This is a genomic window from Coriobacteriia bacterium, from assembly GCA_041658765.1.
GTDB lineage: Bacteria > Actinomycetota > Coriobacteriia > Anaerosomatales > JBAZZO01 > JBAZZO01.
Map to the genome: position 1 here is coordinate 1 of JBAZZO010000016.1, position 56,489 is coordinate 56,489.

A 56,489-nucleotide genomic window follows, 5' to 3' on the forward strand; every position below is an offset into this window, starting at 1 on the left:
CTCTACAAGCTCAACGCCCGCAAGAACCCGAGATGGAAAGAGGAGGTGAAGGCGTCCGACGTCGAGTACCTTTATTGTGAGGCAACGAATCAGTCGCTCGAGTACCTTTTATTCTGAGGCATCACGGTCGGCGCGCCCTCAACGCCTCAGGGTGACCTCACCGGAACTCACGCGCGCCGTGCCGTCCGGGGTGAGGACGAGCAGGCGCCCGGCGTCGTCGACGCCGTCGGCCTTCCCCGCCGTCACGATCGCCCCGGTCCCGTCTCGCACCTCGACGCTCGTCCCCGCAAGCGCGTCGAAGCGGCGGTACTCCGGTACGAGAGCGCCGAAGCCTCCGGCCAGCATCTCCACGTACGCGCGCGCGAGCCCGTCGAGGACGGCGGCCGCGACCTCGGCGAGACGCACTTCGGGAAGGGCGTCGACGAGGTACGCCGCACCCGGGAACCGCTCCGCGGGCGGATGGACGTCGACGCCGCACCCCGCCACGACCCACTCGACGCGGTCCGCCTCGGCCGACATCTCGAGCAGGACCCCGGCCACCTTGTCGCCGCCGAGCATGACGTCGTTCGGCCACTTCACGCCGACGTCGGCCCCGAGCGCCCGGAGCCCCCGGGCGATGCCGAGCGCCGTCGCCGGGGACAGCGCCGACACCGCGGCGGCCGGCATCGGCGGCCGGAGCAACGCCGAGACGTACACCCCGCCCGGCGGCGACGACCACTCGCGCCCGAGACGGCCGCGCCCGGCTGTCTGCTCGGCCGCGAGGACCGCCGTCCCTTCCGGCGCACCGGCACGGGCCAGCGCCTTGCAGTCGTCGTTCGTGGACTCGGTGACCATGCCGCCTTCGAGTCTCGACCAGATCGCGCTGCGCAGGAGTGATGCCACCTCGTCCGGCAGGGGAAGGTCTGGCGCGGAGACCAGCGTGTAGCCCGAGCCCGGAGACGCGGCGATCCCATACCCGGCCGCCACGAGCGCGGCCACGTGCTTGGCGACCGCCGCGCGGCTGACCCCGAGCGCTCGGGCGAGCGCCTCGCCGGAGACCCCGGCCGCGCCGGCCTCCCGCAGTGCCTCGAGCACGGCGCGACGGCGCGACCGCGCGGCGTCAGTCGCGCTCACCATGCACCTCGTCCTCGATGCGCTCGAGGAGTTCCTCGTCGGAGATCCCCAGCGCGACCGTCGCGGCCCCCTGGCGGACGACGACCCTTCGACGCCCGAAGACCGCGAGACCGACGAGCGCGGCGACCAGTACCAGCCCCGCGATGCCCATCCGCGAGACCGCGCGCAGCGCGACGTCGAAGTTGCGTCCGGCGAGGAACCCTATCGCGCACATGACGCTCGTGTAGAGAACGGCGCCGAGCACCGTCCACAGCTCGAACCAGTAGACGCCCATCTTCGAGACGCCCGCGATCATCGGCACGAAGTTCTTCACGCCGGCGGCGAAGCGTGCGAGGAGCACGGTCTTCGAGCCGTAACGGTAGAAGTACTCCTCGGCGGAGCGGATGCGGCGTTCCGAGACGTGGAACCGATGGCCGTAGCGCAGGAGCGCATCGCGTCCCCCCGCCCTCCCCAGCTGGTACGACAGGTTGCTCCCAATGACGGAGCCCGTCACCGCCGCCGCCCACACGCCGGCCAGCGCCGCGAAGCGCCCGTCGCCCTGCGCCGCCATGAACGCCGCCGCCATGACGACGATCTCCCCGGGGGTGAACGACCCGACGATGAAGATGTTCTCGAGCACCGCCACGATGAGGACGATGGGAGGCCCGTACGCGCCGAGGAGCCCCAGGGCCCAGTCGACGGCGACGACGCCGGTCAGCGGTGTGGTCACGGCGCCGGTACTACTCCTTCGGCTTCGCGCCGAACCGGGAGGCGAACGCCTCGGCGGCGGAGACGAAATCGGAGGGCAGGACCACGATCGTCGTGGTGTTCTGTTCCGCGCCCACCTCGGTGATCATCTGCATGCGGCGAAGCTCGAGGGCCATCGGGTTCTCGGCGATCATGCGCGACGCCTGCGCGAGTTTCACGGACGACTCCTGCTCGGCCTCGGCCTTGATGATGCGGGCGCGCTTCTCGCGCATCGCCTGCGCCTCCTGCGCCATCGCCCGCTGCATGCTCTCGGGTATCTCGACGTCCTTCATCTCGACCATCTCGACCTTGATGCCCCACGGGTCGGTCGCCTTGTCGACGATCTCCTGCAGCGCGACGTTGATCTTGTCCCGCTCCTTGAGGACCTCGTCGAGCACGTGCTGCCCGATGATGTTGCGAAGCGACGTGAGCGCGACCTGGTACGTCGCGGTGTAGTAGTTGTTCACCGAGAGGATGGCCTTCTCGGGATCGAAGATGCTGAACCAGAGTACGGCGTTCACCTTGATGGTGACGCTGTCCTTCGTGATGGTCTCCTGGCGCTCGACGTCTACGGTCATGGTGCGCGTGTCGACCTTGCGCTGCCACTGCAGGAACGGGACGATCCAGTACAGTCCCGGCCCCTTGATGCCGGCGTAGCGTCCGAGGAAGAAGACGACGGAGCGCTCGTACTCGTTGCAGACGCGAAGACCCATGAGGAAGAACACGACCACGACCGCGAAGACGAGCAACCCGCCGCTGACCAGCAACCCCGTCATGACGACACTCCCCCTTCTCGACACCCGGCACGCTTCTCATCCAATCCCAGATCGAGCGGCGCGGCAAGCGTCAGTGCGCTCGACGACACCCGATCGACACCCGCGGCGGCGATGCCGGGGAGCCGCTCTAGCGTCACCCCGCCCGACGCCTCGGTGAGGACGGCGCGCCCCGCCGCAGCCTCGCGCACCGCGCTCACGGCGGCAGCGAGCGTGGCATCGTCCATGTTGTCCAGGAGCACGACATCGGCCCCGGCGCGCGCGGCCTCGAGCGCCTGCTCCACTGTGTCGGCCTCGACCTCGAGCACGAGGTCCGGGTGGGCGGCGCGAGCGGCGCTCACCGCGGCCGCGACGCCTCCGGCGCAGCGGACGTGGTTGTCCTTCACGAGGAGCGCGTCCCACAGTCCGAGGCGGTGGTTGTGCGCCCCGCCGACGCGCGCGGCGTACTTGGAGAGCGCCCGTAGGCCGGGCCATGTCTTGCGCGTGTCGTAGACGGCGAGCGACGGTCCCGCCGCCGCTTGCCAGGCACGCGCCTGCGTCGCGATCCCGCAAAGCGTCATGAGCAGATCGAGCGCCGAACGCTCGGCGGCGAGAACAAGGCGCGCGGAGCCCGAGACTTCGAGGACGGCGTCCCCCGCCGAGACGTCTGAGCCCTCGGCGACCAGCGGGAAGACGTCGACGTCGTCCGGCCTTCCCACGGCCTCGGCGAACATCTCGAACGCGCGGGCGGCCACGGGAAGCCCGCACGCGACGCCGGTTTCGCGTGCTCGCACCAAGCCGGAGAACGTCGACGCATCGAGGAGCACCGCGCCTGTCGCGTCGCGGGCGACGAGGCCGGGCTCGCCTTCCCCGCGCGCCGCGGCGAGCAATCGCGACGCCGGCACGCCGAGGTCCTCCGCGAGGGTCGCGGCGACGATGTCGTCGATGGGAGGCAGGTCGAAGCGGTCCACGGTCACCCCACCTCGGCCGGCACGAGGACGGGCTCCCCGCCTCGACGCCACACGACGTGCGAGCGCCACCGCGCATCGTCGCGTTCGGGGAAGTCGGCCCGCCAATGGGTGCCGCGACTCTCGGCACGGAACAGAGCGGCATCCGCGACGAGCGTCGCGACGGTGACGAGGTCGGCAGCCTCCAACGAAGCGGCGTCAGCTTCCGGAGCGACGAGCGCGGACCCCGTCGCCGCGAGCCGCGACGACGCCTCGGTGAGGCCTTCCGCCGTGCGCGTCATGGCGACGAGCGAGGCCATCGTCGACTGCACGTCGGCGCGGGCCTCGCCCGGAGACATCGCACCTCCCGCCGGAGCCGGGCCCTCAGGGAGCGCGAGACGACCGCCGCCGACGGGCGAGGCGTCCGTCTCGAGAGCGCGGACGATCCGTCTCGAGAGCACGAGTCCTTCGAGCAGCGAGTTGCTCGCGAGGCGGTTCGCCCCGTGCAGGCCCGACGCGGCGACCTCTCCCGAAGCGTACAGACCGGGCAGCGAGGTGCGTCCGTCGAGGTCGACGCGCACGCCTCCGATGAGGTAGTGCGCGGCCGGGGCGACCGGCACGAGGTCCCGCGAGAGGTCGTACCCCGCCTTCGCGCACGCGCCCCAGACGGTCGGGAAGTGGCTGCGCAGGTGGTCGGCTTTCAGATGACGCGCGTCGAGCCAGACGTTCGGCCGGCCGCAGCGCGCCATCACCCGCTCCATGGCGCGGCATACCACGTCGCGCGGCGCGAGCTCCGCGAGCGGGTGCACGTCGGGCATGAAGCGCCGCTCTTCGCAGTCGAGCAGGTATGCCCCCTCGCCGCGCAGCGCCTCGGTGATCAGGCACCGCGGGCTCGCGTCGCTGTCGAGCGCGGTCGGGTGGAACTGCACGAACTCGAGGTCGGAGACCTCGGCGCCCACCCTCCACGCCGCGGCGACGCCGTCCCCCGTCGCGACGCTCGGGTTCGTCGTCACGCGGTACGCCTGCCCGCAGCCGCCGGTCGCGAGCACGACGGCGTCGGCCTCGAAGACCTCGAGCGCACCCGTGCGCTCGTCGAGGACGAGTGCGCCCCGGCAACGGCCACCGGAGAGGAGCAGGTCCACGAGGAACCTCTCCTCCATGAGGTCGATGCCGGGCGTACTTCGCACGACCGATGAGAGGATGTCCTGCACCTGGGCCCCGGTGGCGTCGCCGGAGTGGAGCACTCGCGGGAGGCTGTGTCCGCCCTCGCGAGCGAGCGCGACCCGGCCGTCGTCGAGGCGGTCGAACCGCATGCCGTACGCCTCGAGCTCGCGCAGCGCCTCGCCGGCCTCGCTGACGACGGCCCTCACGACCGACTCGTCGCACAGGCCCTGTCCGACGACGAGCGTGTCGGCCAGGTGCAGCTCGACGGAGTCGGCCTCGCCCACCGCGCCGGCGATGCCTCCCTGCGCGTACCACGTGTTCGTCTCTGCGAGCTTGCCCTTGGTGACGAGGGCGACGGAGCGGTCTCCGGCCGCGTGGAGCGCGGCGGTGAGGCCGGCGATGCCGGAACCGACCACGAGCACCTCGCAGCGGTGTCGCGGGAGCGAGGCGAGGTCGGCGTCGAGCAGGCGCGCCCATCCCAGCGTGGCGGACGTCTCGGTGCGCGCTCCCGTCATCAGCCGATCGCCACCATGCGCTGCACGGCCCGCGCCGCAGAGACGCGCACGTCCTCGGGTACCTCGATCCTCGGCTCGAGCCGCGCGAGCGCGTCGCGCACCTTCTCGAGCGTGGTCAACTTCATGTTCGGGCAGAGCATGCGCGAGGCGAGATGGTGGAAGGTCTTGCCCGGCGCGGCGCGGCGCAGACCGTGGAGAAGTCCCTCCTCGGTCACCACGATGAACTCCGTGGCGTCCGAGGAGGCCGCGAACGCGAGCATCTGGCTCGTCGAGAGGACGGCGTCGGCCAGGTCGACGACCCCGGGCCGGCACTCCGGGTGCGCGAGTACGACCGCATCCGGATGCTCTTCCCTCGCCCGCGAGACCTCCTCCGCCGTCACTCGGTCGTGCGTCGGGCAGAACCCGTCCCACGCAACGATCTCGACGTCGGGAAGACCGCGCGCGACCCAGCCGGCGAGGTTGCGGTCGGGCGCGAACAGCACCTTGGGCACGCCCAGCGAGCGCACCACCTGCGCGGCGTTCGCCGAGGTGCAGCAGACGTCCGAGAGGGCCTTCACCGCGGCCGAGGAGTTCACGTACGTCACGACCGGCACGCCCGGGTACGACGCCTTCCATGCCGTCAGCTGGTCTGCCGACAGCATGTCGGCCATCGGGCACCCGGCGAGCATCTCGGGCAGGACGACTACGCGGTCCGGGGCGAGGATCTTCGCGGTCTCGGCCATGAAGTGCACGCCGGCGAAGACGATCGCGCTGGAGGCCGTGGCGGAGGCGAGGCGCGATAGCCCGAGCGAGTCTCCCACGAAGTCCGCCGCGTCCTGCACCTCGGCCCTCTGGTAGTTGTGGGCGAGGACCACCGCGTCGCGCTCGGCCGCGAGCGCACGGACCTCGGCGTGCAGCGCCTCGATGGAGTCGGGGCCGCTCACGAGGGGCGCCCCGGCAGGACCTCGATGTTGTCGATGAGACGCGCCGGCCCCACGCGCGCGGCCACGAGCGCCCGGGCCGGGCACTCGAGCGTCTCGATCGGCGCGAGCGAGCCGGGATCGACGACCGCCGCGTAGTCCAGCGCCGCAAGCGGCTCCGCAGCGACGGTCGCGGCGAGGACCGTAGCCAGCGCGGCGCCGGAGCGCTCGCCCGAGGCGGCAAGATCCGCGACGGCGCGGAGCCCGCGATGGAGGACGGTGGCCGCATCCCGTGCCGGCCCGTCGAGGTACGCGTTGCGGCTCGACATCGCGAGCCCGTCCGGCTCGCGCACGGTGGGACATCCCACGACGCGCACCGGCAGATCGAGATCGCGCACGATGTGGTCGATGATCACGAGCTGCTGGAAGTCCTTCTCCCCGAAGAAGGCGACGTCGGGGGCGACCATGCTCAGCAGCTTGATCACGACCGTGGCGACACCGACGAAATGGCCCGGTCTGCTCGCACCCTCCAACACCGTGCCGAGCACACCGGGATCCACCGTCGTCGAGGAGCCGACAGGATACATCGACTCCACGCCCGGCGCGAAGAGAGCGAAGGCGCCCTCGGTCGCGAGCAGCTCCGCGTCGCACTCCAGATCGCGCGGGTAGGCGGCGAGGTCCTCGCCGGGGCCGAACTGCGCCGGGTTCACGAACACCGAGACGAACACCGCGTCGGTCCGTGCCCGCGCCGCGCGCACGAGCGAGAGGTGCCCCTCGTGCAGGGCGCCCATCGTCGGGACGAGCGCTATCGTCCCTCCATCGCGCCTCACCCGGCCGACGGCCTCGCGCACCGCCTCGGGAGTGCCCGGGCGCTCCACCCTCACTCGCCCCCGTCGCGCGACCCGCTGAGCGCGTCGACGACCGCCGGGTCCGCGTGATGGTAGTTGGCCTCGCCGGGGAAAGCGCCTTCTCGCACCGCGTCCGCGTAGGCGGCGATCCCCGCCCGTACGGCCTCGCCCACCTCGGCGAAGCGCGTCGCGTGACGCGGCGTCCGTACTCCGAGGCCGAGGATGTCGTGGAAGACCTGGACCTGCCCGTCGCAGCCCGGACCGGCGCCGATGCCGATCGTCGGCACGTCGAGCGAGCGGCTCACGAGAGCCGCGACCTCGCCCGGGACGAGTTCGAGGACGATCGCGCAAGCCCCGGCGTCCTGAAGCGCGAGACAGTCGTCGCGCAGCGCGATCGCGGTGTCGGCGCCCTTCGCCTGGAGCCGGTATCCTCCGAGCGCGTTGACCGACTGCGGCGTGAGGCCGACGTGACCGACGACCGGGATGCCCGCCGTCACGAGGCGCGCCACGGTCGGAGCGACGGGACGCCCGCCCTCGACCTTCACCACCGCGGCGCCTCCCTCGGCGAGCAGGCGCCCCGCGTTGCGCAGGGCGTCCTCCGGGCTCACCTGGAACGAGAGGAAGGGCATGTCGGCCACGACGAGCGCACGAGAAGCCCCGCGAACGACCGCGGCCGTATGACGCACCATGTCGTCCATCGTCACGGGCAGCGTCGAATCGAATCCGAGCACCGTCATGCCGAGCGAGTCTCCGACGAGGATGACGTCGACACCCGCCTCCTCGGCAAGACGCGCGCTCGGTGCATCGTAGGCGGTCACCATCACGATGCGCGAGCCGGAGGCCTTCATCGATCTCAGAGTGGCGACGGTGACGGGACTGGGGCCCGTCTCAGGGGTGGCGCTCATGGCGTCTCCTTCCCGGTCACACCGTCCCGGCACCGGCCATCCGGGGTCCGGGCGGTCCCAGCGGGTCGAGCATCGAGTATATCATCGCTGGTGGAGACTGGCCTCAGGCCTCGCGAGAGGCGCGCTCGAGCACGAGACGCGCGGCCTGGGTGCGGCTCGCGGGCACCATGAGCCGCACGGGCTGCGTGATCCCGTACGCCGCGACGCCCGGGCTCGCGAACAGCGGCGGCGGGTCCAGAAGCGCCGGGATGCCCGCCGCGCGGAGCAGGCCCGCCTGGACGACGAGCGCGAACGCCCCACTCGCACCCAGCATCCCTCCCTGGAGCGCCTGCTCGAGGATCTCCCAGGCCTCGCCCGGAGCGGCCTCCGGTCCGGGCATGTCCCTCACGAGCGCAGGCGTGCGGTCCTCGAAACCCGGTACGGGACCGAGCACCGCGACGATGCGCCCTTCCACGGCCGCCTCGCGACCCGGTCGCGTCCCGTCGGGAAGACGCACGTCCGGCTCGACATCGAGCAGCGGCGTCACGACGAAGTCCCGCTCGAGCAGACGCGGGTGAGGCAGGACGAGGTCGGGCGTGTCGATCTCCTCTCCTCCGTGGAGCAGGAGATCGAGATCGATGACGCGCGGGCCGTATCGCTCGCCGCGCACCCGACCCAGCGACGCCTCGATGTCGAGGAGCGAGCCGAGCAGCTGCTCCGGCGTGAGCCGAGTGCCGATCCGCGCCACGGCGTTGGCGAACTGCGGCTGCCCCGTCAGGCCCCAGGGCTCGGACTCGTAGACCAGCGACACGGCGTCGACGGTCGTGCGCGACAGCGCGTCGATCGCTCTCAGCGCCGCGGCGATCATCTCGAGCCGGTCTCCCACGTTTCCGCCGAGAGCGACGAACGCGTCCGTCATCACGTCACCGTGCCGTGCTCGATCGCGTCCACCATGCGCACGACCTTGACGGTCGCGGACACGTCGTGGACGCGTACCGCCGACGCGCCGCGCGAGACGGCGTACGCGGCGACCGCGAGACTGCCTTCGAGACGCTCGGTCGCCTCGCCGCCGAGCACGGCTCCGACGAAGCGCTTGCGCGAAGCTCCCACGATGATGGGCAGACCGATGCCGACGAGTCGCGGGAGCCGCCGGAGCAGTTCGAGGTTGTGCTCGGCCGTCTTACCGAATCCGAGACCTGGATCGATCGCGACCCGATAGGGAGCCACCCCTTCACTCTCGAGTACCTCGACCCTTCCCAGAAGGTACTTCGCGACCTCGGACGTCACGTCATCGTAGCGCGGATCGTCCTGCATCGTGGCGGGCTCTGAGAGCATGTGCATGACGACGACCCCCGCCTTGCAGCGCACGGCGACGCGGACCATCTCCGGATCGCGGAAGCCGGAGATGTCGTTGATGACGGACGCCCCCGCCTTCACGCACGCCTCGGCGACGGGCGCCCGGCGTGTGTCGATGGAGACCGCGACTCCGGCGGCGGCCAGCTCGCGCACGACGGGGAGTACGCGCGCGAGTTCGGTCTCGACAGGCACCTCCTCGGCGCCCGGGCGCGTCGACTCCCCGCCGACGTCCACGATCGACGCCCCGTCGGCGGCCAGCGCGAGTCCGGCAGCCACCGCGGAGACCGCATCGACGGTCCCGTCGCTCGCGACGAACCTACCGCCGTCGGAGAACGAGTCGGGCGTGACGTTCAGGATCCCGATCACGAACGGTGGCCGACGCGGGAAGCGATGCTCCCCGCAGCGCCAGACGCGGCCGGCGCGGCCGGCCAGGTCTCCGGAGATGCAGCCGTGGCCCGCGCCGGTGTCGTCACTCTCCGCCATGCCTCGCCCTCCCCGGGCCTATCGGCCCTTGATGAGCGACATCGCCTCGGCGCGCGTCGCCGCGTTGCGCTCGAACAGGCCGCGGACGGCGGACGTGGTGGTGATCGCTCCAGGCTTCTGGACCCCCCGCATCGACATGCAGAGGTGCTCGGCCTCGATGACCACCATCACTCCGGAAGGTCCCAGGTTCTCCACGATGGTGTCGGCGATCTGCGCGGTCATGCGTTCCTGGACCTGCGGCCTGCGTGCGAAGACGTCGACGACTCTAGCGAGTTTCGACAGACCGCAGATGCGCCCCTCCGGCCCCGGGATGTAGGCGACATGCGCGCGGCCCATGAAGGGGACGAGGTGGTGCTCGCAGAACGAGTAGAGCGGGATGTCGCGCACGAGGACCATCTCGCGATGGCCTTCGTCGAAGGTGACGCAGAAGTGCTCCGCCGGGTCCTGCGTCAAGCCGGCGAAGACCTCCTCGAACATCGAGGCGACCCGCTCCGGCGTTCGCGCGAGCCCTTCGCGGTCCGGGTCCTCTCCGATGCCCTCCAGGATGAGGCGGACCCCTTGCGCGATCCTCTCAGTGTCCATCCCACGCTCCCGCCTCACGCGTTGTGTCCGTGTCCGTCACCCGACAGTATCTCACCCGCGGACGTCGCGCGTCGCTCGCTGGGAGCGAACCTTCGCCAGATGCGGAGCATGCGACGGCTCGTCGTCTCGATGCGCCGGCGCACGCCTTCGCTGCGCCGCTCCCAGCGGTCCGTCCCCGGCAGGTGCATGTAGTGGCCCCGGCGTCCGTGCGAGATCGCGTCCTGCGCGCAGTGGAGAGCGATGCCCAGATGCGCGGCGCTGGCGTCCCTGACAGCGCGGCGCAGGTGCGAGCGCGCGAGGTCGCAGGCGCCGAGCCTCAGGAAGTGGTAGCCGTGGGAGTGCCGGTCGCTTCCCGGGAAGAAGCGGTCGGTCCACACGTCCCAGTACGCGACCTCCTCGGCCAACCTTGGAGGGATGCCCTCTTCGATGGCCCATTCGCGCGTCAGCCGGTAGTGCACGTAACCGTTCACGCCGGCCTCCCGGGCGTCAGACCTCCGGCACCACCGCGGTCGGCGAGCCGTCGCCTTCGACGGCCTTGCGACGCCGCACGCGCTTCGGCTTCTGCGCCTCCGCGGACTCCTGGGCGGCGCGCTCCTTGACCAAGAACTCGTCCCAGCGGTCCTCGAGGAGCGCGGTGAGCTCCTCCTTGTCGACGGTCTCCCGCTCGACGAGCACCTGCGCCATGAGGTCGAGTTGCGCCCGCCGCGTCGAGATGATGGCGTGCGCGCGCTCGAAGGCGTCGTCGATGAGGCGCCGGACCTCCTTGTCGATCTCGAACGCGATCTCCTGGGAGTAGTCCGGCGTCGCCCCGAAATCGCGACCGAGGAAGACCTCGTGCTGCGCGTCGCCCAGCGTCATCGGGCCGAGCTTGTCGGACATCCCGTAGCGCGTGACCATCTGCCTCGCGAGCTTCGTCGCGCGCTCGATGTCGTTGCTCGCGCCCGTCGTGATGTCGCCGATGGAGACCTCCTCCGCGACGCGGCCGCCGAGGAACATGGCGAGGTTGTCGACCATCTCGCCCTTGGTGACTAGGAACTTGTCCTCGGTCGGGAGCGCGAGCGTGAACCCGAGGGCCTGCCCGCGGGCGACGATGCTGATCTTGTGGATCGGATCGGTGTTCGGCAGCACGTGACCGACGAGCGCGTGGCCGGACTCGTGGTAGGCGATGACGCGCTTCTCCTTGTCCGAGATGATCCTCGTCTTGCGCTCGGGACCGGCGAGCACGCGCTCGATGGCCTCCTCGAGCTCGATCATGTCGACCTCTTTCTTGCCGTGCCGCGCGGAGAGAAGGGCCGCCTCGTTCACGAGGTTCGCGAGGTCGGCGCCGGTGAAGCCCGGCGTGCGCCGCGCGAGCACCTCGAGGTCGACGTCCGGGGACAGAGGCTTGCCGCGCGCGTGGATCTTGAGGATGCCCACCCGCCCGCGCAGGTCGGGCGAGTCGACGACGATCTGCCGGTCGAAACGGCCCGGGCGCAGCAGCGCCGGGTCGAGGATGTCGGGCCGGTTCGTCGCCGCGATGAGGATGACGTTGTCCTTGATGTCGAAGCCGTCCATCTCCACGAGGAGCTGGTTGAGCGTCTGCTCGCGCTCGTCGTGACCTCCGCCGAGACCGGCGCCGCGATGGCGTCCGACAGCGTCGATCTCGTCCATGAAGACGATGCAGGGCGCGGCGGCCTTCGCCTGCTCGAACAGGTCGCGGACGCGGCTCGCGCCGACGCCGACGAACATCTCGACGAAATCGGAGCCCGAGATGGTGAAGAACGGGACGGCCGCCTCACCCGCGACCGCGCGGGCGAGCAGCGTCTTGCCCGTGCCCGGGGGGCCCACGAGCAGGACGCCCTTGGGGATCTTCGCGCCGAGCGCCTGGAACTTGCCTGGGTTGGCGAGGAACTCCTTGATCTCGCGCAGCTCCTCGACGGCCTCGTCGGCGCCCGCGACGTCCTTGAACGTTATCCGCGGCTGGTCCCGCGTGATGCGCTTCGCCTTCGCCTTGCCGAACGACATTATCCGGCTGTTGCCGCCCTGGAACTGCTGGAGGAAGAAGAACATCACGAAGATGAGGAGGACGATCGGGAGCAGGCTCGAGAGGAGCCCTACCCACCAGCCGGTGTTCTGGGGATTGATGGTGTATCCCTCGACCGGCGGATGCTGCCGCAGCAACTCGAGGAACGAGTCTTCTCCCATGTAGAAGCTGCGGAACGCCTTCGGCTTCGCGGCCTCCTTGGCGGCCGCCGTCGGGTAGTAGTCTCCGACGATCTCCTTGTCCTTGACCTTCACCTCGACCTTGAGCACCCGGTCTTCCTTGAGCGCGGATGTGAACGTGCTCGTGGTCAGGTCGACCCGGTCGCCCGTCGTCGTCATGCTCGTGGCGATGAAGAACAGGAGCCCCGAGAGCAGGAGCAGGTAGAGCAGGACTGTGCGAAGGTTCTTGTTCACGCGGTCGACTCCTCGGTCGGAAGCGCCGTCCGTCGGCGCCTAGGAGGTATATACCTCCGGCTTGAGGACACCGATGTAGGGCAGGTTACGGTAATGCTCCGCGTAGTCAAGCCCGTAGCCCACGACGAACTCGTCGGGGATGCGGAATCCGATGTAGCGGCAGTCGATGGGCACCCTCTGCTTGCCTTCCTTCGAGAGCAGCGTGACTACCTCGAGCGAGCGGGGCTTGCGGGACGCGAGGTTCTTGAGCAGGTACTTCAGCGTCAGGCCCGTGTCGAGGATGTCCTCGACGACGAGCACGTGGCGATCGTCGATGTCCTCGTCGAGGTCCTTGAGGATGCGCACGACGCCCGACGACTTCGTGGTCGAGCCATAGCTGGAGACGGCCATGAAGTCGATCTCCACCTGGGACGGGATCGCGCGGGCGAGGTCGGCGAGGAACAGCGCGGCGCCGCGCAGGACCGCGACGAGCAGTACCGGCTCGTCGCCGTAGTCGCGGCCGATCTCTTCTCCGAGCTCGTGCACCCGCCGTGCGATGCACTCCTCGGTGAGGACGATCTCCTGAACGTCAGGATGCATCCTTAGCGTCCTTCCCTCGACGCAACCACTCTCGCCCGCCGGACCATGTCAGCCGCAGCGCTCGCACGGTCTCCGGCGTGACCTTCACGCTTTCGCCGATGCGCACACCCGCGACCCAGACCACCTTGCCGCCGTCGCGGACCACCGGCACGCCGGCACGCAGGCGGCGCGGTATCTTCTCGTCGACGAGCAGGTCCTGCAGCTTCTTCGTTCCAGACATGCCTAGCGGGCGGAACCGATCGCCGTCCCGAGGACCGTCCACCACGAGCGGCCCGCCGGTCAGGCGGCCCGCATCGACCAGCACCTCGAAGGAACCGGTGGGGACGTCACCGGGATCCGCCCAGGCCGCGCGCATCTCCCCGCGCCCGCCGAGACCGGCCGAACCGGGGACTTCGAGCAACGCCGGCTCCGGCGCGACCTCTTCGCCCATGCGCGCGACGACAAGTGTAGCGTACTCGGTGAACGCCCGCAGTCCCTCGGGCAGGTCACGGGAGAAGCCGTCATCGGTGAGGCCGTAGACGATCGCCTCGACGTGGTCGAACTCGAGCCGCGACGCCTCCGGGAAGGCGGCGAGCACCGCCGCTCGCACGGTACGCCGCGCCATCGCGGGAGACAGCGTCGCCATCAGGCGCCGGTCGAATCGCACCTCCCCGTCCGTGGACGATGAGAGGTCGGCCGCGAGAGCGTCGGCCATCCCCGCCAGCAGCCTGTCCTCGTCGCCGAGGACGGTGACGAGCCGGGCGAGCGTCTGTGAGAAACGCGGGTTGATCGACTCGGCGAGCGGCACCAGCTCCGCCCGCACGCGGGCGCGCAGCCGCGTCGTGTCCGCGTTCGTCGCGTCCTCCCGCCAGGCCTGGCGAAGCGACGTGAGGTACGCGACGACGTCTGCGCGTCGCGCCTCGAGCAGCGGCCGCACGACGCGCCCGCGCACCGGCGGCAGCGCCAGAGCGCCCGACCCGCTCCCGGTGACCATGCGGATCAGGAACGTCTCGAGGGCGTCGTCCCGCGTGTGTGCCGTGAGCACCCGGCCCGCGCCGCGCGGGACGCCGAGCGCGTCGCAGCGCGCGTCGGCCTCGTCCTCGGCGAACCGGTAGCGCACGCGCCTTCCCGCGTCCTCGAGGTTGAGGCCCTCGGCGGCGGCGTACGCCGACACGTCGTAGCGGGCGACACGACACTCCACCCCGAGGGATGCGCACAGGTCGGCGACGAACGCGGCGTCCGCGTCGGAGTCCGCGCCGCGCAGCCGGTGGTCGATGTGGAGGACCGACAACTCCGCGAGCGCACCGAGCTCCCCGGCGGCGAGCAGCCTCAGCAGCGCCGTGCTGTCGGCGCCGCCCGAGACCAGCGCGACCGCGACGCTGCCCTCGGGCAGCATGCGCTCGCGCTCGGAGGTCGAGCGCGCGAGCGCGGGGAGACCGGGTGTGGGGACTCGGGGTGGCATGCCCCCAGGGTACCGCCGCGGCGCGCGGCGCGCACGGGCCGACCGGACCGCCCCGGTGCGTCCCCGTCCAGACCTCGGCAAGGTCCTGGTAAGACCCGTCTCGTATCCTGCCCGCGGATGAGCCTGCAGGCCTCCGGGGACCACACACTTCGAGAACGAGGGGGGATTTCAGATGAGGAGGACAGGCACGCTCTTCGCCGTGGGCGCTCTGATCGTCGCCGCCACGGCGTGGGGCCTGACGGTCTCGGTCGGCCGCAGCAGCGAGGTCTTGCGCCGCAGCGAGCTGCCGGACATCGGCTTCGACCGCACCGTGGGAAGCGCCAGGACCGCCGTTCGCGCGCGTTGGGGAGACGCCGCGGACGAGGTCGGGATCAGCTACGACGGCGAGACGGTGGGGCCCTACAGCTTCGGGATCGACGACCGCGACAGGGTCTACGTGCTCGACCAGATCAACCGGCGCGTCGTGCGCTACCGTGACGGAGCGGTGGAGGCGACGTTCTCGCTGCCGGGAGTCTGGTGTGAGGACATCGCCGTGTCGCGCGACCGCTTCGCGGTGCTCTACCGCACGCGGACCGAACGCTCGATACTGCTGTTCGACGCCGACGACGGGCAGGTAGCGACACTGACGATCGACCCGAGCGCCCCGGACCCGTACCGCGTCCGGATCATCGAGGACGAGGTCTGCATCGAGTCCCACGACATCAGGGGAGCGGGCTTCTACGTCATCGGGAAGCTCGACGGGTCCACCGTCGCCTCGGAGACGCAACGCACGATGAAGCAGGACGGATTCCCGACGCCCACCGGTGACGCGATAACGGGCGGTGTGATCGACGAGAACGACGTCCGCATCGACGTCGAGTCCCGCGACGGCGCGCCCAAGACGCGGATCCGCATGTTCTCGAAGAGGAGGTTCTCGGGGATCCCCGAGGTCTCAGGCGACCTGCGCGGCAACGTCTACGTCGCCTACGGCCTGTACTGGGAGAACCCGAAGGACATCAACGACCGGAAGGGCCGGCTGGTGATCGCGAAGTACGCGAGCGACGGCGAGCTCGTCGGCCGCGTCGAGACCGAGAACGACTGGTACGCCGAGCCGATCCGCAAGGTGGTCGTCACGCCGTCGGGCGAGATCTACCACCTCGCCAGCGATCGCAACGGTATCCGCATCCTTCACTGGACGCACGGGCGATGAGAGGGGACACGACCATGAAGAATCGATCGAACAAGCTTCTCGCCGGCGTGACGACCGTCGTCCTCGCACTCGCCATGACTCTGGCGACCGCGACATCGGCGCTCGCCTGCACCTGCCCGACGATGGTCGACTGGAGCATCATCGACAGAGGGCAGACGGGTGTCGGCAGCCACTACTGGTGGGGACATGCGTGCTGGAACCCCTCGAATCGCGCGTGGGGCGGCGCCGACTGTTCGGGTTTCGTCGGCAAGAGCTGGCAGGTCGCCCGGCCGTCACCGACGACGGAGGACTACCATCCCTACGGGACGTGGCACTTCTTCAACAGCAACCCTCACTGGTACCCCATCGACCGGGGCCAGGCGTTCAAGGGTGACGCGTGCGGCTATCCGGATCCGGACGGCACCGGCACGGGGACGGGCCACATCGTCCTGTACTGGTTCGGGAATCCGTACAAGACCGCTTGGGTGCTCGAAGCCGCGGGGAGCGCGACTGGGATCGTGCAACACACCCGCGACCTTTCCAACGGCAAGTGGAAATTCATCCGCCGGCACAACGTGATCATGACGGCCGGGCCCATATAGGCTAGACCCATCGCGGCGGTCGGCCCTCGCGCGGGTCGGCCGCCCGCGGCCCCAGCGGGTCACGCAGCCGCCGGATGCCGAGTGTCCAAACCCCTCTCGGCGGCCCCGACGAACGCATCGAGGATGAGCGCGAGCGCCGCGGCGAGCACACCGCCCTGCAGGGTCACCGCGGGGTCCTGGTTCACGAGACCGGAGATGATCGCCGCCCCCAGCCCGCCGGCGCCCGCCATCGCCCCGACGGTCGCCGTCGAGACGTTCACGACGACCGAGACGCGCACGCCTGCGAGGATGACCCGGGCCGCCGACGGGATCTCGACGCGCCACAGGACCTGGCGCGGAGTCATGCCCATCCCGCGAGCGCTCTCGAGCATGTCCTCCGGCACGCCCTGCAGACCGGCGATGGTGTTCCCCAGTACGGGCAGCACTCCGTAGAGCGTGAGCGCGAGCACGGTCGGCTCGAACCCGAACCCTAGAAGCGGCACGGCGAGCGTGAAGACGGCGATCGGCGGGAACGTCTGCCCGAGGTTCGCGAGGTCTGCCACGACGTCATGGAAGTCGCTGCCGGCCGGTCTGGTGACGAAGATACCGAGACCGACTCCGGCGCCGACAGCCAGAGCGCTCGATAGCGCGACCATCTCGAGATGACGCGCGATCATCTCCAGCATCGTGGACTGCTGGTAGAGGAGGCGCGCCTCTTCTGGGAAGAACCGCCCGAGCACCACGGTCCACGCGCCGGGCCACGCAGCGAGCACGAGGTATGCCGCGAATGCCGCGAGCGGACCCGCGAACAGCCTGGCCCACGGACTTCTCAGCGGCCTCATGACAGCGGCCTCCGGAACCGGGCGACTATGTCGGCGACACCGACGCTGCCGACCAGCGCGCCGGACTCGTCGACCACACCCACGACGTCCTCGCCGGTCTCCAGGATGCGCGCGAGCGCCTCGCGCATCGACGCCCCCACGGCCACGCGCCCCTCCCGCCCCTCGGCATCCCGGGCCGGGCCGAGCGCCTCGGCGATGGGGGCCAGCGAAAGGCGCTTGAGTGCGCGCTCTCCGCCGACGAACCCCGCGACGAAGTCGTCGGCCGGGTAGGCAAGGACGCGTTCCGGGACGTCGTACTGGACGAGTCTCCCCTCGCGCATGATCGCGATGCGATCGCCCAGGCGCACGGCCTCGTCCATGTCGTGCGTGACGAAGACGACCGTCTTGCGCAGCCTGCGCTGGATCTCGAGGAACTCGCACTGTAGCCTGTCGCGCGTGAGCGGGTCGACGGCTCCGAACGGCTCGTCCATGAGAAGCACGGGCGGGTCCGCCGCGAGTGCGCGCGCCACGCCCACGCGCTGCGCCTCGCCGCCCGACAGTCCGTCCGGATACGCATCCGCATAGCGGTCCGGATCGAGCCCGACCAGCTCGAGCAACTCCCGCACCCGGCCGTCGATGCGGGAAGGCTCCCATCCGAGCAGCCCAGGGACACACCCGACGTTCTCTCGCACCGTCCGGTGCGGGAACAGCCCGACGCCCTGGATGGCGTATCCGATCCCGCGGCGCAGTTCCTCGACCCGCGACTCGCACACGTCACGGCCATCGAGCGTCACCCTGCCACCATCCGGCTCGATGAGGCGGTTCACCATCCTCAGCGTCGTCGACTTCCCGCATCCGGAGGGACCGACGAGCACGCACACCTCGCCCTCGGTGACCTCGAAGGACAGGTCCGTGACGGCGTCGATACCGGCTCCCGGGTAGCGCTTCGTGACCGAATCGAACAGGATCACGCGACCGCCTCCGTCCCGCCGTGACGAGGGGTGATGAGACGTTGCGCGGCGCGCATCAGCGAGTCGACCGCCAGCGCCAGGACGACGAGCGCGACCGCTCCCAGCAGCACAAGGTCGGGCGACTGTTCCGCGAGCCCCTGCGTCACGAAGAGACCGAGCGTTCCCGCCGCCGCGAAGGCGCCGAGCGTCGCATTCCCCACGGTCTGCTCGGCCGCCGTGCGCATGCCCGAGAAGAGGACGGGCATGGCGAGCGGCAGCTGCACGCGCGTGAGGACCTGCCCCCGCGTCATGCCCATGCCCAGCGCCGCGTCCACGGTCGCGGGCGGCACTCCCGCGAGCCCGGCGTACGTGTTGCGCGCGATGGCGAGCAGGGCGTACAGCGTGAGCGCGACGATCACGGGCGCCCAGCCGAGACCGCCGAACCCGACGGCACGCAGCGCTGGGACGGTATGGGAGAGCCAAGCGAACGGTCCCACGAGGATGCCGATCATCGCGAGCCCCGGGATGGTCTGGAAGAGGCTCACGGTGGCGAACACCGACCGCTCGGACCGCGCCGAGACGTATGCGAGGACCCCGAGGCCCACACCGATCACGACCGCGACGCCGACCGAGATCGCCGCATACGCCAGATGGCGGGCGACCTCCGTCCAGAAGCGGTCCGCCCAGTTGCGGTACTCCATGAGGATGCCCAGATCGTGGAGGCGCCCGCTGGCGAGCAACGCCGCGATGCCCGTCGGCACGGCAGCACCGAGCGCCCGGCCCGCCGGTGTGTGCCTGCCCATCTCGCGGCGACTGGCGACGACGAGCGCATACGCGACGAACACCGCCACCCACACCCCGCCGCCGATCGATACCCGCGCGAACGGCGCCGCGCCCGCGAGCAGGCGGCGCGCGGCGACCTCGCAGAGCGCGACGAGCGCCAGAACGAGCGCTGCGGCCAGCCAACCGCGTGCGGACGCCGATCTGCGGTCCCGACCCGCGCCCAGCGAGAGACCGGCCACTGCGAGGAGGAGCACGACGGGCAACGACGCCCACGGGCCGAGGGCGTGCGTCAAGGCGACACCCGTCCCGCTGTCGACACGGAATCGGCGCACCACGGCGAAGGGCAATGCGGAAAGTGATACGAGGCCGACGACCGCGGCCGTGAGACCGACCTTGTGGACGCGCGCGCCTACTTGAGGAGACCGTTCTTCTTCAGGTGATCGGTCGCGACGGCCTCGGCCGCCTCGCCTTTCACCTGGATGCGGGCATTGAGCTCCTGGAGCCGCTGCAGCGTGAGCGATCCGAAGACCGGCGCGAGGAGGGTCTCGATCTCCGGGTACTGGTCGAGTGTCGCCTTGCGCACCACCGGCGTGGGCCAGTAGACGAGTTGCGCCTCCAAGTCGTCGGTGAGCACGACGAGACCGAGGTCGGAGAGCGCTCCATCGGTGCCGTACGCCATCCCAAGGTTCACTCCGTCGGTGCCGTCGGCCACTGCCTTCTCGGTCTGAGCGGTGTTGCCTCCCGACAGGACGACCGTCTGGTCCTTCCTCAGGCTGAAGCCGTAGGTCTTCTTGAAGGCGGGCATCGCGTCCGGGTTGTTCAGGAACTCGTCAGAGCACGCCAGCTTCGTCCGCTTGCCTGCCTTGATGTACCTGGCGAGGTCCGACATCGTCTCGAGCCTGTTGGCGTCGGCGAAGTCCTTCTTCACCGCTATCGCCCAGGTGTTGTTCGCCTTCGCGGGGGCCAGCCACACCATGCCGTTGCGCGCCAGATCGAGGCTCTTGACCGTCTCGTATCCCTGCTGTGCGTCCTTGTACAGCGCCGGGTCCTGGTCCATGAAGAAGATGAGACCGGAACCCGTGTACTCGGGGTAGATATCGATCTCTCCCTCGAGCAGCGCTCTGCGCACTATGCCGGTCGTGCCGGTCTGCGTCTTGTCGACCACCCTGAAGCCGTCGTTCTCGAGCACGAGCGCGATCATCGTGCCGAGGAGCTTCCCTTCGGTATCGATCTTCGAGCCGACGGTGACCGGGCCCTTAGACTTCGGCAGGGGGGTCTTCGCGCACGCGCAACCTGTGAGCGCGACGGCGAGCGCGAACACGACGGCGAGCGCCTTCTTCACTGCTACCCCTCCTCGGGTGACTCCACTATCAGAGAACGCGAGGCGTGCGCCCTCCCGTCCGATGTGTCAGTTTACGACGAACCAGCTCGTCCCGTTCATCCACGGAATGGAATAGCCGGCGCCGGCGAGCGCGCGACCGACGGATGCGTCTCGCCCAGTGGTGCTAGAATCGCCTCCGTGGCCTCACTCGAACTCATCGATCCCGCGCTCGAACCGATCGCGGCGAAGGTGCTCGCCGGCGAGCGACTCTCCCGCGAGGACGGCATCGCACTCTACGCGAGCGCGGACCTGATCGGCGTCGGCCGGCTCGCCGACGTCGCACGGCGGCGCATCAACGGCGACCGCGTGCACTTCATGGTCAACCGTCACATCAACCCGACGAACATCTGCCGCAACCGCTGCAAGTTCTGCGCGTTCGCCCGAAGCGCGGGCGAAGAGGGCGCATACGAGATGACGCTCGACGCGATCGTCGAGGCCGCGATGGCGGGCGCCGCCGACGGCGCGTACGAGATCCACATCGTGAGCGGACTGCACCCCGAGTGGAGCTACGACTTCTACCTCGACATGGTGCGCCGGGTGCGCGAAGCGGTCCCCGCCCACGTCATCGTCCAAGCGTTCACGGCCGTCGAGATCGAGCACATCGCCCGCATGGGCGAGAAGACGACACTCGAGGCGCTCGCCGACCTCAAGGCCGCCGGTCTCGACGCCCTGCCGGGCGGCGGGGCCGAGATCTTCTCGGACCGCACCCGGCTCGCCGCGTGGGAGAAGAAGACGCGCGCCGACGACTGGCTGCGCATCCACGGCGAGGCGCATTCGCTGGGCATCGCGACGAACTGCACGATGCTCTACGGCCACATCGAGACGATCGAGGAGAGGGTCGACCACCTCGTGTGCCTGCGCGAGCAGCAGGATCTCTCGGGCGGCTTCCTCGCGTTCATCCCGCTCGCCTTCCACCCGGCGAACACCGAGCTCTCCGACCTGCCCTCCACGACCGGCTTCGACGACCTCAAGACGCTGGCCGTCGCTCGCTTGATGCTCGACAACATCCCTCACATCAAGGCCTTCTGGATCATGCTCGGCCTGAAGATCGCGCAGGTCTCCACGGCGTTCGGCGTCGACGACCTCGATGGGACCGTCGTCGAAGAACGCATCACGCACATGGCCGGAGCGACGACACCGGAGGCCCTGTCGAAGGACGACCTCGTCGCGATGATCGCCGAGACCGGCCACGTGCCCGTGGAGCGCGACACGCTCTACCGCGTCGTGCGCGTATATGGCGACCCCGCGAAGGAGTGAGGGTGCGGCCGCGGCTCGGACACATCCAGTTCATCAACTGCCTGCCGCTCTACTACGGCCTCGTGAAGAACGACGCCCTCCTCGACGTCGACCTGGTCAAGGCGGCCCCGAAGGGCCTCGCGACGATGCTCGTGGCGGGGGAGCTCGACATCGCCCCGATCCCCGCGATCGAGTACGCGCGCCACGCCGACGACTTCGTCCTCCTCCCCGACATCGCCATCTCGTCCGACGGCGAGGTCCAGTCGATCCTGCTGCTCTCGGAGGCCCCCGCCGAGGCGCTCGGCGGCGCTACCGTCGCGCTGACGAGCACGTCCCGCACGTCGCAGGTCCTCGCTCAGGTGCTGCTGCGGCAGCGCTGGGGCGTGGACGCGAACTACGTGGAGATGCCTCCCGACCTCTCGAGCATGCTGCGCGACGCCGACGCCGCCCTGCTCATCGGTGACGACGCGCTGCGAGCGTACTGGCAGCAGCCGTCGGGCCTGCACATCTACGACCTCGGGATCGAATGGAGAGACTGGACCGGTCTGCCGATGGTCTACGCGGTGTGGGCGGTGCGCCGCGAGTTCGCCGAGAGACGGCCCGACGCGGTCCGCGACGTCTCGGACGCGCTGAGCGACTCTCTGACGTACTGCCGCACCAACCTCGACGACATATCGGCATACGCGGCCCGATGGGAGGAGTTCCCCGCCGAGAGGTTCCGCAGCTACTTCGACGCGCTGCAGTTCCGCTTCGGACCGCGCTACCGCGAGGGCCTGAGCCGCTTCCTCGCCGAGGCCCACGCGCTCGGACAGCTCGATGCCGTTCCCGAACTGCGGATCTTCGGAGAGGGCCGATGACTTCTCGAGGCGATCTCCTCGGCGAGGTCGCTGCGGGCGGGCGCCGCCTGACCCCGGACGAGGCGCTCGACCTTCTCGTCCACGCGGACCTGCTCGACCTCGGCCACGCCGCCACGGCGATGCGCGCGCGCCTGCACCCGGCGCGCGAGGTCACCTTCATCGTCGACCGCAACGTGAACTACACGAACGTGTGCGTCTCCGGCTGCAGGTTCTGCGCGTTCTACCGCGATGCGGCCGACCCGGAAGCATACGTCATGGGACCCGAGGAGCTCCACGCCAAGGTGGAGGAGACCCTGGCGCTGGAGGGGACGGCCGTCCTGCTGCAGGGCGGACTCCATCCCGAGCTGCTCGTCGATTGGTACGAGGAGATGCTGCGCGGGCTGAAGGCTCGCTACCCCGCCGTCCACGTCCACGGATTCGGCCCGCCCGAGATCGTCCACATCGCCCGCGTCTCGGGCATCACGACGCTCGAGACCCTTCAGCGCCTGCGTGAGGCCGGCCTCGATTCCATGCCCGGCGGCGGTGCGGAGATCCTCGTCGACCGCGTGCGCTCCCACGCCAGCCCGCGCAAGGCGACGAGCGACGAGTGGCTGGACGTCATGCGAGAGGCGCACGCTCTGGGCCTCTCGACCACCGCCACGATGATGTTCGGGGGCGAGGAGACGCTGCCCGAGCGCGTCGAGCACCTGCGGCGCATCCGCGAGGTCCAGGACGAGGCCGTAGCCGCGGGGCGCGTCGGCTTCCGCGCCTTCATCCCCTGGTCGTTCCAGCCGGGCAACACGGAGCAGGGCGGCACGGCCACGAGCGGCTGGGACTACCTGCGCACGCTCGCTCTCTCGCGTCTCTTCCTCGACCCGGTCCCGCACATCCAGGCTTCCTGGGTCACACAGGGCGCGAAGATCGGCCAGGTGGCTCTCGCGTTCGGCGCGGACGACCTCGGCTCGACGATGATCGAGGAGAACGTCGTCGCGGCGGCCGGCACGCGTTTCATGCTCGCGCGCGACGAGCTCGTGCGGCTCATCCGAGACGCCGGATACGCCCCCGTGCAGCGCGACACGCTCTATCGCGAGGTGCGCCGCTTCTAGCGAGTTGTGACGGCGGACACCATCGTGTGGCCTCGGTGCTCCGGTTCGGGTAACTTCCTCTGAAGGAGGTGGGCCATGCCGTCAAAGAACGTCCCACACGCGGACTTCGGTGTCTGCGGCGGCTCGGGAACGCTGTCGTTCGAGTTCCCGGCGGCGCTGCACGACGAGCGCGTCACGATGCTCGGCGACGGGCTCGTCTTCGAGACGCCGTTCGGCATGAGCCCCCCGTTCACCCACTTCCGGGTCGTCGGCCCGCTGGGGCCCCGCGACGCCCTCGCCGTGCGCATGCACGGCTGGCGCCGAGGGGTCAAGCGCGCCGACGCGTCGCTGCAGGTCTTCTGGGTCTTCGCCGAGGCGGGCGTGCGCAAGATCGTCGCCGACGGCGGAGTGGGAGCCCTAAACCCCCTGCTCGACCCTCGGGACGTGGTGCTCCCCGACGATTTCCGCGACCTCACCGTCCGCCAGGACATCTACATCCGGGGAAACCACCTGCTGATGATGCGGCGGCCGGTCTGTCCCGACCTGCACCGCCACCTCGTTCTGGCCGCGAGCGAGTCGTTCGCGCGCGTCTTCCCGCGCGGGACGTACGTGGTCACCGACGGCCCGCGCTTCGAGTCCGCGGCCGAGGTCGAAGCGATACGCCGAGGTCCGGGCGACGTCGTCGGACAGTCGCTGGCGCCGGAGATCGTCCTGGCTCGCGACATCGGCGCGTGTTACTCGGGCATCTACATGGTCGTGAACCATGCCGAGGGGGTCGTGCGCGACTGGGAGCACTCCGAGTTGCAGGCGATCTTCTTCCAGGAGTCGGAGACGGTCGCCCTGTGCGTACTCGATGCTGTCGCGGACGCCGACCTCAGCGCCGACTGCGGTTGCGCCAGCTTCCGCAAGCCCAGCCTGCTCGAACCGCCCGAAGGGTAGCCGTCCCAGATGCTCGTCACAGCCGACTGGGTCCTGCCGATATCCGAGGCCCCCATCCCGCATGGGGGCGTTCTCGTCCGCGGGTCGCGGATCACCGCCGTCGGTCCCGCCGACGAGATCGTTCGCGCGCATCCCAAGGAGCCCGTCACGCATCGACCGGGCTGCGCCCTGCTCCCCGGTCTCGTCGACGCTCACACGCATCTGTCGCTCTCGGCGATGGCCGACGTCGTCGGACGCCTACCATTCCCGGACTGGCTGGCCCGGGTGGTCCGCGGCGTGCGCATCCTCGAACCCGACGACATGGCCGCGTCCGTCGCGCTCGGTGTCCACGACTGCCTCCGCGGCGGCATCACGGCGGTGGGAGACGTCGCGTACGGCCCGGAACCGCTCGCGACCGCGGCCGACGCCGGAGTCGCAGGCGTCTTCTTCTGGGAAGTGCTCGGCATCTCCGAGAGCGAGTTCGTCTTCACGCTCGCGGAGCGCGAGTTCCCGACGGCCAGCGGCGGACGCTGCGACGGACGCACCCGCTGCGGCATCAGCCCGCACTCGGTCTACACGGCCGGACCCGGCCTCCTGCGCGCGACGCACCGGCTGTCGCGAGAGAACGGCCTCCCGTTCAGCCTGCACGTCGCGGAGTCCCTCGCCGAGATGGATCTGCTGGTGAGGGGAGGAGGCGCTCTCGCCGGCGTCGCATCGCGTCTCGCATTCGGCTTCCGTCCGCCCATCACGAGCCCGGTACGCTACCTCTCCCGGCTCGGGGTCCTCGAGGGGACGCTCGCGGTGCACTGCGTCCACCTGATCAAGGGCGACGCGCATCTCCTCGCCCAGCAGTCGGCGGGCGTCGTGCTCTGTCCCAGGTCGAACGCCTTCCTCGGCAACGGCGCGCCGCCCGTCGCGGAACTCATCGAGGCCGGTGCGCTCGTCGCTCTCGGCACCGACTCCGCGGCGAGCAACGACGGGCTCGACCTCTTCGAAGAGGCACGCGCACTGCGGTCGCTCGAGCCCGGGCTCACTCCGCGAGACGTGCTGCGCATGATGACCGCGGACGGTGCGAAAGCCCTGGGCCTCGACGAGGACTTCGGGACGCTCGAGCCGAAGAAGCAGGCGGACATCGTCGCGGTGCGCGTCGGGAAGACACGCGACCCGGAGTCGGCGTTGGTCGAGATGGGCGGGAAGGAGACCGTCGACTCGGTCATGACGGCAGGCCTCTGGCGCGTGCTCGGAGCGCGTCCGGTCTTCGAGACCCTCGAGACTGAGAGGGCCGCGAGTAAGGTCACCGAGAAGGTCGCCGCGGAGCTGCGCGCCTGACGCGGAACGAGAAGGCCCTACGTCTCACCGAGGTACGTCTTGCGGACCTTCTCGTCACGCAGGAGTTCTTTGCCGGTGCCCTCGAGCGCGACGCTGCCGGTCTCGAGAACGTATCCGCGATGCGCTATCTGCAGGGCCATCGCTGCGTTCTGCTCCACGAGAAGGATCGTGATGCCGTTCCGGTTCAGCTTCACGATGGTCTCGAAGATGACCTCGACGACCACGGGCGCCAGGCCCATCGACGGCTCGTCGAGCATGAGCAGCTTCGGGTCGGCCATCATGCCGCGGGCGGTCGCGAGCATCTGCTGTTCGCCGCCGGAGAGAGTGCCGCCCTTCTGGGCACGACGCTCGTACAGGCGGGGGAACAGCTCGAAGACCCACTCCATGGACTCCTTGACCCCGGCGGGATCCTTCGTCCGTAGGAACGCGCCCATCTCGAGATTCTCCGCGACCGTCATGCGGGGGAAGATGCGCCGCCCCTCGGGGACCTGGATGACGCCTTTGGCGGTCACCTCGTGGACCTTGAGCCCGGAGATCTTCTCGCCCAGGAACTCGATGGACCCTGCGCGGGGCGTCAAGAGGCCGGAGACCGTCTTCAGCGTGGTCGACTTGCCCGCGCCGTTCGCGCCGATCAGCGTGACGATCTCGCCCTCGTCGACGTGGGCGCTGATGCCCTTGAGGGCCTCGATCTTCCCGTAGAAGGTGTGGATGTCGTCGATGGAGAGGACTCTCTTGGCCATGGTCACTCCGACCCTGCCGCGGCGAGCATCGCTTCGGCGCCCTTGCCCAGGTACGCCTCGACGACCTTCGGGTCGCGCTGGATCTCGGCTGGCAGGCCCTCGGCGATCAGCTCGCCGAAATCGAGCACGTAGATCCGGTCGGCGATGTCCATGACGACCTTCATGTCGTGTTCGATCAGAAGGATGGTCACGCCCGTGTCGCGGATCCTGCCGACGAGGCGCGTGAGTTCCGCGCTCTCCTGCGGGTTCATGCCTGCCGCGGGCTCGTCGAGGAGCAGGAGCTTCGGCTCCGTGGCGAGAGCGCGCGCGATCTCCAGCTTGCGCTGCTGGCCGTACGGGAGGTTCACCGCGAGCTCGTTCGCCTTGTCGGCGAGATCCACGAATCTCAGCCACTTGAGCGACTCGTCCACCGTGTGCTGCTCCTCGCGCTTGAAGCCCGGAGTGCGCAGCACGGCCTTCAGCGGACCCGCCGTCGACCTGCTGTGCCGGCCGACCATGACGTTCTCGAGCGTCGTCATGTTCGCGAACAGACGGATGTTCTGGAACGTGCGCGCGATGCCCATCTGGCAGATCTGATGCGGCTTGCGCCCGCCCAACTCCTGTCCGCGGAAGGTGACCGAACCCTCTGTCGCCTTGTGGATACCGGTCATGAGGTTGAAGAACGTCGTCTTGCCGGCGCCGTTGGGGCCGATCAGCGCGACGATCTCGCCCTCGTCGATATGCAGGTCGACGTTCGAGACGGCCCTCAGGCCGCCGAACATCATCGTGACGTTGTGAGCTTGCACTACAGACACGTCGATCTCCCCACTCACACGTCGTCGGGACTGGCGTCCCGGTGCTCGGTGTCCCAGAGCTGCTGGTCTTCCTCGGCCAGCACGCGAGCATCGTCCGGCCGGAGTTCCAGCGCCCGGCGCTTGCTCGGGATGATCCCTTGTGGTCGCACCGCCATCATGATGACCATGAGCAGCCCGAAGACGAGGAACCGGTAGCCGGTGATCATCGAGGTGACGTCACCCGACAGCCGGATCACGCCGGCGACCATGAGGCCCTGGATGAGGTCCGGGATGCCGCGGATCAAAAGCGCCCCGACGATGACGCCGGGTATCGAGCCCATGCCGCCGAGCACGACGATGCATACGACGAACACCGACTCCATGAACGTGAACGACTCCGGCGAGATGAACTGCTGCACGTAGGCGAAGGTCACGCCCGCGATGCCGCCCGACATCGCGCCCAGCGAGAAGGCCCACAGCTTCTGCGTCCTGATGTTCACGCCGCACGCCGCCGCCGCCACCTCGTTCTCGCGCATCGCCACCCAGGCCCGGCCCAGGCGGGAGTCGTCGAGGCGGCGGATGACGACTATCGTCCCGATGATGAGGAGCAGGACGACGAAGTACCAGAAGAGGTTCGGGCCGAAGACGAACTCCCCGATCGGTGTCGGGAAACGGACGTTGTCCTGGAGCCACATCGAAGGCCACGGCGGCGTGATCGTCTCGACACCTCGCGGCAGGCCCGTGGCTCCGTTCGAAAGGCCCAAAAGGTCGTTGTTCAGGCAGATCCGCACGATCTCCCCGAAACCGAGCGTCACGATGGCGAGGTAGTCGCCTCGCAGTCTCAGCACGGGGAAGCCGAGCGCGAGTCCCGTCAGGGCTCCGGCCAGCGCGGCGGGGATGAGCATAGCCCAGTAGGTGCCGCCGCCGAGGCGGCCCGACACCGTCTGCCCGATCAGCACGCCCACGTAACCGCCCATGGCATAGAACGCGATATAGCCCAGATCGAGCAGCCCCGCGTATCCGACCACGATGTTCAGGCCGAGCGCGAGCAACACCCAGATCCCGACGACGACCAGGATCCGGACGAGGAATCCGAGTCCCGACGCGGCCTGCAGGGCCGTGGGGACCATGACGAGAAGCAGCGCGACGGCGACATACAACGCGAGCTTCTTCGGAGGGACCTTGCCGATGCCCTTGACGGCGAGCGCCGCACTGTCTGCTGTCGGCATCGGCTACACCTTCTCCGCGACGGCTTCGCCGAGCAGTCCGCCCGGACGGAAGATGAGCACCAGGACGAGCACGATGAACGCGATGACGTCGCGATAGGCGTTGCTCAAGAACCCGCTGGCCAGCGACTCGACCACCCCGAGCAGGAAGCCGCCGAGCATCGCTCCCCGCAGGTTGCCGATGCCGCCGATGACGGCGGCCGTGAACGACTTGATGCCGGGGATGAAGCCCATGTTGTACTTCACGGAGCCGTAGTACATGCCGTTGAAGACGCCGGCGACAGCGCCGAGCGCCGGCCCGATGAAGAACGCTAGAGCGATGACGCGGTTGATGTCCACGCCCATGAGACCCGCGGCGTCGCGGTCCTGCGAGGTCGCGCGCATGGCCCGGCCGATGCGGGTCTTCGCCACGAACGTGTCGAGGAAGACGAGAAGAAGGAGCGAGGTGACGATGATGAGGATCTGCATCGTGGAGACGTTGACGCCGGACACGGTGAAGGCCGTCTTCGCGGGCACGAAACTCGTTCCGTCGGCGCGCGAGTACGGGAGCTGCTTGCTGCTGATCCACAGAAGCGCGGCGTTCTGCAGGAAGATGGATACGCCGATGGCGGAGATGAGCGGTGCCAGCCGCGGCGCGTGCCGCAGCGGCCGGTAGGCGAAACGCTCGATCAACACGCCCATAAACCCGACCACGATCCCCGAGAGCAGGAACGTGGCGGCGATCAGGGCCACGAAACCCACCGTGCCCGAGTTGAAGAACGACTGGATCGGCTTGAGGAAGCTCATCCCACCCTTGGCGAGCGCCGGGTCGGAGAGGAGCTTCAGGACGCCCAGCCCGACGTACCCGCCGGCCATGAACAGCTCGCTGTGTGCGAAGTTGATCATGAGCAGGATGCCGTACACCATGGTGTAGCCAAGGGCGACGAGCGCGTAGAGGCCGCCAAGGGTGATCCCGTTGATGGTCTGTTCGAGCAGGTAGCTCAGGGTGAAATCCAAGCTGGGCTCCCGGTAGTCGTGAGAAGACGCGGGCCGGATGGTGACACACCGGTCTGTGGTTCAAGACCCTCGTCGCGGCCCGGGCGGACACATCTCGTGCCCGCCCGGGCCGCGATCACCCCGCCTCGCGGGGGCAGGAGCCTGCTGGCGCTGGTGCGTTACTTCGAAACGGGGACCCACTTGCCGCCCTTGACCGCGTACACCGTGATGGTCTTGTTGAGAGTGTCGCCCTTGCTGTCGAACTTGACCTGACCGGTGACGCCCTCGAAGTCCGTCTTGCCGACGGCCGCTATGATGGCCTTCTTGCCCTCGGTGGTCGCGACCTTGTCGACGCCGACCTCCTTGGCGGCCACGATGATGGCCTTGATGATGACGTTCGCCGCGTCATACGAGTACGCGTCGTACGCGGCCGGCACTTCGCCCGGGAACTCGGCCTTGTAGGCGGCCATGAAGTCCTGACCCTTGGGCATCAGGTCGATCGGCAGACCGACGTTGCTGGCCATGTCGCCCTCGGCGGCGTCTATGCCCGCGAGCTTGATCCACTCAGGGTCGAAGCTGCCGTCACCGCTCATGACCGGGACAGCGAGGCCACCTTCCTTGACCTGCTTGGAAAGGAGCGCCCCGGAGTTGTAGATGCCACCGTAGTACACGATATCCGGGTTCGTCGACTTGATCTTGGTGACGAGCGCCTTGAAGTCGGTGTCCTTGTCGCCGGTCTTCTCGCGACCGAGGACCTTGCCGCCGTCGGCCTCGAACTGCTTCGCCCATTCATCGGCGAGACCCACGCCGTACACCGTGGAGTCGTCGACCACGAACGCGGCCTTCTTGCCGGCTTCCTTGAACGCGTAGTCGGCAGCGAAGGGGCCCTGCACCGAGTCGACCGTGCAGACGCGGAAGTAGTTCTCGTTGCCCATGGTGGTGAGGTCGACAGCCGTGTTCGCGGGGCTGACCTGGACGACATCGGCCTGGTTGTAGATCTTGACCGCGACGCGGGTGACGCCCGAGTTCAGGTGGCCCATGACGCCCACGAGGCTCGGGTTGGACGTGAACTGCGTGGCGACGTTGCCGCCCGTGGTCGGGTCGCCCTTGTCGTCGCCCTCGACCGTCTCGAGCGTGATACCGAGGTCCTTGAGCTCCTGCGACTCGTTGGCCTGCTTCACGGCGAGGTTCGTGCCGCGGACCATGCCCTTGCCGAGCGCGACGGCGCCGTCGGTCAGAGGAGCACCGATGCCGATCGTCACGGTGACGGCCTTGGCCGTCTCGGTCGTCGCGGCCTTCTTCGCGCAACCCGTGGCCACCATGGCCAAGACTGCGACGATCGCGACGAGAGCGAGCAACTTCCTGCTTCTGGTCATGCTCATCCCTTTCCTCCTGCGCCTGCCGTCCTGTCGGACAGCCTTCCAGAAGAGCCTCTTCCCGTCCCAGCCACGGAACAGACGGAGTGTATCAGAACGCGCCCGAACGCAACAGCCGTTCGCATCGATACCGCGCAGGTGAGAGGTGGTATGGGCACGCTCTAGATGTGATACATCGGTTCGCGGGCTGCATCAAGCTCCGTCTGCCGTCGCGCTAGGGATGCGAGGTCGCGCTCGTCCAGGGCGGTCACGAGAGCCTCCGCGGCCTCGCTCCACATCTCGGAGACCGCCGACCCGCTCACGTGCGGCACGTCGAGGACGTCACCCTGCATCGCCCGGACGACCTCGCCGACGGTGATGTCCTCGGCGAGCCGGGCGAGTGCGCACCCGCCCCCCGCACCGCGCCGGCACTCGACGATGCCGTGCTTCGCGAGCAGGGTGAACTGCTGCTCGAGGAAGCGCTTGGGCAGCCCGAGCTCGAGCGCGACATCGCCGGCGACGAGCGTGGTGCCGGGCGGCCGCTGCGCGAGCGCCGTGAGCGCCCGCAATATGTAGTCGAGCCCCTGAGAGACGCGCACCTAGCCCATCCCCTCCCAGAGTGGTGTCGAGAGGTATCGCTCCCCCGTCGATGGGGCGACGGTGACGACCACGCTGCCCGCGAGGTCCGCACGGCTCGCGAGCCGCAGCGCGGCGGCGACGTTCGCACCGGAGGAGATGCCCACGAGCAGGCCCTCCTCGGCCGCGAGCCGACGCGCCATCGCGATCGCCTCGGGTCCGGACACGCGCTCGACATCGTCGAGGACGTCGAGGTCGAGGATGGCGGGGATGAAGTTCGCGCCGATGCCCTGGATGAGGTGGGGCGCCGGGGTCAGCGCGACACCCGCGCGAGTCTGGGTGATGAGAGGCGACTCCTCGGGCTCCACTGCTATGGCGAGGACCGCGTCGTCCCTCTCCTTGAGGAAGCGGCCCGCCCCGGAGATCGTGCCGCCGGTGCCGACTCCCGCCACGAATGCTCCGATCCGCCGGCCCTCGAGGGCCGCGGCGATCTCGGGTCCGGTGGTCTCGTAGTGCGCGCGCGGGTTCGCCGGGTTGTCGAACTGACCGGGGATGAACGCGTCGGGAGTCGTCTCGGCGATCTCCCGCGCGCGGTCGACGGCGCCCTTCATCCCGAGCTCCTTCGGCGTCAGCACGAGCTCGGCGCCGAACGCGGCGAGAAGCTTGCGGCGCTCGAGCGAGAAGCTCTCGGGCATGGTGAGCACGACCCGGTATCCTCTCGCGGCGCCCACCAGCGCGAGAGCGATCCCGGTGTTGCCGGAGGTCGGCTCGACGAGGACCGAACGCCCCGGGCTGATGACGCCACGCGCCTCGGCGTCGTCGACCATGCCCCTGCCGATGCGGTCTTTGACCGATCCGCCGGGATTTCGCGATTCGAGCTTGACGACGACCTCGGCGGGCAGTCCGGCGGCGAGCTTCCGCAGCCTGACGATGGGCGTCGCTCCGATGGTCTCGACGATCGAGGGGATATCGCGTGTCATGGCTCCTCCTTCAAAGACGTCGTCACGAGTCTATTCCCGGGAGCCGCATTCGGCCACGGTTTATTACGCACTATGTCTATGCTTTTCATGCTTTGCAGGAGTTGTCCTATGCTGTCCTTGTCCTCAAGATACCCTGCGACGATAGAGGCATCCGTGGACTTCCCTGCTTGGTTCTGGGCCTGGGCGCTCGCCGCGCTCATACTCACCGCGTCGGGGCTCGCGTTGCGCGAGAAGCGCGCGTGGCCTTTCGCGGCAGGTTGCGCCGGCGCGGCCGCTCTCTCCCTGAACGGAGCACCGCTCGGGGCGCAGTGGGTCGGCCTGCTCGCGATCGTCGTCGCCGGCGTCCTGAGCCTGCGCACGGGCGCCGGCCCCGGCTAGACGACCACGAACACCGCGCCACCGCGGACCACCACTTCGTAAGTGCGCACGTCGGCGTCGGGATGGTCGGTGGTCCCGTTGCGCACGTCGTAGCGCCACCCATGCCACGGACACATGATCACATGGCCGTCGACGAACCCCTCGCCGAGCGGCCCGAAAGCGTGGCGGCACACGTTGCTCAACGCGAAGACCTCGTCGTTCACGCGCACGAGCGCGATGTCGCGTTTGCCGACCTTGGCCCGGCGCACGGATCCGGCCGGCAGGTCCTCGATCCGCATCACCGGCACCTCGACGGGTCCCGGCGGTCGATCGACGACGCCGAGAAGATCCGCGCCGTCCTCGACGTCCTTGAGGATGAAGAGCCCGCACCAGCATTTCCGCATCGCCGCGAACTCGTCGTTGAAGAAGGGGATGCAAGGACAGACGATGCGCGCGTCCTCCTTCGGGTCCCCGCTGCGCACCCTGCAAGGGCAGTAGACGTCGCCCGACTCCTCGAGGATCGCGATCTCGGACGAGAGGACCTCGTCGACGAAGTCGGTCTCCGTGTTGAACTTGTAGCCGAGACGCGCCGCGAACGGCCCCATGAAGGCCTTGAGGTCCTCTATCGTGGTCCCTTCGCGGAAGACACGCCTGACACTCACAGCCCGAGCACCTTCTTGATGCGCACCTTGTCGAACCCGACGATGACCTCATCGCCCACGACCACGACCGGGAACGACGCGCCCCCCGACAACCTCCTGACCTCCTCGACGGTGTCGGCCCTCTCCTGTCCCTCGAGCTTGTCGACCTCGACGGCCTCGTACTCGACACCGCCCTCGTCGAGGAACGTGCGAGTCATGCGGCAGTAGGGGCAGGTCGACAGTGCGTAGACGGTGACGGGCATGCTGACTCCTCGCGGTCGGCTTCTCTCCAACCCGTATCTTCCCATCCCGCGCTCGTGCCGGCCTCGTACGGGTAGGTACTGACGATGAGCGAAGTCAGTACTGGATGCACGACCCCCGCCGCGACCCGGCGTGTCGTCGTCGCCGGAGGCGGGTATGCCGGCACGACGTGCGCCGTGGCTCTGGGCCGCGCGCTTCGCCGCCACGGCGGAGACATCGAGGTGCTCGTCGTCGAGCCGAACCCTTGCCAGCAGGCGCTGTCGGAGCTCGACCTCGTCGCCGTGGGCCCGCCGAGACCTCAGTTCTGCGAGCTGTGGCACCCCACGGTCTTCAAGGACCTGCCCGTGCGCGTCTGCTACGAACGCGTCGCCCAGGTGCGTCCCGACGAACACCTCGTCGTCGTCGGCGAAGGTCACGAGGTGCCCTACTGGCGGCTCGTCATCGCGACCGGCGCCATCCCCAGCGTCCCGCCCATCCCGGGCCTGCGGGAACACGCGATCACCATGTGGTCGGTAGAGGACGCGCAGCGTCTCCAGCAGGCGATCGAAGCGGCGTTCAAGACCGCGGCGCGACTGCCCGACGCCTCGGACAGGCGCCGGGCTCTCGGCTTCGCCGTCGTCGGCGGCGGCGCGACCGGCGTCGAGATCGTGGGCACACTCGGCCGCATGCTGCCCATCCGCATGCGCGACGCCGGGCTCGACCCCGCGGACCTGACCGTGTGCCTCATCGAGGCGCGCCCCGACATCCTCTACGACCTCCCGCAGCGCCTCCGCACGGTCGCGCGCGCCAAGCTGGAGCGGCTCGGGGTGGTGGTCGTGACGGACGCCCCGGTCTCCGGCGTGGAGCCCGGCAAGGTCGGATTGGGGGACGGCCGCGATCTCGACGCCTCGGTGCTCGTCTGGGCGGGAGGCGCGCATGCGGACCCCCACGCGGTCGAGTGGGGCCTTCGGGCCGACCCGACCGGGCGTCTCGTCACCGACGCGTGCCTGTTGGCGGAGGGCCGCGACGACGTCTACGTCATCGGCGACGTGGCCGCGTCGAGGGACCCGAAGACCGGCCGGGTGCTGCCGATGCTCGCGCAGATCGCCATCCAGGCGGGACCCCACGCTGCGAGCAACCTGCTTCGCGAGGCGGCCGGCTCCGCTCCCCTGCCGTTCGAGCCCCACCTGCGCGGCGAGTTCGTGAGCATCGGCCCGAGGGACGGCGTCGGCTGGATGTATGGCGCGCTGCTCTCCGGCCTCGCGGCGATCACGATGAAGCGGATCACGTACGTGAAGTACTGGCTGCAGGTCGGAGGCGTGCGGCTCGCGCTCAAGCGCACGCGCGAGATGGTCGCGATGCAGCGCTGAGGCGCGTCACACGTCGGAGGGCACGTTCTCCGCTTCGATCATCGGTGCCGCCCCTACAGGCCAACATCGGCAGGAAGCCGCTCGGGCCGTCTCTCCACCAGCCGGTTCGCATCGTCCACGAAGACCACGCGCGGCCGCCAGGAGCGCGCTTCCGCGTCGTCGAGCGAGACGAAGTCGGCGATGATGATGAGGTCTCCGGCATGCACGAGATGGGCCGCCGCGCCGTTGACGCACACCAAGCCCGAACCGCGCGGCCCGGCGACCGTGTAGGTCGTCAGGCGCGAGCCGTTCGTGACGTCCCAGATCTCGACGGCTTCGCCAGCGAGGATGCCTGCGGAGTCGAGCAGATCCTGGTCGACGGTGACGCTGCCCTCATAGTCGAGGTCAGCAGCGGTGACGGTGGCGCGGTGTATCTTGCCCCCGAGCATCGTTCGTCTCACAGGGTTCTCCCTTCCCGGGTACCCGTCGCTGAACGGTCGGGTCTCGGTCTGAGGTGTGTCCAGTAAGGATACCCCGCGATAGCGGGAGAGCACAGTCTACTCCTGCGCTGAAAAGAAGGACCTGATCGCCGTCACGTGTCGGTCGGGACGTTCTCCGCCTCGATCTTGCGCCAGTGATAGATGTAGAGAGGCCCGGCCACTCCGAGCATCGCGATACCCGCGACGAGCGAGAGGACGGCCTGCCGCCGGGACTGCTGCTGCTGGATGCGCTGCTGCTCCTTCTGGATGCGCGCGTCCGCGGCCGTCACGGCACCGCCCTTCTCCGGGGCGAACGTGATCGGAAACCCCGGATCTGGATAGGCGAGCTCGACGATGGCGCGCACGAGATTGACGGTCGCGAAGATGACCATGATGAGCGTGATCAGACAGACCAGGTAGAGGTAGATGTTCCGCAAGGACCACTTGGAGCCGGCCATGCGCGTCCCCTCTCATCGAGCGTCCGTGTCCTTCCCGCATGCTAGCATGGCCGCATGACCCACGGACTGCGCGTGACCTTCCTCGGCTCGGGCTCCGGCGGCAACGCCACCCTCGTCACGTCGGGGGCGACCGCCGTCCTCGTCGACTGCGGCTTCAGCGCGCGGGAGACCTGCAGGCGGCTCGCCGAAGCGGGAGCGGACCCTTACCGGCTCTCGGCCGTGTTCCTCACCCACGAGCACGTCGACCACGTCTCGGGGGTCCGCGTGCTGGCGAAGCGGACCGGGACGCGCGTGTTCGCCAGCGACGGCACCGCCGACGCGGCGCGTCTTCCCGGGTTCGGAGTCGATCACGAGCGCCTGCGCGAGGGCGTGCCGGTCCGCATCGGCGACCTCACGGTCCTGCCGCTGGCGGTCTCGCACGACGCCGCCGAGCCCTTGGGATTCGTCTTCGAGACGGTCGACGGCACGCGTCTCGGACTCGTCACCGACACCGGCACCTTCACGGCGTCGATGTTCGAGGCCTTGGCCGGATGCCACGTCCTCGCCCTCGAGACGAACCACGACCTGGACATGCTCGCGCGGGGACCGTACCCGTGGCCCCTGAAGCGCCGCATCTCCTCCGCCGTGGGCCACCTGAGCAACGACGACGCGGCGGCGGCGGTCACAGCGCTCGCCCACGACGGCCTTCGCGCGGTAGTGGGCGTCCACGTGTCGGGCACGAACAACACGCACGGGCTGGCGGCAGTCGCGTTGCGGCGCGCGATGCGCGAGACGGGCCTTGCCGCGAAAACCCTGGTGGCCGCGCAGGACGACCTGGTGTGGCACGACTGTTGCATGTGACGGTCTGCACACTCCAGGGAAGGCACCGCATGTCCGACCGTGGCCCGAGAAAAGAATCCGCAAAACCATCCTGCGAAGGGACCCCGGTCCGCTTCCGTCCCCATCACCTCATCTGCCTGCACTTCTTCTGGGGAGAGGGGTACTCGGCCACCTACGTAGAGAACCTGCTCGAATCCCTCGACCGGCTCGAGAAGGAGCCCGGCACGATCGTCGAAGGTCTCGACGACATCTGCGCCGCGTGTCCGAGCCGCGGCGACGAGGCATGCTCGTCAGGAGCCCACGACTCCGAGATCGCGAGGATCGATCGGCTCGCCCTGGAACTGACGGGCCTCGCCCCCGGGGAACGCTTCTACTTCCCGCGCCTGCGCGACGGGATGCCCCGCATCATCGACGCATGGTGGCGTGAGGCTTGTGAGCTCGGCTGCGCTTGGCGCTCGGTCTGCAGCCCGCTCATCCGCAAGATGATGGCCGCGTCGACGAATCCCGCGCCCCTACCGCCTGAGCAGGGCGAATCCCGCGACGCGCCGTCCGCGCCCCGGCGCCAGGGCACTCAGCCGGAAGCGCTCTCCTAGATCTCGATCCCTCGCCGTGCTGGTACACCCGCGTCGAACGGATGCCTCACCGCCCGCATCTCGGTGACCAGGTCCGCTTCCGCGAGCAGCCCCTCGGTCGCTCCCCGCCCCGTGCACACGACCTCGACACCGGCCGGCCGCGCGCGCAGCTCCCGCAGCACCGCATCTTCGTCGAGCATGCCGTGCGCGAGGGCGATATCGATCTCGTCGAGCACGACGAGGTCGTGGGCCCCGGAAGCGATGCGCTCGCACGCCGCCTCCCAGGCGACCGCGACCGCCGCAAGGTCCTCGTCGGTCGGCGGTCCGGACATGAGCCCGCTCGTGGCGACGCCCGGACGGATGACCTCCACGCCGAGCGCGCGGAGCGAGGCGATCTCCGAGCTCTCCGGGCCGCCCTTCACGAACTGCACGAACGCGACGCTCATCCCCGCGCCGCGAGCCCGAGCCGCCAGCCCGACGGCCGCCGTGGTCTTGCCTTTGCCGTCACCCGTGTAGACCTGCAGCAAGCCGCGACGCTCATCCACTTCCGCCGTCCCCTCCCATCGCCGCTACCAGCAGCGTCACGACATCGGCCTCATCATCGGCCCGGCTCGCACCCGCCGCAAGGATCTCGTCCCAGAGACGGAGCGCCTCTCCGCCGGTGAAGTCGTCGGCCTCGCGCAGACGGCCGACGGTCACCAGGCGCGGGCTCGAGAGGGCGGCGCGCAGGTTGCCGAGGTTCGCGCGGCCGAAGGGGCCGGCGCAGACGACGGTCGCGTCGCTCGCGGCCGCGAGCGCGCGGACCGCGGCCTCCGCCGTCTCGTCGACCTCGCCGAACGGCGGAAGGGCGACGTGCTCGAGCCCGAGAGACGAAGCCACCGACTCGTCGACATCACCACGATCGAGCGCGCCCGCCGCGACCCGGAACCCGGCGAGCGCGAGACGGCGCATGAGTCGCGCTCCGGTCCCGGAGCCCGAGACCACGAGCACGCGCTCCGGGCGCGTCGGCACGATGTCGGCGCCGCGCGCGACCGGCGTCACGGTGACGCTGCCGGTCACGGGGTCGGTCCCCACCACCGCCGCGACGCCGAAGACCTCCGCGATGACGTCCGCGCGCAGCGCCTCGCGCGGGGACGCGGGCGCCCGCAGGCACCCCGCGGCGACCACGGCGATGCGGTCGGCATAGCGCGCGGCGAGGTCGAGGTCGTGGAAGACCGCGAGCACCGCCATACCGCCGTCGGCCAACTCGCGAACGAGGTCGAGGACCTGTAGGCGATGGTTGAGGTCGAGGTGGCTCGTCGGCTCGTCGAGCAAGAGCACCCTCGGCGTCTGCGCGAGCGCCTGCGCGAGGGTGAGCCGCTGCAGGTCGCCGCCGGAGAGCGTGTCGACGGTCATCCGCGAGAGCCGCGCTGTGTCGGTGCGCTCCATCGCGAGGGCGACCGCCGCGTCGTCCGAGGCGGACAGCGGCTGGAGCGGACCGAGATGCGGGTGGCGACCCATCTCGACGAAGCGCCGGGCGGTGAACGAGAAGGGGACCGCGACCGACTGCGGGACGACCCCGACGAGACGGGCACGCTCGAGGGACGGGAGCGTGCCCACATCGCACCCCTCGACCTCGACGACGCCCTCGAGCACGCGAGCGGCCCCGGTGACCGCCCTCAGCAGCGTCGACTTCCCCGCGCCGTTCGGACCCACGAGCCCGACGACCTCGCCCGACGCGACGGCGAGGTCGGCCCGGCCGACGATGGCGCTCTCGCCATACCCGACGGTGGCGCCGCGGAACGCGAGCGCGACGTGCAGGTTCATCTCTGACTCTCCGAGCGCACGAGCAGCCATACGAAGAACGGCCCGCCGAACAGGGCCGTGACGATCCCGACGGGGATCTCGACCGGCGCGAGCACGATCCTGGCGACGAGGTCCGCGAGGACCATGACCGTCGCACCCGCGAGCATCGACGCCGGCAGGAGCCTGCGGTGGCCGGGGCCGAGGATCAGCCTCGCCATGTGCGGCGTCATCAGTCCGACGAATCCGATGAGCCCCGAGACCGCCACCGCGCCCGCGACGAGCAGCGAGGCGGCCGCCAGCACGATGCGCTTCGACCGCTCGACATCGACGCCCAGCTGCGCGGCCCGCTCGTCGCCGAGGAGCAGGACGTCGAGCTCGCGCAAGCGCAGCGCCGGCACGGCGGTGCCGAGCGTCACCATCACCGCGAGGGTGATCACATACGTCCACGACGCCCCCTGCAGGCCTCCCATCATCCAGAAGACGACCTGCTGCATCGATTGCCTGAAGAAGACCATCAAGAACGACGTGAGCGCGGCGAGCGTGTACGAGATCGCCACGCCCGCCAGGAGCAGCGACGTCGGGTCGATCCGGCCCCGACGTGACGAGAGGCGCACCACCAGCGTGATGGTCGCGACCGCGCCCACGAACGCGCCGGCCGGCACCCCGACGAGACGCGCCACGGCGCTGCCCGCTCCCGCGATCAGCGCGATCGTCGCGCCGAGGCCGGCGCCGGACGAGATGCCGAGGATGTACGGATCGGCGAGCGGGTTGCGGAACAGCGCTTGGTACAAGGTCCCCGCGCCCGCGAGCGCAGCCCCCACGAGAGCCGCGAGCAGGACGCGCGGCAGACGCAGGTCGATGATGACGGCGTCGCCCATGCCCGCGCGATGCCCGGAAATCGTCCTTCCGATGGCGCCGAGGATGTCGGCCGGGCTCACGCGGACGGCCCCGAGCCCCACTCCCGCGAGGATCGCGAACGCCAGCGCCACGAAGAGCGCGGGTATCGCGAGGCGGCGAGTGGGGCCCGAGGCGCTCACGTGAGTGCTACTTCGCGAAAGCGTCGGGATGCAGCGCTCGCGCGATGCTCTCGACGCCGAGCACGACGCGCGGCCCGGGGCGGCTGACGAGGTTGTCGTCGAGCACGGAGACGCGTCCGGCCCTCACCGCGGCGATCTTGTCGAAGCCCGGTCGCTTCGCGAGATCGGCCGGATCGCTCATCGAGCCCTTCGTGGCGAGGTAGGCTGCCGGATCGTCCTTGAGCAGACGCTCTAGGGAGTATCCGACGTACCCCTCCTGCGTGACGACGTTCACGCCTCCGGCGCGTGCGAGCAGATCGTCGAGGAGCGTGCCCTTCCCCGCCGTGTAGAGCGGGTTCTGCGCGATCTCCAGGAACGTCCGGACCGGCGGCTCCTTCGAGATGCGGCGCGAGATCGCGTCCAGGTCTTTGCGCATCGACGCGACGACCTCCGTCGCCTTCGTCGGCTCGCCGAGCGCCTTACCCAGCCGCACGATGTCGGCGTAAACGCCTTCGACGTCCTTGGGGTCGATCGCGATCACGACCGCTCCGAGCCCCTCGATCTTCGCGATGACGTCGGACTGGACGCCGGTCGTCACGAGGACGAGGTCCGGCTTCGCGGCGGCGATGGCCTCGAGGTTCGGACTCACGAAGTCACCGACCTTGGCGATGGAGGCCACCTCGGGTGGATAGTCGTCGTACGTCGTGACGCCGACGAGTTCGCCCGTGAGACCGAGGGCGGCGACGATCTCCGTGTTCGCGGGCGCCAGGCTCACTACACGCTCCGGACGCTGCTTCACTCGCACCGTCCGGCCGGCGTCATCGGTGATGACCACGGGGAAGACGGCGGTCTCCTGCCGCCTCGGCTTCTCGACCTGCTTCGGAGCGGGACGCGCGCACCCCGCGCCGAGCGCGGCGAGCAGTAGCGCCGCGGCGAGCGCGGCTCTCGTGCGACGAACTCTCTTGCTTTTCCGATCCATGGTGCCTCCCGACGGTCGCAGCCAACCCTGTCGTGCCGAGCGGCGGCTGCAACGACGAAAGCCCGCACTTAGGCGGGCCTTCGGGATGCAGGTCTCTCACGAGCGCCCACGTGCGGCGCCGCGAACAGCCTCTTCCCTCGAAGGCCGTGTCGCGCACCCTTGGGCAGGTCTCCCGACTTCGCTAGGGGTCTTGCTCCCTGGCGTCACGGTGGCGGGTCCGTGCCGGTATCGCACCGGCTTCCCTATTCTCCCGCTTCGGCGTCTCTCGCTTCGGCGGGCACCCAAGGCCGCGTTCTCGGTTGTCGCCGTCATCATAGGCCCACGGACGCCGCGGGGAAAGGGCGCGATCGCGTCGTCGCGGACTAGGGCACGCTGGACGAACCGTTCGGGAGGTTCGCGACGGAGTTGACCGGGTTGATCACGCCCCTGCTCATCGTGAAGACCGTCCACAACCCGCCGATGCGCCCGGCCGGCACGCCGAACGTCGCGCGCAACCCCTTCGAGTCGTAGACGCGCACGATGGCGCCCGAAGACGACAGCGAAGTACCCGTGCCGCCGGCGGACCAGTTGTAGACCGAGAAGCGATACGTACCGGTCGAGGAGAGGCGGTAGACCGAGGTGGTCTCCGGACCGAACGCGTTCGTGCCATCGACGTCGAGAGCGGCGACCGTCGTGCCGGTGCTAGGGAACCGCTTCTGCCCGAAGGAGATGTGATACGTGTGCGTGCCGCTCCCGGCCGGGTAGTAGCTCAGGTGCGAATCGAGGTCGCTCGGCGACGATCCCCAGGTGAGCACGACGCGCACCTGGCGCGCCGCTCCGGTGAAGACGGGAGAGACGACGGCGTCCTGGCCGGCGCGCGTGGTTCCGCCGATCGAGATGATCGTCAGATACGTCGTGATGTAGCCGGCGCCCGAGACCTGCGCGGTGTAGACGCCGCGCGGAAGGCTCGCGAACGAGTACGCGCCGCCTCGAGGTGGGTGACCCTGCCTGACACGGCGCTCGCGCCGTGGTAAGCCATCCCGATATATCCGTTCGCGGAGAACCGGACCTCGTAGCCGTCGCCCTTGGCGACCGGGATGGCGAACCCGCCGTTCGAGTCGGTGACTCCACTCGCGACGAGGGTGCCTTTCGAGTAGACGCCGACCGTGGCACCGGGGATGACGCCGTCGCTCGTGACGCCCTTGACCACACCGGCGATCTTGCTCGGCGAGAATCCGAGACGCTTGGGTCTGACGAAAGACCTCGATAGAGGGACCGCAATCGCGAGCAGGACCGCCACGACGAGGGCGATGGCCCACCATGTCGCGCGGCGTCCACCGCCGCCATGCGTGTCCATGCTTCACCCTCCTGGGTCACGGCCGAGAGATGCGAGCGGAGCGCGTCACGAATCTTCATACCCTCTATCGGCAGCTACTCGGTGTCGAACGGCAGTCACCGCGACGAACGGTCGCAAAAAGACGCCGAAGGGAGGGGACCGGAGTCCCCTCCCTTCATGGAATCCATATGAGAACGTGACTCCTACGGCACGGTGCTCGACGAACCGCTCGTGTAGTTCGCGACGGTGTTCACCGGGGTGATCACGCCGTTGCTCATGGTGAAGACGGTCCACAGACCGCCCGTGCGCCCGCCCGGAACGCCGAACGTCGCGCGGATCCCCGTCGAGTCGTAGACGCGCACGATGGCGCCCGAGGGCGACAGCGACGTGCCCGAACCGCCGGCGGAGTAGTTGTAGACGGAGAAGCGGTACGTGCCGGTCGACGACATCTGGTAGATGGTCGTCGTCTCCGGGCCGAACGCGCTCGTGTCGTCGTGGTCGAGCGCCGCGGTCGTGGTGCCCGTGCTCGGGTACCGCGGCGTGGAGAAGTAGACGTGATACGTGCGAGTGCTGCTCCCGGCCGGATAGTAGCTCAGGTGCGAGTCGAGGTCGTAAGGAGACGCTCCCCACGTGAGCACGATGCGCACCTGGCCCGCCGCGCCGGTGAAGACCGGCGAGATGACGGCGTCCTGGTTGGCGCGTGTCGTACCGCCGACCGAGATCACCGTGAAGTACGTCGTGACGTAGCCGGTCCCCGAGACCTGCGCCGTGTAGACGCCGCCCGGAAGACTCGCGAACGAGTACGCGCCGCCGGCGCCCGTGGTGGCGGAGTAGCCGAGAAGCGACCCGGTGCGATCGTTCATACCGGACCTGAGCGCGACGCTCAGACCGGCGACGCCCTGCGCGTTGAGCGCATTGCGGACGGCGCCGCTCGCGGCTCCGGAGCCGCTCTCGGACGTCGTCACGAGGTACGCCGTCTCGAGATAAGTCACCCTGCCGGACGCGATATTCGCGCCGTGGTACGTCACGCCGAGATAGCCGTTCGCCGAGAACCGGACCTCGTAGGCGTTGCCCGCGACGACCGGGATGTTGTAGCCGCCGCTCGCGTCTGTGAGACCGCTAGCCACGAGAGTGCCCCCGGAGGTGTAGACGCCCACCGTCGCGCCGGAGATACCGGCGTTGCTCGTGGCGCCCTTCACCACGCCGGAGACGGCGGTGCTGCCGCTGGGCGCGAAGACGTACCAGATGCCCGTCCCCGTCGCCGCCGAGTACAGCACGCTCGCGTCGGCCCGTCCGTCGCCGTTCACGTCGCCCGCGGTGAGCTTGCACCGCGAGAACGGGAGCGAGCCGCGCCACAGCACGGACCTCGCCAGCGTCGAGCCGTTCGACGTGAGCAGCCACAGCTCCGAGGTCGTCGCCGTCACCTGCTTGAGGATGAAGACGTCCGCCTTGTGGTCGCCGTCCGCGTCACCCGCCGCGATCTGCGCGTACGGCGCCGAGAGCGTTCCGCTCCACATCGTGCGGGAGCCGAACGCGCTGCCGCTCGAGATGTAACCGTCGACCTTCGCCGTCGCGCCCGAGTACTGGTAGAGAGCGAGCGCGTCGGCCTTGCCGTCGCCGTTGACGTCGCCCATCGCGACCTTCATCGCCGGGACGTTGGCCCGTCCACGCCAGTACTGGCGGTTGGTTAGAGCGTAACTCGCCGAACGTACCGCCGAGCTAGCCCGCGCGCCGACCTCGGCCAGAGCCTTCCCTACCGCCGGAGCGCCTTGCGCCACCAGCGGGACGGCGCTCACAAGGAGCAGCGCCACAACGACTGCGGACGCCCAGCGCTTCGCGCGGCGTCCGCCATTGCCGTTCGTATCCATTATGGGTCTCCTCTGCGAGTAGACGCGCCGCCCACGGAACGCGCGGCGGGTATGCATTCTACTCTCTTTCTCACCCACTTTCGACCCTCAGTCATCGCCTCCGGCGGGCGCCGGTCGAGCGAAACGGTTCCTCACGAGCCGCGTCACGACCATGACGAACACGAAGACCACGGCGACCTCCGCGGCGAAGAAACCCACGATGTCGGCCGACTTCGAGTTCAGGACCGGGTTGTCTGGATGGAAGTACTTGGGCGTGGTCAGCAGGAGCACCCAGATCGCACCGCCGAGAGCCACGTCGAGCGCGGCCGTCAGACGCTTGTTCTCGAAGATGAGGTCGACCAGGAGCAGTGCGAGAGCGGCGAGGAGGACGCCTATCGTCATGTGCATCCGAGGCTCGGAGAGGAGGATGCCGCCCCAGGCCAGCTTCATCGAGATGACACCGAGCACGGCGTTGATCATCCACAGCGCCAGAGAGACGTAGCGGAAGGCCGCCGCCCAGGAGTAGAGGCGTTCCTGACGCAGGCCCAGATAGCCGACCGCGAAGATCGCGGCGATGCTGAACGTCGCGAGATTCACCCACGTCGAGGCGCCGTGGAAGAGGACGAAGCTCAGGAGGTCTCCGAGGGTGCGATCCGCGGGCGTCTCCGCCACGAGAAGGGCGGTGAGCGCTCCTGAGCCGATGAGCACGTACCACGACCCACGCTCACCGGTGCGTGAGGGCACTCGCATGATGGGAGGACCTTCCTCTCGCTCGGCCTTCGGCCAGGATGCGCACATGGTACCATCATCGCGGCGTGCCGGGCGCGCGCCGGTCCGCGCGCGTAGGCCTGAACCGCGGCGGACCCTTCTTGGAGTGAGCATGCCCACCGAACGACCGAACGGGATCGCCGCTCAGATGGGGCGCTATCTTCTCGTCGCCGTGGTCGCCGCGGCGACCGACACCGCCACCCTATGGGCGCTCGACAGGCTCCTAGGGGTGCACTACACCCTCGCCGCGGCCGCCGGGTTCATCGTCGGGCTCATCGTCAACTTCGGCCTGGCGAGATCGCTCGTCTTCGGACCGACGCGACTACCGGTAGCCGGCGAGTTCTCCGCGTACGCCGTCATCGGCGTCGTCGGGCTCGGCCTGACCGAACTGGTCCTCTGGGTGACGCACGGCCTCGCAGGCATGGACCTCCTCGCCGGTAAGGCGTTCGCCCTCGGGATAGTCTTCTTCTGGAACTTCTTCGCCCGGCGTCAGCTCGTCTACGGCCGGGCCGACACGGAAGGGGCCGGCGCGTGACCGAAGACGCGAAGCGCGTGGTCATCATCGGAGGCGGGCCGGCCGGGCTCACCGCGGCGTACGAGCTCTCCCGCAACGGGGCCGACGTGACCGTACTCGAGGCCTCCGGACAGGTGGGCGGCATCTCGCGCACCGTGGACTTCGAGGGGTACCGCTTCGACCTCGGCGGACACAGGTTCTTCAGCAAGTCCGAAGAGGTCGAGCGGCTTTGGGACGAGTTCATGGCCCCCGAGCGACTGCTCGTGCGGAACCGCCTCTCGCGCATCTACTACGGCGGCAAGTTCTACTTCTACCCGCTGAAGATCGGCAACGCTCTGAGCAACATGGGGATCGTCGCCTCCGGGCTCGTCCTCGCGAGCTACGCATGGGCGCACGTGAATCCCCGCCGTCCGGAGACCAGCTTCGAGGACTGGGTCTCGAACCGATTCGGACGACGCCTCTACGAGATGTTCTTCAAGAGCTACACGGAGAAGGTCTGGGGCATCCCGTGCACCCGCCTGAGCGCCGAGTGGGCCGCCCAGCGCATCAAGGGCCTCTCGCTCACCGGCGTGCTGCTCAACGCGCTCAAGGGCGGGCGCGGCAACACGGTGAAGACGCTGATCGAGCAGTTCCGCTATCCCCCGCTCGGTCCCGGCCAGTTGTGGGAGGCATGCGCCACGAAGTGTGTCGCGGCCGGCGTGGACCTCCGCATCGGCGAACGCGTCACGAGGATAGCGCGCGCCGCCGACGGCCGCGTCAGTGGAGTCGTGACCACCGACGCGTCCGGCGCCGTGAAGCGGCATATCGCGGACGACGTGCTGAGCAGCATGCCCATCCGCGACCTGTTCGCATCCATCGAAGGGGCGCCCGAGGAACTGCGCGATCGCGCGAAGAACGTCAAGTACCGCGGCTTCATCGTGGTCGCGGTCGTCTTCGACGAGCCCGACCTCTTCCCCGACAACTGGGTCTACATCCACGCCGGCGAGGTGAAGGTCGGTCGGGTGCAGAACTTCAAGAACTGGAGTCCGCACCTCGTCCCCGATCCCGGCACGACATGTCTGGGCATGGAGTACTTCGCGGATCCCGGCGACGACCTCTGGACTTCGCCCGACGCCGCGCTCATCGCGCTCGCCGAGCGCGAGGTCCGCGAGATCGGGCTCGTGAAAGCGGGTACGGCGCTCAAGGGCGCCGTGGTCCGCGTGCCGGACGCCTACCCCGTGTACGAGACCGAGCACGATGCCTTCTTCGCCCCGCTGCGCGAATGGCTCGACACGGTCCCCGGCCTCGCATGCATCGGGCGCGCCGGTCAGCACCGCTACAACAACATGGACCACTCGATGATGACGGGACTCCTCGCCGCGAGGAACGTCCTCGACGGCGGACATCGCGACGTCTGGTCGGTCAACACGGATGCCGAATACCACGAGGAGCAGCGATGAGCCCGAAGAGCGCCCGCCCTGCCGAGACGTCCGCGAACGGCTCCCCGGCGGCGCAGTGGTTCCTCATCGCCGTACTGCTCGTCGCGATCTTCTCGGTGAGCGCCGCGGCCCGCCTCCCGAACCTCGGCCGGCCGCTCGCAGAGCATCACGAGTGGCTCACGGCGACCGTCCTGCGCAATCTGGACATCTGGTGGCAGGAGGGAGCGCTGCGCGACGGCTTCCAGCCGATCTTCTCGTACACGCTCCCTGCCGACAAATGGATCAACGACCAGGCGAGCGAGCACTTCGACTCGAAGGGGAACTACTACTACACGTCATACGGGCCCTTCGCGTACATCGCGCCGTATGCCGTCTTCAAGGCCCTCGGCCAGCGTCCCTCGCCGTTCGGGCTCGAGCTGTTCAACATGGTCTTCCACTTCATCTGCTCCGTGTTCATCTTCCTCATCCTGTACGAAGTGCTCAGACCGAAACGGGCGGTCGAGTTCGCCGCTCCGCTGCTGGGGTTCGTCTTCTACGTCTTCGCGCCGGAGACCCTCTGGTTCCAGTCGAACGTGTACATGTCCGACACGTTCGTGCAGGTCTTCTTCATCGTCGGGATCTGGCTCTTCTTCCGGTTCTCGAGACACCCCGACTCGAAGTGGCTCTACCCCATACTCATCGGCGTCGACGTCTTCCTCATGACGTGGACGGAGTGGATCGGCATCTTCTTCGCGGCGGTCGTGGGGATCTATGCCCTCGCGAACTGGCGCAAGCCGCCGATGCGCAGGCTGTTCGTGGCGGTCGCCGCCGGAGCGGCCCTCGCGGTGGTCCTCTTCTTCGCGCAGTACTCGCTCATCAGCGGCGTCGGCGGGCTAGTGAGATCGTCGCTGGATAAGTACAAACTCCGCTCCGGCGTCACCGGCACCTCGGTCCTGCGCTGGGACGACCCGGAATCCTGGATCCGCATCGGGACCCACTACAAGGGCGGGTATGCGCCTTTCCTCGTGCTCGCGGTCTCGCTGGGGCTCGCGACGTACGCGATGCTGTTCGTGGAGCCCGCGCGCGAGGCAAGGCCGCTCGGGGCGCGCGCGAAGACCGCGCTGCAGTTCGCCTTCCTGCCGGTCTTGCTGCACCACATCGTCTTCTTCGACTTCACCGCGAACCACGACTTCTCGGTGCTGAAGACAGCGGTGCCGCTCGCGCTCGTGCTCGCATTCCTCTTCGAGGAGATCCGGCGCGGCGTGGAGCAGGTGGACCCGAAGAACCTCACCGTGGCCGTCACCGTGCTCTTCCTGGTGGCGACGGGCTTCGCCGCCTCGCGCGGCCTGCACGACTACCGCAACCAGGAGATCCTGTTCCGCCTCGGCGCGTACAGGCAGATCGGCGAGCGGATCAAGCGCGAGGCGAAACCGGACGAGGTCGTCTTCATCAAGCGGCTGGCTCCGTGGTTCACCATCAACCCGCAGATCGTCTACTACGCGGGCCGCAACATCACGATGTGGGGGACCGAAGCCGACGCCGACGCGTTGCTGAAACAGACCGGCTCGCGCAAAGCGCTCGTCGTCATCATCAACGCGAACGGCTCGATGAGCATCGAGCACTACGCGCCAAAGACGCCCTAGCGCGCTCCGGCCCTCGTCACATCATGTAGAGCATGTAGTAGACCGCTATGCCCGACAGGCCCGAGGCGAGGTAGGACCACACCGCCCAGACGCCCGATCGGGCATGCTTCGGCGCGTACTCCTTCGAGAGGCCGTAGGTCCTGCGCCCCTTGCCGCTCGTGCCCTGGCGGATGCCCTTCACGGTCAGCACGATCCCGAGGACGAACGCCACGGACGAGATGATCGAGTGCACCATGACGACCGGCAGGTAGACGGCGAAGAAGAAGGTGTCGTGCTTCGGGAAGAGGACGGTCGGCTCGAGTACCCTACGCAGCATATAGACGACGAGGAAGCCGACGTCGACAACGACGGTGACGAGCATCAGCCAGTGATGGCTCCAGCCGCGATGCTTGCGGCCGTACCACCACCCGACGACGATCATCCCGACGATGATCGTCTCGAGGATGAGACTCACGTCGGAGAGCAGCGTCGCCCTAGTGCCGAGGAACCCCGTCATCGAACACTCCCTTCGTCTGCGGCCATGTCCGGAAGACGGACCGTGAACGTGGAGCCGCGCCCGATCTCGCTCTCGACCGCGATGCTGCCGCCGAGCAGTTCGGCGAGGCGCGCCGAGACCGTGAGACCGAGACCGGTGCCCGCGGGCTTGCCCGCCACCCGGGAGTGTACCTGGTGGAACTCCTCGAAGACATGCTCGATCTCGCCGGCGGCGATGCCGATGCCGGTGTCCGCGACGCGGAAGACCATCTCCGGGCCCTCTCGCTCGACCGTCAGGGTGACGCCGCCCGATACTGTGAACTTGAGGGCGTTGCCCACGAGGTTGTAGAGGATCTGGCGCAGCTTCGTCTGGTCGGTCGAGAGGGGTCCCTGGTCCGCGCAACCCTCGGTGCGCAGGTAGAGCCCACGCGCATCGGCGAGCGGGCGCATCGATCCCACCACCTGGGTGCAGACCTCGCCGATGTCCACGGGCGCGACCGAGACCTTCATGCGACTCGCCTCGATGCGTGAGAGGTCGAGGATGTCGTCGATCAGCTCGAGCAGGTGCTTACCGGAGTTGTTCACCATCGTGAGCTGCTTGCGCTGCTCGGCGTTGATCTCGCCCGCCATTCCCTCGAGCATCAGCCCCGAGAAGCCCAGGATCGAGTTGAGCGGAGTTCGCAACTCGTGACTGACGTTGGCGAGGAAGCGTCCTTTCGCCTCCGTCGCCTCGCTCAGTTCCGCATTGCGTGCCTGGAGCTCGACCGTGCGATCGTCGACGAGTTCCTCGAGGTGCGAGCGCTCGTCCTCCAGCTCGGCCAGCGCCTGCTGCACGCTCGCGAGACTCTCCTGCAGTCGGCCCGCCATCACGTTGAAGGCCTCGGTGAGCACGGCGACCTCGTCCCGGCCTTCCACTGGAAGGCGCTCGAACCCGCCCTTGGCGCCGAACCGATCGGCAGCCTCGGTGAGGCGATCGAGCGGGTGCGTCACGAAACGAGAGAGCCAGACGACGAAGAGGATCTCGGCGAGCACGGCCGCGATGGTCAGCGCCACCGCCTGGAGTATCACCACGCGCGCGGCCGCGACCTCGGAACGCATCCCCATACCGACGTGGACCTCGGCCTGCGTGCCCGCGAGCAGCCGCCGTCCGACGTCGACGACGGGCCGGTCGCCGAGGCTCAGCTCACGCGCCCCGTCCCGACGCGCAACGGGAACCACGTTCGCGTCGACGAGTCCGAGGGGGAATCCGCCGGAAAAGGTATGTGCGACGACCTCTCCGTCCAGCCCGATGACGTAGACGTACTCCACATCCGGGTCCTCGGCCCGGAACGCCTTGATGACGTCGTGGACGCGCACCGAGTTGTCGGCGATCACGTCATCGGCGACCGAGAGTGTCAGTTGCGCGGCGGTCGCGACTCCGCGAGATCTGAGAGCTGCACGCAGCTGGTCGGTCGCCACCCGCACCGTACCGTAGGCTAGGAGGACTCCCGTCAAGGCGACAGCCAACGCGCCCCCAAGGGCGAACTTCGCCCACAGCTTCACGGCAGCGGCTCCTCGTCCCCCAACATATCGAGACGGCGCAATGCGGTCTCGACCACATCGTAGTCACGCGGTCCGGCGGCGACGAACCCCCGGGGCATCTCGGTCCTCTCCCAGTGGTAGAGACCCGCTCTGTCGCGCCCCGCCGGACGGAACGCGACGAGGGCCCGCTGGATCGCCTCGGCCGTCGCGGTCGGGAAGCCCGCGCGCACCGCCAGTCCGCTCGTCGGGTACTCCCCGGAGAACGCGACGATGCGCAGCAGGCCCTCCTTCGCCAGGTCGCCGGCGAGCGTGTCCTGCAGGCCGCCGGCGTCGTAGCGGCCCGACGAGACGGCCTCGGCGCACGCCTGGTGCGAGCCGGTGAACTCCCAATCGCCCAGATCCGAATCGCGCACGCCGGCGTCGAGCAGCATGATCTCCGGGATGAGGTGTCCCTGGGTCGAAGACTCGGCGCCGAAGGCGAACGAACGTCCCATCAGATCCGCCAGCTCGCGCACCGGGCTGTCCGGGCGCACCACGATCGCCGCCCGGTAGTTGTCCTCGCCCACCGCGTTGATCCCGCGCGCCAGACACCGTGCGCCGTACCGGTCCTGCGCACGGACGAAGCTCACCGCCCCGACGAACGCGACGTCGACGACGCCGCGGCCGAGGTTGTCGACGATGCTCTCGCTCTTCTTGGTGAAGCGGAGCTCGAACTCGCGCCCGGTAGCGCGATGGAGATACGCCAGGAAAGGCGCATAGATGCGCGCCTCTTCGTAGGGATCGAGCCGAGGATCGAAGCCGACCTTGATGGTGGCCGGCGCGCCCGCGCGACGCGCCTTGACGGCGCCGACGGCACGTCGTTCGAGGTCCACCCGGAGCCGCGGCGTGCCCGCGCAGCCGCAGATCGCACCGGCCGCGAATGACGCGACTAGCGCCACCGTCACGAGCCGATGCGGCAGGGACCACCTCACGGCACCATCATCCCCCGGGGCCTGAGGCCGGGCAACCGTCCCCTTCTCGCGCGAGCGGCAGCACGAGCGAGAAACTCGAGCCCTCTCCCGGTCGGCTCTCGGCGGCGAGCCGCCCTCCCATCCCGCGCGCGACGCGGTCGCAGAGGACGAGACCGAGGCCGATGCCCGGCGTCTTGCCTCCGCGCTCCGGTCCGACCTGGTAGAACCCGGCGAGGATGCGGACGAGATCGTCGGGCACGAGACCGATGCCCGTGTCTTCGACCGCGAGAGTGGCCGTCTCGGCATCGTGCGACGAGAGAAGGGTCACCGTACCGCTCGATGTGAACTTCACCGCGTTGTCGAGCAGGTCGAGGACGGCCTGGAGCACGCGCGCGCGGTTGCCGCACAGACGCGCGTCGCCGGAGTCCTCGCTGACCACGAACCGGAGCCCGTGCTCGTCCGTCCAACGCCGGCCGAAGACCACGGCCTCGGCGACGATCTCGGAGAGCGGGAACACCTCGATGGGCTCGTCGACGCGTCCGGGCTCCATGCGGGAGAGCGCGAGCACGTCCTCGACGAGCATCCGGAGGCGCTGCGCGGCGCCGTATACGAAGCCCAGCTGGCGTTGCTGCTCGTCGTTGACCTCACCCGCCAGTCCCTGGAGAAGGACGCCGGTGAACCCGATGATGGAGTTCAGGGGCGTGCGCAGCTCGTGGCTGACGCTCGACATGAACCTCTCGGCCGCGTCGCCCGTGCGCTCGAGCTCCGCGACCCTGACCGCGCAACTCAGGTCGCGGGCGACGGTGATCACGTGCGGACGCCCGTCGAGCGACAGCCGCCTGGAGTGCAGCTCGAGCGGGAACGTCGAACCGTCCTTGCGCAGACCCAGGGTGCACATGAGCAGCACCTCTTGCGAGCGGGTGACGTCCGACACGGGGGGCTCCCCCATCTTCGAGCGAACGTCCACGTCCATGGGACCGAGCGCGAGCAGTTCCCGGCGCTCGTAGCCGAACATCTCGCACGCGGCATCGTTGACTTCGACGAAGTGCGTCGGCTGCCCGGAGTCGTCGACGCCGTGGACGAGGACGCCGTCGCTCGCGTTCTGGAAGACGGTGCGGAACCGCTCCTCGCTCTCGACGAGTTCGCGGCGAGCCTCCGCCTCCCGCGAGACGTCGATGACAGTCCCGGCCGTGCCGAAGTACTCGCCCTGATCGTCCACGAGCGGGATGATCTCGCCGGAGCAGTGGACCCGCTTGCCGTCGCGAAAACCCATGCCCACGGAACGGAGCTGCTGCGGCTGGAGCGACTGGCGGGCGCGCAGGTAGACGTCGGCGAAGCGGCCTTCGCCCTCGATGCTCGACGGGAGCATGTCCCGAAGGGGATGCGTGCCGACTGCGCGCTCGACGGGAACGCCCGTGATGACGGCCATGCGAGGGCTCCAATAGATCACGCGATCGTCGCGGTCGACGATCCAGATGCCGATGAAGCTCGCGTCGACGATGCGCCCCATGAGCGCGCCGTCGGACCACGGCGGTCGTTGTTCGATCCCCACCGGTACCCCCCTTGATCCGGCGACGCGGTGGAGACGTCGCCCCAAAGGACTATACCGTCGTTGCGGCGCGAACGGGCGACTCGTTCCGACGAACGGGCTGATATTCTGGAGGTATCGGCGACCGAGGGAGGATGCGATGCCGATGAGACCGCCGCACCACTCGCTGCCCGACGACGCCGCGGACTCGATGTACCAGGGGCGCTGGACCGAGACGGTGCCGCCTCGCGTGGCGGTCTACCCCGAGACGGGGGACTCCGCCGCCGACGCCGAGATGCTGGAGCAAGCGGGCATCGAGCGGCTCACGTACCGGCCGGAGGACGGCAGCGGCTTCGCGTTCCCGGGGCTCGAGGGGTTGCTGGAGAGGTTGGGGTAGAGGGAGTGGCGGGTCAACCCACGATCTCCTCGAGCAACGAGTCGGCCTGTCGCAGGCAGTACTCCCGGACCGTCTTCCAGTCGTGGTCGGCGAGCATCACCGGATCGGGCTCGGCCTCTGCTTCCTCGAAATACGCGAGGCTGCGCAGCACGTGCACGGGGTTGACCTCGACGGCAGGCATCTTGCGGGGCAGCGCGGCCAGGAGTTCCCGGATCGTGAGACCCGTCCGTCCTAGGTGGTAGAGGTCGATGAAGTCCTTGCGGCTGCCGCGCTGGGCGACGGCGACGAGCTTCATGCAACCGATGTCGAGAAGGCCGGCGACCGGCACGGCGAACCGGCCCCGCGCTAGCTCTTCGAGCAGCATGTACGGATAGTGGAAGAGGCTCACGCGCACGCCCGCGACCGAACCGACGAACGTCCCGGGCTCTGCGCGGTCGATCACGACGGTGCCGCAAGCGGTCAGCGCCGGCGCGACCGGCTCCCAGGACCACGGGCGCTCGGTGAACAGGTCGAGGTCGTCGGACAGGCGATGGCCGAGCTGCAGCGCGAGACCCGTGCCGCCTGCCAGGTAGAAGCCCGCGAGTTCCCGCTGCTCGCCTAGGCGCGCAAGCGTCTCCCGCGTGGCAGGTGACAGCGACTCCTCATGCAGCGGTCCCACGGCGCCTCCCGAGCAGTTCGGACCAGGCCGCGGCGACGCGATGCGGGAGCGCGCGGTCGTGGGCGGCGAACTGTGCGAGCCGATCCTCGCCGTAACGGCGGAAGAGCCAGGCGACCTGCGCCGGCCGGCCCGCCTCCAGGACGCGCCGGATGATGAATCCGGCGTTGCGCTCCTCGTCGAGCGCGGACAGGTCGACGTCCCAGATGACGGAGGAGAGGTCGGGCCGCGCCAGACCGCCGGCGAGGCGCTCGACCTCCGAGAGCGGGACTAGCGTGACGCGCTCGGAGACCCTGGTCGCCCCGAGGCGCCCGGACGCGATCCAGTCGCGCACGGTCCGCGGAGTGACCCGCAACAGGCGTGCCGTCTCCTTGACCGTCACCGTGGGGCACATGGAAGTCTCCTCGTGGTGGGATGGGGGAGATTATAGCACGGTCTAGGTGCGAAGTTTCCGTTATTTCCGTTACTCGCGAGGTGAGACTGAGCGTCTTTGACTCGCAGCGTGGTATCGTATATGATACCGTAATGGTCAGAAGAGTCGTCATCGACACCTGTGTGTTCGTCTCGGCGCTACGTTCGTCCCGAGGCGCTTCGCATCGCCTCTCGATGTTGATCGGCGGGACGGAGTTCGAGATCGCCCTGTCAGTTCCGCTCGTCCTCGAGTACGAGAGCGCAGCGAAACGCATGGCATCCGAGACCGGGCTGTCGAGCGGGGACGTCGACGACATCCTCGACTACCTGTGCAGTGTGGCTCACCTGCAAGAGATCCATTTCTTGTGGCGCCCGGTCCTGAAGGATCCAGGAGACGACCACGTGCTCGAACTCGCGGTCGAAGCGGAATGCGACGTCATCATCACCCACAACACCCGGGATTTCGTCGGTTGCGAGGACTTCGGAGTCAAGGCGATGACACCCGGAGAGTTCCTGCGAGAGATAGGTGGTGCCCCGTGAGCACGATCAGCCTGCGTCTGCCGGAGTCGCTACACAAGAAGGTACGCGAGCTCGCGAAGTCCGAAGACGTCTCAATCAACCAACTCATCACCACGGCGCTCGCCGAGAAGATGTCGGCGCTGATGACCGTGGACTACCTGCAGGAGCTAGCCGCCCGCGGCGACCGCGCCAAGTTCGAGCGCGCGATGTCCAAGGTCCGAGACACCGGCCCCGATGAGAAGGACGTCTGATAGAGCGGGACCTACTCCGCGAGTCGCCGCACGCCAGCGATCACGGATCCGACGGCTTCGGTGAGGGACTCCGTTCCCCGGTCGGCCCATCCGCGAAGATCGCCGACATCGGTGTCGAGACCCTCGCTCGCAAGAGCGTCACGCTGGGACTTCAGAACCTCCGCGAGACGCACCCACTCGGCGTCTTCCGAGAGCCCGGCAGGACGCAGCGCGTCCAGCAATGCGACCAGCGCCGGCCACACGCGCACCCAGTCCACATACGTGGGCGCCGGTACACCGACGTCCCGCAACTCACCCGCCAGCCGATACAGTGTCCGGCGGCCGTCAGACCGCTTCTGAGCGAGTCGCGCATCCGCGAGCTCCGACAGGTACTCGGCTACCGGCGCCTGATTGTAGGCCGCGCGTTCCGCGATCAGCCGGCCGTGCGCCCACTCGTGCGTCCACAGGTAGGTGAGCACCTCCGCACGCGCGCCGGGACCCGCGAGCGCTCGCGCCCTGAAGCGCATGCACGCCGGCTCCGCCGCGTCCGGCGATCGCGACATACCGCGCAGCTCCGGACTCGAGCGCAGGAAGCCGGAGCGCTCGAACAGATCGTCGGTGCTCGCCCAGTTCGCGGTGTCCTCACCCGCAGAGCGAAAGAGCGGCTCGGCGCTATATTCGCCGGCTTCCTCCTGGGCTAGGACCCCCGCCCAGGCGAGCTGACGGAGGCTCGACCTCGCCCCGTACTTCGCTGTCACCTCCGCGACCACACCGAGCAGCCTTCGCTGGTCGCCCGACGTGCGTCTGCCGAGTCGCCGGAGGCGCGCCATGTCCAGCAGCCGTGCGTTCGCGGCCACCCAATCGAGCATCTCGTCGAACAGGCGAGCGTCCGATCGACCGACGGCGAGAGTCGCGAGCGTGAGCGCCTCGGGGTCGATGATCGTCCGCCGGCTCGCCCGCACGCCCGCGACACCCATCCCCGTCCATTGGCTCCAGGCGAGTTCGAGCACAGCGTCTACGAGCCGGTCGTACAAGCTGCTAGTCCCCATCGGAGAACACCTCCGCAGCTCGATCGCATCCGTAGTGACGCAGGAGTCCCTCGAGCATCGTCCGACTGTTCTGTCCGGTCATTATGACCGTTACATGCAGTCAGTGCAAGGCAGACGCCGCGTCCGAGCCCCATCATG

Annotated in this window: 62 protein-coding genes and 1 riboswitch; of the genes, 17 read left to right on the forward strand and 45 right to left on the reverse strand. The window is 69.0% G+C overall.

Features of this window, described 5'->3' with window-relative positions; genetic code table 11:
* Positions 1-138 precede the first annotated feature (138 nt).
* The 15 genes from WC971_09180 to tilS form a co-directional block, all read right to left on the reverse strand.
* The gene (locus tag WC971_09180) at positions 139-1,113 is read right to left on the reverse strand and encodes a biotin--[acetyl-CoA-carboxylase] ligase (GenBank protein MFA5844984.1); all 975 of its coding nucleotides are present in this window, start codon (positions 1,111-1,113) and stop codon (positions 139-141) included.
* Positions 1,100-1,822 carry a DedA family protein gene (locus tag WC971_09185; protein MFA5844985.1) on the reverse strand — a complete coding sequence of 241 codons (723 nt, stop codon included), beginning with the start codon at positions 1,820-1,822 and terminating at the stop codon, positions 1,100-1,102. Before WC971_09185 ends, WC971_09180 begins: the two co-directional genes overlap by 14 nt.
* A 10-nt stretch (positions 1,823-1,832) precedes the next feature.
* Positions 1,833-2,615: a slipin family protein gene (locus WC971_09190; GenBank protein ID MFA5844986.1), complete on the reverse strand. Its 783-nt coding sequence runs from the start codon at positions 2,613-2,615 to the stop codon at positions 1,833-1,835.
* Positions 2,612-3,562 carry a carboxylating nicotinate-nucleotide diphosphorylase gene (gene nadC, locus WC971_09195; protein MFA5844987.1) on the reverse strand — a complete coding sequence of 317 codons (951 nt, stop codon included), beginning with the start codon at positions 3,560-3,562 and terminating at the stop codon, positions 2,612-2,614. The genes WC971_09190 and nadC overlap by 4 nt, the downstream gene beginning before the upstream one ends.
* Before the next feature lie 2 nt (positions 3,563-3,564).
* A complete protein-coding gene (gene nadB, locus WC971_09200) occupies positions 3,565-5,217 on the reverse strand; it encodes an L-aspartate oxidase (protein ID MFA5844988.1) in 1,653 nt (550 codons plus the stop codon).
* A complete protein-coding gene (gene nadA / locus WC971_09205) occupies positions 5,217-6,140 on the reverse strand; it encodes a quinolinate synthase NadA (GenBank protein MFA5844989.1) in 924 nt (307 codons plus the stop codon). The genes nadB and nadA overlap by 1 nt, the downstream gene beginning before the upstream one ends.
* Positions 6,137-7,000 (reverse strand): pantoate--beta-alanine ligase, encoded by an 864-nt coding sequence (gene panC, locus WC971_09210; GenBank protein ID MFA5844990.1) that lies wholly within the window; start codon positions 6,998-7,000, stop codon positions 6,137-6,139. Before panC ends, nadA begins: the two co-directional genes overlap by 4 nt.
* Positions 6,997-7,869: a 3-methyl-2-oxobutanoate hydroxymethyltransferase gene (gene panB, locus WC971_09215; protein MFA5844991.1), complete on the reverse strand. Its 873-nt coding sequence runs from the start codon at positions 7,867-7,869 to the stop codon at positions 6,997-6,999. The genes panC and panB overlap by 4 nt, the downstream gene beginning before the upstream one ends.
* 103 nt (positions 7,870-7,972) lie before the next feature.
* Positions 7,973-8,767 carry a 2-amino-4-hydroxy-6-hydroxymethyldihydropteridine diphosphokinase gene (gene folK, locus WC971_09220; GenBank protein ID MFA5844992.1) on the reverse strand — a complete coding sequence of 265 codons (795 nt, stop codon included), beginning with the start codon at positions 8,765-8,767 and terminating at the stop codon, positions 7,973-7,975.
* Entirely contained in the window at positions 8,767-9,687 is a 921-nt protein-coding gene (gene folP, locus WC971_09225) for a dihydropteroate synthase (GenBank protein ID MFA5844993.1), read from the reverse strand. The genes folK and folP overlap by 1 nt, the downstream gene beginning before the upstream one ends.
* 18 nt (positions 9,688-9,705) lie before the next feature.
* On the reverse strand, positions 9,706-10,269 hold the full coding sequence (folE, locus tag WC971_09230) for a GTP cyclohydrolase I FolE (GenBank protein ID MFA5844994.1): 564 nt from the start codon (positions 10,267-10,269) through the stop codon (positions 9,706-9,708).
* Positions 10,270-10,283: 14 nt separating this feature from the next.
* Complete coding sequence (locus WC971_09235; GenBank protein ID MFA5844995.1) at positions 10,284-10,739, reverse strand: hypothetical protein; 456 nt, start codon at positions 10,737-10,739, stop codon at positions 10,284-10,286.
* Positions 10,740-10,755: 16 nt separating this feature from the next.
* Positions 10,756-12,705 carry an ATP-dependent zinc metalloprotease FtsH gene (gene ftsH, locus WC971_09240; protein MFA5844996.1) on the reverse strand — a complete coding sequence of 650 codons (1,950 nt, stop codon included), beginning with the start codon at positions 12,703-12,705 and terminating at the stop codon, positions 10,756-10,758.
* Between the two features lie 39 nt (positions 12,706-12,744).
* Positions 12,745-13,284, reverse strand: coding sequence for a hypoxanthine phosphoribosyltransferase (gene hpt / locus WC971_09245; GenBank protein MFA5844997.1), 540 nt, complete (start codon positions 13,282-13,284; stop codon positions 12,745-12,747).
* Entirely contained in the window at positions 13,274-14,725 is a 1,452-nt protein-coding gene (gene tilS, locus WC971_09250) for a tRNA lysidine(34) synthetase TilS (GenBank protein MFA5844998.1), read from the reverse strand. The genes hpt and tilS overlap by 11 nt, the downstream gene beginning before the upstream one ends.
* A gap of 172 nt (positions 14,726-14,897) precedes the next feature.
* Here tilS and WC971_09255 point away from each other — a divergent pair, with 172 nt between their 5' ends.
* Together WC971_09255 and WC971_09260 are read left to right on the forward strand one after the other, a co-directional pair.
* The gene (locus WC971_09255; GenBank protein MFA5844999.1) at positions 14,898-15,914 is read left to right on the forward strand and encodes a hypothetical protein; all 1,017 of its coding nucleotides are present in this window, start codon (positions 14,898-14,900) and stop codon (positions 15,912-15,914) included.
* A gap of 14 nt (positions 15,915-15,928) precedes the next feature.
* Entirely contained in the window at positions 15,929-16,495 is a 567-nt protein-coding gene (locus WC971_09260) for a hypothetical protein (GenBank protein ID MFA5845000.1), read from the forward strand.
* 59 nt (positions 16,496-16,554) lie between these two features.
* Here the strand turns inward: WC971_09260 and WC971_09265 are convergent, their stop codons facing one another.
* From WC971_09265 to WC971_09280, 4 genes are all read right to left on the reverse strand, one after another.
* Positions 16,555-17,316, reverse strand: a complete 762-nt coding sequence (locus tag WC971_09265; GenBank protein ID MFA5845001.1) for an ABC transporter permease — start codon at positions 17,314-17,316, stop codon at positions 16,555-16,557.
* A complete protein-coding gene (locus WC971_09270; protein MFA5845002.1) occupies positions 17,313-18,266 on the reverse strand; it encodes an ABC transporter ATP-binding protein in 954 nt (317 codons plus the stop codon). Before WC971_09270 ends, WC971_09265 begins: the two co-directional genes overlap by 4 nt.
* Complete coding sequence (locus WC971_09275; GenBank protein ID MFA5845003.1) at positions 18,263-19,321, reverse strand: ABC transporter permease; 1,059 nt, start codon at positions 19,319-19,321, stop codon at positions 18,263-18,265. The genes WC971_09270 and WC971_09275 overlap by 4 nt, the downstream gene beginning before the upstream one ends.
* A gap of 116 nt (positions 19,322-19,437) precedes the next feature.
* Complete coding sequence (locus WC971_09280; protein ID MFA5845004.1) at positions 19,438-20,349, reverse strand: ABC transporter substrate-binding protein; 912 nt, start codon at positions 20,347-20,349, stop codon at positions 19,438-19,440.
* A 198-nt stretch (positions 20,350-20,547) separates the two neighbouring features.
* Here WC971_09280 and mqnE point away from each other — a divergent pair, with 198 nt between their 5' ends.
* From mqnE to WC971_09305, 5 genes are all read left to right on the forward strand, one after another.
* Complete coding sequence (gene mqnE, locus WC971_09285; protein MFA5845005.1) at positions 20,548-21,666, forward strand: aminofutalosine synthase MqnE; 1,119 nt, start codon at positions 20,548-20,550, stop codon at positions 21,664-21,666.
* A 2-nt stretch (positions 21,667-21,668) separates the two neighbouring features.
* Positions 21,669-22,502 carry a menaquinone biosynthesis protein gene (locus tag WC971_09290; protein MFA5845006.1) on the forward strand — a complete coding sequence of 278 codons (834 nt, stop codon included), beginning with the start codon at positions 21,669-21,671 and terminating at the stop codon, positions 22,500-22,502.
* Positions 22,499-23,587 (forward strand): cyclic dehypoxanthinyl futalosine synthase, encoded by a 1,089-nt coding sequence (gene mqnC / locus WC971_09295; protein ID MFA5845007.1) that lies wholly within the window; start codon positions 22,499-22,501, stop codon positions 23,585-23,587. The genes WC971_09290 and mqnC overlap by 4 nt, the downstream gene beginning before the upstream one ends.
* A 75-nt stretch (positions 23,588-23,662) precedes the next feature.
* Positions 23,663-24,505: an MTAP family purine nucleoside phosphorylase gene (locus WC971_09300; GenBank protein ID MFA5845008.1), complete on the forward strand. Its 843-nt coding sequence runs from the start codon at positions 23,663-23,665 to the stop codon at positions 24,503-24,505.
* Between the two features lie 9 nt (positions 24,506-24,514).
* Positions 24,515-25,813 (forward strand): amidohydrolase family protein, encoded by a 1,299-nt coding sequence (locus WC971_09305; GenBank protein ID MFA5845009.1) that lies wholly within the window; start codon positions 24,515-24,517, stop codon positions 25,811-25,813.
* Between the two features lie 17 nt (positions 25,814-25,830).
* On the opposite strand, the gene WC971_09310 is transcribed toward WC971_09305, so the two are convergent.
* The 7 genes from WC971_09310 to cysK all read right to left on the reverse strand — a co-directional run bounded on the left by WC971_09310 (position 25,831) and on the right by cysK (position 32,438).
* Positions 25,831-26,553, reverse strand: coding sequence for an ABC transporter ATP-binding protein (locus WC971_09310; GenBank protein MFA5845010.1), 723 nt, complete (start codon positions 26,551-26,553; stop codon positions 25,831-25,833).
* Between the two features lie 2 nt (positions 26,554-26,555).
* Positions 26,556-27,353, reverse strand: a complete 798-nt coding sequence (locus tag WC971_09315) for an ABC transporter ATP-binding protein (protein MFA5845011.1) — start codon at positions 27,351-27,353, stop codon at positions 26,556-26,558.
* A gap of 8 nt (positions 27,354-27,361) precedes the next feature.
* The gene (locus WC971_09320) at positions 27,362-28,555 is read right to left on the reverse strand and encodes an ABC transporter ATP-binding protein (protein MFA5845012.1); all 1,194 of its coding nucleotides are present in this window, start codon (positions 28,553-28,555) and stop codon (positions 27,362-27,364) included.
* 3 nt (positions 28,556-28,558) lie between these two features.
* Positions 28,559-29,548 carry a branched-chain amino acid ABC transporter permease gene (locus WC971_09325; protein ID MFA5845013.1) on the reverse strand — a complete coding sequence of 330 codons (990 nt, stop codon included), beginning with the start codon at positions 29,546-29,548 and terminating at the stop codon, positions 28,559-28,561.
* A gap of 158 nt (positions 29,549-29,706) precedes the next feature.
* Positions 29,707-30,909 carry a branched-chain amino acid ABC transporter substrate-binding protein gene (locus WC971_09330; protein MFA5845014.1) on the reverse strand — a complete coding sequence of 401 codons (1,203 nt, stop codon included), beginning with the start codon at positions 30,907-30,909 and terminating at the stop codon, positions 29,707-29,709.
* Positions 30,910-31,064: 155 nt separating this feature from the next.
* Positions 31,065-31,481, reverse strand: coding sequence for an Rrf2 family transcriptional regulator (locus WC971_09335; protein MFA5845015.1), 417 nt, complete (start codon positions 31,479-31,481; stop codon positions 31,065-31,067).
* Positions 31,482-32,438, reverse strand: a complete 957-nt coding sequence (gene cysK, locus WC971_09340) for a cysteine synthase A (protein MFA5845016.1) — start codon at positions 32,436-32,438, stop codon at positions 31,482-31,484.
* A 153-nt stretch (positions 32,439-32,591) separates the two neighbouring features.
* On the opposite strand from cysK, the gene WC971_09345 reads away from it, so the two are divergent.
* Positions 32,592-32,816, forward strand: a complete 225-nt coding sequence (locus tag WC971_09345; protein ID MFA5845017.1) for a hypothetical protein — start codon at positions 32,592-32,594, stop codon at positions 32,814-32,816.
* On the opposite strand, the gene WC971_09350 is transcribed toward WC971_09345, so the two are convergent.
* Both WC971_09350 and WC971_09355 read right to left on the reverse strand, forming a co-directional pair.
* Positions 32,813-33,457 carry a ferredoxin-thioredoxin reductase catalytic domain-containing protein gene (locus WC971_09350; GenBank protein ID MFA5845018.1) on the reverse strand — a complete coding sequence of 215 codons (645 nt, stop codon included), beginning with the start codon at positions 33,455-33,457 and terminating at the stop codon, positions 32,813-32,815. The genes WC971_09345 and WC971_09350 overlap by 4 nt on opposite strands.
* Complete coding sequence (locus WC971_09355; GenBank protein MFA5845019.1) at positions 33,454-33,699, reverse strand: glutaredoxin family protein; 246 nt, start codon at positions 33,697-33,699, stop codon at positions 33,454-33,456. Before WC971_09355 ends, WC971_09350 begins: the two co-directional genes overlap by 4 nt.
* Positions 33,700-33,783: 84 nt before the next feature.
* Between WC971_09355 and WC971_09360 the strand changes: the two genes are divergently transcribed.
* Positions 33,784-35,046, forward strand: coding sequence for an FAD-dependent oxidoreductase (locus WC971_09360; GenBank protein ID MFA5845020.1), 1,263 nt, complete (start codon positions 33,784-33,786; stop codon positions 35,044-35,046).
* A 53-nt stretch (positions 35,047-35,099) separates the two neighbouring features.
* Here WC971_09360 and panD read toward each other — a convergent pair whose 3' ends face one another.
* Positions 35,100-35,486 carry an aspartate 1-decarboxylase gene (gene panD / locus WC971_09365; GenBank protein MFA5845021.1) on the reverse strand — a complete coding sequence of 129 codons (387 nt, stop codon included), beginning with the start codon at positions 35,484-35,486 and terminating at the stop codon, positions 35,100-35,102.
* Positions 35,487-35,617: 131 nt separating this feature from the next.
* Positions 35,618-35,962, reverse strand: a complete 345-nt coding sequence (locus tag WC971_09370; protein ID MFA5845022.1) for a hypothetical protein — start codon at positions 35,960-35,962, stop codon at positions 35,618-35,620.
* A 54-nt stretch (positions 35,963-36,016) separates the two neighbouring features.
* Between WC971_09370 and WC971_09375 the strand changes: the two genes are divergently transcribed.
* Positions 36,017-36,802, forward strand: coding sequence for an MBL fold metallo-hydrolase (locus WC971_09375; protein ID MFA5845023.1), 786 nt, complete (start codon positions 36,017-36,019; stop codon positions 36,800-36,802).
* 29 nt (positions 36,803-36,831) lie between these two features.
* Positions 36,832-37,374: a DUF1284 domain-containing protein gene (locus WC971_09380; GenBank protein MFA5845024.1), complete on the forward strand. Its 543-nt coding sequence runs from the start codon at positions 36,832-36,834 to the stop codon at positions 37,372-37,374.
* Here the strand turns inward: WC971_09380 and cobO are convergent.
* The 8 genes from cobO to WC971_09420 all read right to left on the reverse strand — a co-directional run bounded on the left by cobO (position 37,371) and on the right by WC971_09420 (position 45,045).
* Positions 37,371-37,898, reverse strand: coding sequence for a cob(I)yrinic acid a,c-diamide adenosyltransferase (cobO, locus tag WC971_09385; protein ID MFA5845025.1), 528 nt, complete (start codon positions 37,896-37,898; stop codon positions 37,371-37,373). The two genes, WC971_09380 and cobO, sit on opposite strands and share 4 nt — an antisense overlap.
* The gene (locus tag WC971_09390) at positions 37,891-39,159 is read right to left on the reverse strand and encodes an ABC transporter ATP-binding protein (protein MFA5845026.1); all 1,269 of its coding nucleotides are present in this window, start codon (positions 39,157-39,159) and stop codon (positions 37,891-37,893) included. The genes cobO and WC971_09390 overlap by 8 nt, the downstream gene beginning before the upstream one ends.
* On the reverse strand, positions 39,156-40,175 hold the full coding sequence (locus WC971_09395; GenBank protein ID MFA5845027.1) for an iron ABC transporter permease: 1,020 nt from the start codon (positions 40,173-40,175) through the stop codon (positions 39,156-39,158). Before WC971_09395 ends, WC971_09390 begins: the two co-directional genes overlap by 4 nt.
* 7 nt (positions 40,176-40,182) lie before the next feature.
* The gene (locus tag WC971_09400; GenBank protein ID MFA5845028.1) at positions 40,183-41,133 is read right to left on the reverse strand and encodes a helical backbone metal receptor; all 951 of its coding nucleotides are present in this window, start codon (positions 41,131-41,133) and stop codon (positions 40,183-40,185) included.
* A gap of 144 nt (positions 41,134-41,277) precedes the next feature.
* Positions 41,278-41,433: riboswitch (cobalamin riboswitch) on the reverse strand.
* Between the two features lie 62 nt (positions 41,434-41,495).
* Positions 41,496-41,936 (reverse strand): hypothetical protein, encoded by a 441-nt coding sequence (locus WC971_09405; protein MFA5845029.1) that lies wholly within the window; start codon positions 41,934-41,936, stop codon positions 41,496-41,498.
* Between the two features lie 80 nt (positions 41,937-42,016).
* Positions 42,017-42,469, reverse strand: a complete 453-nt coding sequence (locus WC971_09410; GenBank protein ID MFA5845030.1) for a hypothetical protein — start codon at positions 42,467-42,469, stop codon at positions 42,017-42,019.
* Between the two features lie 182 nt (positions 42,470-42,651).
* On the reverse strand, positions 42,652-44,316 hold the full coding sequence (locus tag WC971_09415) for a carboxypeptidase regulatory-like domain-containing protein (protein MFA5845031.1): 1,665 nt from the start codon (positions 44,314-44,316) through the stop codon (positions 42,652-42,654).
* An 87-nt stretch (positions 44,317-44,403) separates the two neighbouring features.
* On the reverse strand, positions 44,404-45,045 hold the full coding sequence (locus WC971_09420) for a hypothetical protein (GenBank protein MFA5845032.1): 642 nt from the start codon (positions 45,043-45,045) through the stop codon (positions 44,404-44,406).
* Between the two features lie 130 nt (positions 45,046-45,175).
* Between WC971_09420 and WC971_09425 the strand changes: the two genes are divergently transcribed.
* The 3 genes from WC971_09425 to WC971_09435 are packed head-to-tail and all read left to right on the forward strand — an operon-like array spanning position 45,176 to position 48,617.
* On the forward strand, positions 45,176-45,598 hold the full coding sequence (locus WC971_09425; protein ID MFA5845033.1) for a GtrA family protein: 423 nt from the start codon (positions 45,176-45,178) through the stop codon (positions 45,596-45,598).
* On the forward strand, positions 45,595-47,016 hold the full coding sequence (locus WC971_09430; GenBank protein MFA5845034.1) for an NAD(P)/FAD-dependent oxidoreductase: 1,422 nt from the start codon (positions 45,595-45,597) through the stop codon (positions 47,014-47,016). The genes WC971_09425 and WC971_09430 overlap by 4 nt, the downstream gene beginning before the upstream one ends.
* Positions 47,013-48,617 (forward strand): hypothetical protein, encoded by a 1,605-nt coding sequence (locus tag WC971_09435; GenBank protein MFA5845035.1) that lies wholly within the window; start codon positions 47,013-47,015, stop codon positions 48,615-48,617. Before WC971_09430 ends, WC971_09435 begins: the two co-directional genes overlap by 4 nt.
* 16 nt (positions 48,618-48,633) lie before the next feature.
* Here WC971_09435 and WC971_09440 read toward each other — a convergent pair whose 3' ends face one another.
* The 4 genes from WC971_09440 to WC971_09455 are packed head-to-tail and all read right to left on the reverse strand — an operon-like array spanning position 48,634 to position 53,114.
* The gene (locus WC971_09440; GenBank protein ID MFA5845036.1) at positions 48,634-49,113 is read right to left on the reverse strand and encodes a DUF420 domain-containing protein; all 480 of its coding nucleotides are present in this window, start codon (positions 49,111-49,113) and stop codon (positions 48,634-48,636) included.
* Positions 49,110-50,633, reverse strand: coding sequence for an ATP-binding protein (locus WC971_09445; GenBank protein MFA5845037.1), 1,524 nt, complete (start codon positions 50,631-50,633; stop codon positions 49,110-49,112). Before WC971_09445 ends, WC971_09440 begins: the two co-directional genes overlap by 4 nt.
* Positions 50,630-51,583 (reverse strand): phosphate/phosphite/phosphonate ABC transporter substrate-binding protein, encoded by a 954-nt coding sequence (gene phnD, locus WC971_09450; protein MFA5845038.1) that lies wholly within the window; start codon positions 51,581-51,583, stop codon positions 50,630-50,632. The genes WC971_09445 and phnD overlap by 4 nt, the downstream gene beginning before the upstream one ends.
* Before the next feature lie 7 nt (positions 51,584-51,590).
* Positions 51,591-53,114: a PAS domain S-box protein gene (locus WC971_09455; protein ID MFA5845039.1), complete on the reverse strand. Its 1,524-nt coding sequence runs from the start codon at positions 53,112-53,114 to the stop codon at positions 51,591-51,593.
* 136 nt (positions 53,115-53,250) lie between these two features.
* On the opposite strand from WC971_09455, the gene WC971_09460 reads away from it, so the two are divergent.
* Positions 53,251-53,487 carry a hypothetical protein gene (locus tag WC971_09460; GenBank protein MFA5845040.1) on the forward strand — a complete coding sequence of 79 codons (237 nt, stop codon included), beginning with the start codon at positions 53,251-53,253 and terminating at the stop codon, positions 53,485-53,487.
* Positions 53,488-53,500: 13 nt separating this feature from the next.
* Here the strand turns inward: WC971_09460 and WC971_09465 are convergent, their stop codons facing one another.
* Both WC971_09465 and WC971_09470 read right to left on the reverse strand, forming a co-directional pair.
* A complete protein-coding gene (locus tag WC971_09465) occupies positions 53,501-54,145 on the reverse strand; it encodes a nucleotidyl transferase AbiEii/AbiGii toxin family protein (protein MFA5845041.1) in 645 nt (214 codons plus the stop codon).
* Entirely contained in the window at positions 54,129-54,536 is a 408-nt protein-coding gene (locus WC971_09470) for a helix-turn-helix domain-containing protein (GenBank protein ID MFA5845042.1), read from the reverse strand. The genes WC971_09465 and WC971_09470 overlap by 17 nt, the downstream gene beginning before the upstream one ends.
* Before the next feature lie 131 nt (positions 54,537-54,667).
* On the opposite strand from WC971_09470, the gene WC971_09475 reads away from it, so the two are divergent.
* Complete coding sequence (locus tag WC971_09475) at positions 54,668-55,093, forward strand: putative toxin-antitoxin system toxin component, PIN family (protein ID MFA5845043.1); 426 nt, start codon at positions 54,668-54,670, stop codon at positions 55,091-55,093.
* Positions 55,090-55,323: a DUF6290 family protein gene (locus tag WC971_09480; GenBank protein MFA5845044.1), complete on the forward strand. Its 234-nt coding sequence runs from the start codon at positions 55,090-55,092 to the stop codon at positions 55,321-55,323. The genes WC971_09475 and WC971_09480 overlap by 4 nt, the downstream gene beginning before the upstream one ends.
* Before the next feature lie 11 nt (positions 55,324-55,334).
* Here the strand turns inward: WC971_09480 and WC971_09485 are convergent, their stop codons facing one another.
* Positions 55,335-56,351, reverse strand: coding sequence for a hypothetical protein (locus tag WC971_09485; GenBank protein ID MFA5845045.1), 1,017 nt, complete (start codon positions 56,349-56,351; stop codon positions 55,335-55,337).
* Positions 56,352-56,489 lie beyond the last annotated feature (138 nt).

Coding starts and splice junctions, on each gene's coding strand:
- WC971_09410 (MFA5845030.1), bottom strand. CDS start 42,469: ATGGACACGCATGGCGGCGGTGGACGCCGCGCGACATGGTGGGCCATC.
- cysK (MFA5845016.1), bottom strand. CDS start 32,438: ATGACACGCGATATCCCCTCGATCGTCGAGACCATCGGAGCGACGCCC.
- mqnC (MFA5845007.1), top strand. CDS start 22,499: ATGACTTCTCGAGGCGATCTCCTCGGCGAGGTCGCTGCGGGCGGGCGC.
- WC971_09470 (MFA5845042.1), bottom strand. CDS start 54,536: ATGTGCCCCACGGTGACGGTCAAGGAGACGGCACGCCTGTTGCGGGTC.
- WC971_09415 (MFA5845031.1), bottom strand. CDS start 44,316: ATGGATACGAACGGCAATGGCGGACGCCGCGCGAAGCGCTGGGCGTCC.
- nadB (MFA5844988.1), bottom strand. CDS start 5,217: ATGACGGGAGCGCGCACCGAGACGTCCGCCACGCTGGGATGGGCGCGC.
- WC971_09380 (MFA5845024.1), top strand. CDS start 36,832: ATGTCCGACCGTGGCCCGAGAAAAGAATCCGCAAAACCATCCTGCGAA.
- folP (MFA5844993.1), bottom strand. CDS start 9,687: ATGGCGGAGAGTGACGACACCGGCGCGGGCCACGGCTGCATCTCCGGA.
- WC971_09190 (MFA5844986.1), bottom strand. CDS start 2,615: ATGACGGGGTTGCTGGTCAGCGGCGGGTTGCTCGTCTTCGCGGTCGTG.
- tilS (MFA5844998.1), bottom strand. CDS start 14,725: ATGCCACCCCGAGTCCCCACACCCGGTCTCCCCGCGCTCGCGCGCTCG.
- WC971_09330 (MFA5845014.1), bottom strand. CDS start 30,909: ATGAGCATGACCAGAAGCAGGAAGTTGCTCGCTCTCGTCGCGATCGTC.
- WC971_09355 (MFA5845019.1), bottom strand. CDS start 33,699: ATGCCCGTCACCGTCTACGCACTGTCGACCTGCCCCTACTGCCGCATG.
- WC971_09255 (MFA5844999.1), top strand. CDS start 14,898: ATGAGGAGGACAGGCACGCTCTTCGCCGTGGGCGCTCTGATCGTCGCC.
- WC971_09360 (MFA5845020.1), top strand. CDS start 33,784: ATGAGCGAAGTCAGTACTGGATGCACGACCCCCGCCGCGACCCGGCGT.
- WC971_09485 (MFA5845045.1), bottom strand. CDS start 56,351: ATGGGGACTAGCAGCTTGTACGACCGGCTCGTAGACGCTGTGCTCGAA.
- WC971_09305 (MFA5845009.1), top strand. CDS start 24,515: ATGCTCGTCACAGCCGACTGGGTCCTGCCGATATCCGAGGCCCCCATC.
- WC971_09300 (MFA5845008.1), top strand. CDS start 23,663: ATGCCGTCAAAGAACGTCCCACACGCGGACTTCGGTGTCTGCGGCGGC.
- WC971_09475 (MFA5845043.1), top strand. CDS start 54,668: ATGGTCAGAAGAGTCGTCATCGACACCTGTGTGTTCGTCTCGGCGCTA.
- folE (MFA5844994.1), bottom strand. CDS start 10,269: ATGGACACTGAGAGGATCGCGCAAGGGGTCCGCCTCATCCTGGAGGGC.
- WC971_09425 (MFA5845033.1), top strand. CDS start 45,176: ATGCCCACCGAACGACCGAACGGGATCGCCGCTCAGATGGGGCGCTAT.
- WC971_09390 (MFA5845026.1), bottom strand. CDS start 39,159: ATGAACCTGCACGTCGCGCTCGCGTTCCGCGGCGCCACCGTCGGGTAT.
- WC971_09440 (MFA5845036.1), bottom strand. CDS start 49,113: ATGACGGGGTTCCTCGGCACTAGGGCGACGCTGCTCTCCGACGTGAGT.
- WC971_09265 (MFA5845001.1), bottom strand. CDS start 17,316: ATGAGGCCGCTGAGAAGTCCGTGGGCCAGGCTGTTCGCGGGTCCGCTC.
- WC971_09400 (MFA5845028.1), bottom strand. CDS start 41,133: ATGGATCGGAAAAGCAAGAGAGTTCGTCGCACGAGAGCCGCGCTCGCC.
- hpt (MFA5844997.1), bottom strand. CDS start 13,284: ATGCATCCTGACGTTCAGGAGATCGTCCTCACCGAGGAGTGCATCGCA.
- panB (MFA5844991.1), bottom strand. CDS start 7,869: ATGAGCGCCACCCCTGAGACGGGCCCCAGTCCCGTCACCGTCGCCACT.
- WC971_09375 (MFA5845023.1), top strand. CDS start 36,017: ATGACCCACGGACTGCGCGTGACCTTCCTCGGCTCGGGCTCCGGCGGC.
- WC971_09310 (MFA5845010.1), bottom strand. CDS start 26,553: ATGGCCAAGAGAGTCCTCTCCATCGACGACATCCACACCTTCTACGGG.
- WC971_09460 (MFA5845040.1), top strand. CDS start 53,251: ATGCCGATGAGACCGCCGCACCACTCGCTGCCCGACGACGCCGCGGAC.
- WC971_09420 (MFA5845032.1), bottom strand. CDS start 45,045: ATGCGAGTGCCCTCACGCACCGGTGAGCGTGGGTCGTGGTACGTGCTC.
- WC971_09370 (MFA5845022.1), bottom strand. CDS start 35,962: ATGGCCGGCTCCAAGTGGTCCTTGCGGAACATCTACCTCTACCTGGTC.
- folK (MFA5844992.1), bottom strand. CDS start 8,767: ATGACGGACGCGTTCGTCGCTCTCGGCGGAAACGTGGGAGACCGGCTC.
- WC971_09320 (MFA5845012.1), bottom strand. CDS start 28,555: ATGCCGACAGCAGACAGTGCGGCGCTCGCCGTCAAGGGCATCGGCAAG.
- WC971_09260 (MFA5845000.1), top strand. CDS start 15,929: ATGAAGAATCGATCGAACAAGCTTCTCGCCGGCGTGACGACCGTCGTC.
- WC971_09435 (MFA5845035.1), top strand. CDS start 47,013: ATGAGCCCGAAGAGCGCCCGCCCTGCCGAGACGTCCGCGAACGGCTCC.